The organism is Mycobacterium sp. MS1601, assembly GCF_001984215.1.
Lineage (GTDB): Bacteria > Actinomycetota > Actinomycetes > Mycobacteriales > Mycobacteriaceae > Mycobacterium.
The window spans coordinates 5,867,435-5,925,105 of sequence record NZ_CP019420.1; the positions used below are offsets into that span (position 1 = coordinate 5,867,435).

Below are 57,671 nucleotides of genomic sequence, written 5' to 3' on the forward strand. Positions count from 1 at the left end.
TGGCGTCGCTGGGGTTCATGAGAATTCCGACGAACCGAAAACCCTTTAGCGCCAAAACGTCCACCGCTGCCGTCAATTCGCTGACCAGTGCTTCTGGGTCGTGCCCCCAAAGGTCGTCACCGAAACCCAGGTTCACACCGATGAGTCCCTCTTCAGCGGACACCGCGGGCCGAGGCAGCAATAGCGCGGGATCACCAACCACTTCAGCGTCGAATCCGATATCTGCAAGCAACTCGGCACTACGCGGACCACGTACCGAAACACGGTTGAACTTGCCCAGCAGCGATGCCCATCGCTTCAACTCGTCATTGCCGGAACCGCTTCTGCGCCCCTGGAAAGCGGGATCTTCTACGCCGATTCCGACCGCGTAGCTACCTTGTTTTGAGGTGATCCTCACTGCACGGCCCGCCAAGCGACGCCAGTGACGCCTTCCCACCAACGTACCGCCGCCCAGGACATGCACGCTTCGCCGAAGAGATTTGCTGAGTCCGGTGGTGGTGGACCTGATCATCTCGCTCGGAAAACGTGGCATATCGACGAACTCGGCTTCGGCCAGCTGTAACCTCACGGCGTCGTATATGGCGTCATCGCCGATGTTGCCCTTGTGATGCCAACCGAGATACGACACCAAGGGTGTCTCCCGATTCATCGCGCCCCCTGTCAGGATGGACTACCCAGCACCAGACCTCCCCCGCCCAAGAGCAGGATAGTGCCATACCGCGGGCGGTAGGCAGAGAGGCTGTATCCGGTACGCCCCGGGCAGCCTAGCCGCCTAGGCAACCCGGCCCCAGCAACGCCTTGAGATCACCCATCAGGGCCGAGGACATCGTCACGCGCAACGACTGGTCCAGCTCCAAGGTGGTGATGCGCTCACCGCTGATCAGCCGCAGATGCACCTGCGAGGTGCCGGGATGCCGCGACAACACCTGTTTGAGAGCGCTCACCTTGTCGATGGTGCACTGCCGGGTGGGCAGGCTGACTGCCAGCGGGCGGTCCGACTGGGCGCTCGAGAAGTCCGGCACCACAAGTTCATTGGCGATCAGCGAGATACGGTCATCACGAATCGCGACCTTGGCGCCCACCAGCACCACCGCGTCGTCGGCGATATTGGCACCGAACGCCGAGTACGTCTGCGGGAAGAACAGCACTTCGACACCACCGGCGAGGTCCTCGATTTGCGCCGAGGCCCACGGCAGGCCGTTCTTGTTGACGCGCCGGTTGACCGACGCCAGGATGCCGCCGATGCGCACCTGGGTGTCGTTGGGGATCGCCCCTTCCAGGATGGCCGGGATCTGGGTGTCGACCTGCGCCGCCAGCAGATGCGCGATGCCGTTGAGCGGATGCCCCGACACGTAGAGGCCGAGCATCTCGCGCTCGAGCGCGAGTTTGTGCTTGTCCTCCCACTCCTCGTCGGGCACTCGGATGGTGAAGACCGCGTCGGTACCGCCGTCGTCGTCTCCCCCGCCGAACAGGTCGAACTGGCCCATGGCCTCGGCCTTCTTGGTGCCCAGTACCGAGTCGACCGCGTCGGTGTGCACCAGGAACAGGCCCTTGCGGGGATGCTTCAGGGAATCGAAGGCACCGGCCTTGATCAACGACTCCGTCACCTTCTTGTTGCAGGCGGCGATGTCGATCTTGTTCAGGTAGTCCGAGAAGTCGGTGAAGTTGCCCCGCTCCTTGCGTGTGTTCACCAGCGAGGCAACCACATTGGCGCCGACGTTGCGTACCGCGCCGAGCCCGAAACGGATGTCGTCACCGACGGAGGCGAAGTTCTGCACCGACTCGTTGACGTCCGGCGGCAGCACCGTGATGCCCAGGCGTCGGCAGTCGGCCAGGTAGATGGCGGCCTTGTCCTTGTCGTCGCCGACCGAGGTGAGCAGCCCGGCCATGTACTCACCGGGGAAGTTCGCCTTGAGGTAGGCCGTCCAGTAGGACACCAGACCGTAGCCGGCGGCGTGCGACTTGTTGAACGCGTACCCGGCGAACGGAAGGATGGTGTCCCACAACGCTTTGACCGCGGCCTCGGAGAAACCGTTGTTGGTCATGCCCTCTTTGAAGCCCTTGTACTCGGCTTCGAGGACCTCGAGCTTCTTCTTGCCCATGGCCTTGCGCAGCGCATCGGCCTTGCCCATGGAGTACGAGGCGACCTTCTGGGCGATGAACATGATCTGCTCTTGGTAGACGATCAGGCCGTAGGTCTCGGCCAGGATGTCCTTGAGCGGTTCTTCCAGCTCCGGGTGGATGGGCTTGATGGCCTGGCGGCCGTTCTTGCGGTCGGCGTAGTCGTTGTGGGCGTTCATGCCCATGGGGCCCGGGCGGTACAGCGCCAGCACGGCCACGATGTCGTTGAACTCGGTGGGCTGCATGCGCCGCAGCAGGTCCCGCATGGCGCTGCCGTCGAGCTGGAACACGCCCAAGGTGTCACCGCGCCCCAGCAGTTCGTAGGCCTTCTGGTCGTCGAGCGCCAGGGTTTCCAGATCGAGATCGATACCGCGGTTGGCCTTGATGTTCTCGATGGCGTCACCGATGATCGTCAGGTTGCGCAGCCCGAGGAAGTCCATCTTCAGCAGGCCGATGGCCTCACACGACGGGTAGTCCCAACCGGTGATGACCGCACCGTCCTGCGGCCGGCGCCATAGCGGGATGGCGTCGATCAGCGGTTCAGAGCTCATGATCACCGCGCAGGCGTGCACACCGGCGTTGCGGACCAGGCCCTCCAGCCCGCGCGCGGTCTCGTAGATGGTGCGCACGTCGGGGTCGGTGTCGATCAGCGCGCGGACCTCGGCGGCCTCTTTGTAGCGCTCGTGGCTGGGATCGGTGATGCCCGAGACCGGGATGTCCTTGGCCATGATGGGCGGCGGCAGCGCTTTGGTGATGCGGTCGGCGATGGCGAAGCCGGGCTGCCCGTAGTGCACACGGGCCGAATCCTTCAGCGCCGCTTTGGTTTTGATGGTACCGAAGGTGATGACCTGGGCCACCCTGTCACTGCCCCACTTGTTGGCGGCATAGCGCAGCATCTCACCGCGGCGACGGTCGTCGAAGTCGATGTCGATATCGGGCGCCGACGGACGTTCCGGGTTGAGGAACCGCTCGAACAGCAGACCGTGCGGAATGGGGTCGATGTTGGTGATGCCCATGGCGTAGGCCACCAGCGAACCGGCGGCCGAACCACGGCCCGGACCCACCCGGATGCCGACCGAACGCGCGTAGTTGATCAAGTCGGCGACGATCAGGAAGTACGCCGGAAAACCCTTGTCGCAGATGACCTTGATCTCGTAATTGGCCCGGTCGATGTACTCCTGCGGCACTTCCTGGCCCGGGAACCGGCGTTCCGCCAGGCCGGTCATCACCTCGTGGGTGAGCCAGGACCCCTGATCGTGGCCTTCGGGCACCGGGAAGATCGGCATCCGGTCCTTGGGTGTCCACACGTCGGTGTACGGCTGCACCCGCTCGGCGATCAGCAGCGTGGAGTCACACGCGCCGGGCACCTGGGTATCCCACAGCGCCCGCATCTCGGCCGCGGACTTCAGGTAGTAGCCGTCGCCGTCGAACTTGAACCGGTTGGGATCCGAGAGGGTCTTGCCGGTCTGGATGCACAGCAGCGCCTCGTGGTTCTGGGAGGCGTCGCGGGTGACGTAGTGGCAGTCGTTGGTGGCCAGCGGCCGGATGCCGAGTTTTTTACCGACCTCCAGCAGCCCCTCGCGGACCCGGCGCTCGATGTCCAAGCCATGGTCCATCAACTCCAGGAAGAAGTTCTCCTTGCCGAAGATCTCCTGCCATTTGGCGGCCGCGGCAATGGCTTCGTCGACGTGGCCGAGGCGCAGCCGGGTCTGCACCTCCCCCGACGGACAGCCGGTGGTGGCGATGATGCCCTCGGCGTGCTCGGCGATGATCTCGGCGTCCATGCGCGACCACTTGCCCAGCTGGCCCTCGAAGGACGCCAGCGACGACAGCTTGAACAGGTTGCGCAGACCGGTGGCGTTCTCCGCGACCATCGTCATGTGGGTGTAGGAACCGCTGCCGGAGACGTCGTCGGACTTCTGGCTCGGGTCACCCCAGAGCACCCGCTTGGTCTCGAAGCGCGACGCCGGGGCGATGTAGGCCTCGATACCGATGATCGGTTTGATGCCGACCGAGGTGGCGGCGTTGTAGAACTCACTGGCGCCGAACATGTTTCCGTGGTCGGTCATGCCGATGGCGGGCATCTCGAGGCGCTGCGCCTCGGCGAGCATGGGTTTGACCTTCGCGGCACCGTCGAGCATCGAGTATTCGGTGTGGTTGTGCAGATGCACGAAGGAGTCATTGGTACCCATAGGCCGCCCAGTCTAGAGCCGGGCACCGACACCGCCGGGCGTGTCGGGGGGACGTGTCGCGCGCGGCGTCAGCTTTCGTCTTGGAGCAGCCGCGCCATCTCGTCGGACTGCTGTTCGGTGAGATTGCCGGACAGTTGCAACAGGTCCCCGACGATGGCCTCGGAGATCTGCGGCGCGGACACCACGGTGGACGCGCGGACGAAGGCGATCTGCTTACCGACCTGCGTGGTGGTGTAGTCGGCGAACGCCGACGCCGACTCGCTGTTCATCGCCACCTGGACGATGTAGCCGTTCGTGATCGGCGACAGCAGCGAGTTCACCCGGACCAGCTGCAGGGCCACCCCCTGCGGGCCGAGCGTGTACAGGGCGGTGCGGGTGAAGTCACAGAAGCGCACCTCGACAGCGGGGTCCGAGGGGCCCGGCGGCGGACAATTCTCCGGCAGTACACCCTCCACGGCGATGACCGGGCGCACCGACAGCGGTTTGATGGTGTACACCGGCGGCGCCGTGGATGTCGGTGTCTGGCCGCCCTGTTCGGAAGCCGCGTCCGAGCTGAACACCTGCATCAGCAGCGACGCGGCCAGCGGTACCACGACTGCGACACTGCCCAGCAATGCGATGACCGCGATCCAGACCTTCTTCCGCCGGTTGGCCGCCGCGCGGGCCCGCTCGTCCATCACCCCAGTTGTGTATCACGTCCGAGCGGCGGATTCCTGCCCCTCCTGGCCCGCAGGATCGCGTCGGTACTGAACACCGCCAGCGCCAGCCAGATCAGGGCGAAGCCCGCCCAGCGGGCCGGCGGCATGGGCTCGTGGCCGACCAGGATCCCCCACGACATCTGCATGATCGGCGTCACGTACATGAGAAGACCGAGGGTGACCAACGACAGGCGCTGCGCCGCGGCGGCGAAGAACAGCAGCGGAATCGCCGTGAGCGCGCCGGAGGCGATGGTCAGCGCGACGTGCCCGGCACCGGAGCCCAGGAAGTGACCGAGGCCCGCCGACTCGATCACCAGCAGGTAGACGAACGCCGCGGGAGCCACGACGGCCGCCTCCACGCCGACGCTGACGCGCGGATCGGTGGGCACCACCTTCTTCACGGCGCCGTAGAGACCGAAGGTGAACGCCAGCACCAACGCGATCCACGGTGGCGCGCCGAACTGCACAGCCAGGGTGACGACCGCGACGACGGCGATGGCCAACGCACACAACTGCGCCTTGTTGAGCTTCTCCCGGAAGAGGACGACCCCCAGAGCGACGCTCACCAGCGGGTTGATGAAGTAACCCAGCGCGGCGTCCACCACATGCCCGTTGTTGACGGCGTAGATGTAGGTCAGCCAGTTCCCCGAGATCAGCACCGACGCCAGCACCAACAGCAGCCACGTCCGGCCGCTGATCCGGCGCAGGTCACCGAGCCGGCGAACCACCGCAAGCACGATCACCATGAACAGCAACGTCCAGACGATGCGCTGGGCGAGAATCTCGAACGCTCCGGCGGGCTGCAGCAGCGGGAAGAAGGCCGGGAACAACCCCCAGGCACCGTAAGCGCCCAGTCCGTACAGCAGCCCCGTCGACGGGGAACCGCGCACTAGTGCGCAGCCAAGACGTCGAGTGCGTGTTGCAGGTCGGCGGGATACGGGCTGGTGATCTCGACCCGACGCCCGTCAGCCGGGTGGATGAAGCCCAGCGACCTGGCGTGCAACCATTGCCTTTGCAGCCCAAGACGTTTGGCGATGGTGGGGTCGGCGCCGTAGGTCAGGTCACCACAGCAGGGGTGATGCAGCGCCGAGAAGTGCACACGGATCTGGTGGGTGCGCCCGGTCTCGAGATGCACGTCGAGCAGGCTGGCGGCCTGGAACGCCTCGATCGTGTCGTAGTGGGTGATGCTGTGCCTGCCGTCTTCGACAACGGCGAACTTCCAGTCGTGGCCACGGTGGCGCCCGATGGGCGCATCGATGGTGCCGCTGGACGGATCAGGGTGCCCCTGCACCAGAGCGTGATACCGCTTGTCGACGGTGCGCTCCTTGAACGCCCGCTTCAACACGGTGTAGGCCCGCTCCGAAAGCGCCACCACCATGACACCCGAGGTGCCGACGTCGAGGCGATGCACGATGCCCTGCCGTTCGTGGATGCCCGACGTGCTGATACGGAACCCCGCCGCGGCCAGTCCGCCCAACACGGTGGGCCCGTGCCAGCCGACGGTCGCGTGCGCGGCCACCCCCGGGGGTTTGTCGACGGCGACGATGTCGTCATCGGAGTAGAGGATGGTCATGCCCTCGATCTCCTCGGGCACGTTCTCCACCGGCGGTGGCGCCGCGGGCAGGCTGACTTCCAGCCAGGCACCCGCGCTCAATTTGTCCGACTTGGCTGCGGTGGCGCCGTCGAGCACCACGCCGCCACCCTCGGCGATCTCAGCCGCGGCGGTGCGGGACAGGCCGAGCAGCCGCGCCAGGCCCGCGTCAACGCGCATGCCTGCCAACCCCTCCGGGACGGGCATCGAGCGTTCGGTCATGTCTGCGGCTCGGGTTGGGGCTCGGGCTTGCGGCGGCCGACGGTATCGAAGTCGAAGCCGAACAGCGACAGCACCACCAGCAGGATGGCACCACCCACCACGGCCGGATCGGCGACGTTGAACACCGGCCACCAACCCACGGACAGGAAATCGACGACGTGGCCGCGCAGCGGGCCGGGCGAGCGGAAGAACCGGTCCACCAGGTTGCCCAGCGCGCCGCCCAGGATCATTCCCAACCCCAGTGCCCACCAGGGCGATACCAGCCGCCGGCCCATCCAGATGATGCCGATCACCACACCGGTGGCCACCAGCGTCAGCACCCAGGTGTATCCGGTGGCCATGGAGAACGCGGCCCCCGAGTTGCGCACCAGAGTCCAGGTCACCGTGTCCCCGATGATCGACACGGGCTGACCGGGAGTCAGGTAGTGCACTGCGGCCACCTTGGTGACGATGTCGAGCACCCACACCACGGCAGCCACCGACAACAGCAGTTTGAGGCGCTTCCGGGGCTTCGGCTCCTGCACTGCGGGCTGCTCGACGGGCTCGCTGGGCCCGGCATCGGTGGCGGTGTCCTCGGAAGAACGTGCCCCCGCATCCGAAGGGCCGGATGTTTCGTCAGTCACCCGACCATCATCCCCTAACCGCAGCAGCCGCCATCATCAGGCATGATCGGCGCATGCCGCGCCTGATCGTGATCGCCACCGGTGGCACGATTGCCACCAGCACCGATACCGACGGAGTCAAGCGGCCCACCCGCAGCGGCAGCGACCTGTTGACCTCGGTGTCGCCCACGATTGCCGTCGACACCGTCGAGCTGATGTCGGTGGACAGCTCGATGCTGGGCCCCAGCGACTGGGATGTGATGTCGGACGCGGTGACCGCCGCGGTGGCCGGAGGCGCGGACGGGGTGGTGATCACCCACGGCACCGACACCATGGAGGAGACGGCGCTGTGGCTGGAGCTGACGTATGACGGCCCGGTCCCGGTGGTGTTGACCGGTGCCCAACGCAGTTCCGATGCCCCCGACGCCGACGGGCCGGGCAACCTTCGGGACGCCCTGGCGGTGGCCAGCAGCCCGACCGTTGCCGGAGTGACTGTCTGTTTCGCCGGAAAAGTGTTGCACCCTTTGGGTTTACAGAAGGTTGCCACCGCGGATCTCAGTGGGTTCACCGGCCCGCTGGTGGGCACCGTGTCGGCCGACGGAGTGCAGGTCGGTGAGAAAGAGCGCGCGTTTGTGGGCAGGTTGCGCGCATCGAGGTCGCCCCGGGTGGATGTGGTGCCGGTGTACGCCGGCGCCGACGCAGTGGCAATGGACGCTTTCGTGGCAGCGGGAGCGCGGGGGCTGGTACTGGAGGCGCTGGGCTCGGGCAACGCCGGCGCCGCCGTGATCGATGGGGTGGCCAGGCACTGCGCCGCCGGGGTGACGGTGCTGGTGTCCACCCGGGTGCCGGGCGGACGGGTCAGTCCCGGGTACGGACCCGGCGCAGCGCTGGTGGACGCCGGAGCCCTGGTGGTGCCCAGACTGCGCCCACCGCAGGCCCGGGTGCTGCTGATGGCCGCACTGGCTGCGGGACTACCGCCCGCCGAGATCGTCGCCCGGCTCGGCTGAGCTCTCCAGATCGTCGACGAAATCTGGCCAGTCCAGGCTGTCGACAGGATTGGCGCGGGTGATGTCGGCGGTGTCGACGGGAAACGTCCGCGCGATTCCGGGGCCGCCGGCGCGGGTCTCGAACCGGATCGTCATCACCCCGTGGCCCGCGCCCTGAATCCAGCCGTGTCCCCATTCGGTGTGGCGAACGTCGTCGCCGATGCGCCATCCGCCGATGTCGGGGCTGGCCACCGGAACCCGGGCCGCCTCCCCGACCGTGATCTCCTGCGGCTGCCCTTGATCCAGATCCGGGAACAGCGACTCCTGGCGGACGTCGGACAAGCCGGAGAAGCCCACCCCGAGCAGCCGGACCGGACCTATCTCAACTGGATCGAGAAGCAGCTTGCGAGCGGTGGCGGCCAGCGTGGACGCCTCGGCGGTGGCGTACGGCAGGGTGGCCGAGCGGGTGAGCGTGGACATATCCGACTTCTTCAGCTTGACCGTGACCGTCCGGGCGCCGCGGCCGTCCCGCAGCAACCGCTTGTGGGCATGCTCGGCGATGGGCCCGGCCGCCTCCCGCAGCTGCTCGAGGGTGGTGAGGTCGGCGGCGAAGGTGGACTCGGCGCTGATCTGTTTGGCCTCGGCCCGCTCCGCGACCGGCCGGTCATCGATACCGCGGGCCAGCCGGTGCAGCGCCGGACCGACGGTGGCGCCCAGGATGCTGGCCACCTCCGACTCGGCAAGCGCCGCGAACTGCCCGACGGTCTCGATGCCGAGGCGGTGCAGTTTGTCCTCGGCCACCGGGCCGATTCCCCACAGCCGTCGCACCGGTAACCCGTCGAGCAGCAGGGGTTCCTCGTCGCGGCGCACCACCCGGATGCCGTCGGGTTTGGCCAGTCCGGAGGCGATCTTGGCGATCTGTTTTCCCGAGCCGGCGCCCACCGACGCCACCAGGCCGGTTTCCTCGCGCACCCGGGTGCGCAGCTGCTCACAGAAGGCGTCGACGTCGGCGGCAGTAGCACCGGCCAGCTCGACCGGCTCGCCGAACGCCTCATCGAAGGACAACTGTTCCAGAACCGGGACCACTGCACGGATGGTCTGGAACACCCGCCTGCTGGCCAGTCCGTAGACCACACCGCGGGGCGGCAGCACCACGGCGTGGGATCCGACCAGGCGCCGCGCCTGGTGCATCGGCATCGCCGACCGGGCGCCGAACACCCGGGCCTCGTAACTGGCGCCCGCCACCACACCCCGCCCGCCCAGCCCGCCGACCAGCACGGGACGACCCTGCAGGGTGGGTCGGGTGAGTTGCTCGACGGAGGCGAAGAACGCGTCCATGTCCAGGTGCAGCACCCACCTGTCACTCACGAGTGATGATCGTAGGCGCGCACACCGACGTCAACGCTGACAGATCTCCCGGACAGTCGGATAGATGGTCAAGTAGCGCTTGTAGAGCTCGTCGTACTGCTGGGACACCTCGGGCTGCGGGGCGATGGATTTGACGGTGCGCGTCATCGCGGCGGCGGCGGCCCGCAGGTCGGTGTGGATGCCCGCCGCACAGCTGGCCATCATGGCCGCGCCCAGGGCGGTGGTCTCCGATTCGGCGCAGATGTCGACCTGCATGCCGGTGACGTCGGCGATGATCTGCGACCACAACGGGCTGCGGGAGCCACCACCGGTGGCCAGGAACCGCCGCACCGGTATGCCGGTGTCCGCCACCATGCCTTCGACCTGCAGGCGCACCTCGAAGGCAGACCCCTCCAGGATCGAGCGGTAGAAGTGGGCGCCGGTGTGGATGCCCGACCAGCCGAGGACGGTTCCTCGGGCATTGCCCTCCCAGTACGGGGTCTGCGAGCCGTTCCAGTACGGAACGGTGAACAGGCCGTCGCTGCCCGGCGGCACCGACAGCGCACCCGCCTCGAGGTCCTTCTCCCGCGCCGCACAGGACGGGTCAGCCCCCTGGGCCAACAACGCCGGCGCGAAGGTGTCGACGAACCATGTGATGAGGTAAGCGCCCGAGAGCGTGAACGCCTCGAGCAGGAATCCCTGTCCGGCGCCGTCGAGCACCGTGCGGTACTTGCGTGACCAGCGGTACTCCGGGGAGACGTAGCCGGCGACCAGCGCGGTACCGACATTGAGGTACATGGTGTCGGCATCGGAGACACCGGTGCCCAGGGCTGCGCACTGGCCGTCGCCGGCGGCGGCGATCACCGGAGTCCCCGGTGTCAGGCCCAACTGTTCGGCGACGGCGCCCTCGACGGCGCCGATGACCGTGCCGGGGGTGGCGATCTCCGGGAGTTGGGCGATGTCGACACCGGCGATCTCACACAGCGTCGGCGACCACTCCCGTGATGCCAGGTCCATCAGGCCCAGCGAGTCGCCGCTGGAGGCGCTGGTCACCCACCGCCCGGTCAGCCGCCAATGCAGGTAGGCGGCCACGTCGGCGATGCACGTCGCCGAGCGGAGCATGTCGGATTCGTGTTCCTTGAGCCAGGCCAGCTTGAAGATGGCCGGAGTGATGTCCGGGACACGACCGGAGATCCGGTGGGTTTCATCGGAGCCCAACTCCTCGACCTGCGGGATGGACCGGTTGTCGGCCCACACGATCGCCGGTCGCAGCGGCTCGCCGTGGGCGTCGACGCAGACGAACGTCTCACGCTGGTGGGTGACGGTCACCGCGGCCACCCGGCTGGGTTCGACGCTCGCCATGGCCTGGCTGATGACCGAGCTGGTGGTGCGCCACCAGTCATGGGCGTTCTGCTCGTGGCGGCCCTCCGGAGTCTTGGCCATGGTGAACGTGGCCCGGCCCGAGCTCAGTGAGCGGCCGTCGGGTCCGAACACCACCGCTTTGGCGCCGCTGGTCGAACAGTCGACAGCCAGCACCAGATCGCGATCGGCCATCGGCGCGCTCCTCCTCGTGACAGTTTGACAGAGTGACCCATGCAACAGTGTTAGTTATAACATGCATTGTGTTAGATAAGTGCCCAGACATCTCCACGGAGCCGCACGCCGCGGCCCGTTGTCTCTCGACGAAAGGCCCCACCGTGACACCCGCTGTAACCAACCTAGACTCGGCCCGCGCCGAGGTGGTCAAGTACGCCAACCGACTGACCTCCGACGGACTGGTGGTGGGCACCTCCGGCAACATCTCACTGCGGGTGGACGACCTGATCGCGGTGACACCCTCGGGCGTCGACTACGCCACCATGCGCCCCGAAGACGTCCCCGTGGTGCGACTCGACGGCACCGTCGTAGACGGCGAGCTCAAGCCCACCAGCGAGCTGCCGATGCATCTGCGCTGCTACTCCGACTTCGACGCCACCGCCGTTGTGCACACACATTCGGCTGCGGCGACGGCCCTTTCGCTGCTGCGTGACGCGGTTCCGCTGGTGCACTACCAGCTGGCCATGTTCGGCGGCCAGGTGAAGGTGGCGCCCTACCGCACCTACGGCACCCCCGAACTGGCCGACGCCATGGCGGCCGCCCTGCACGAGCGCAGCGCCACCATCTTGGCCAACCACGGCACCATCGCGTTCTCCCACTCACTGGGACACGCCTTCGACAAAGTGAGCCAGCTGGAGTGGCTGTGCGACGTGTGGCTGCGCGCCTCCGCGGTGGGCACCCCGCGCGAGATCAGCCCCGAGGAGCTGGATCTGGTGGTCGCGAAGTTCGGCACCTACGGACAACCCAAGCCCGCGTGACCGTGACCACAGGGCGATCTTGACTTGATATAAATCACGGCTAGCATGTGATTTCTCACATCACAATGTGAAGATGCTCAGTCGCGAAGGGAAGAGATGACACTTTTGAAGACGCGATCGGTGAAGCTCGCGGCACTGGCCGGCACCGCAGTCGTGACCATGGCACTGACCGCCTGCGGGGCGGGTGACACCAGCGCCGACAGCGACCGCAAGACCATCGGCGTGACGGTCTACGACATGAGTTCGTTCATCACCGCGGGCCAGTCAGGGATGGAGACCTACGCCGCGGCCAACGACATCGAACTGGTGTGGAAGTCCGCAGGCGGCGACGTCGCCACGCAGGCCGACCAGGTGGATCAGTACATCAACCAGGGTGTCGACGCCATCATCATCGTTCCGGTGCAGGCGGACTCGCTGGGACCGCAGATCACCTCGGCCAACAACGCGGGCGTCCCGGTGCTGGCCGTCAACGCCGCGCTGTCCGACAGCAGCGGCCTGGCGGCCACCGTGCTGCCCGATGACGTCGCGGCCGGCAAGCAGCAGATGGAACAGATGGTCGAACACCTCGGCGGCCAGGGCAACATCGTGATCCTGCAGACCAAACTCGGCTCGTCGTACGAAATCGACCGCACCGCAGGCAACAAGGAAGTCCTGGCAGCCAACCCCGGCATCAACGTGCTGGCGATGGACACCGGCGACAACACGCGCGACATCGCGGTGAACAAGATGCGCAACTGGATCACCGCATTCGGCCCCGAGATCGACGGCATCGTCGCCCAGAACGACGACATGGGCCTCGGCGCGCTGCAGGCCATCAAGGAATCCGGCCTCAACATCCCGATCGTCGGCATCGACGGTATCGAGGACGGCCTCAACGCCGTCAAGTCCGGCGACTTCATCGGCACGTCGTTGCAGCACGGCACCATCGAACTGGCCGACGGCCTGGCGGTGGCCAAGCGGGTGGCCGACGGTGAGGACATGTCGCGGGAGTTCATCTACACCATGCCCCCGGTGGACTCGAGCAACATCGACGAGGTGCTCAAGAACGTCGTCACCGACCGGCAGGCGCTGCTGGACCGGCTACCCGAGGTGATCGACAAGAACATCGAAACCGGCGACATGGCCAACGAGAACTAGCCGGGTCGACGAGGCGGCGACGAAGGAGCCGGGTGGGGGGCCCGGCCACAAAGATCTAGAGTCGGACGGCAGTCGAGCCGGTCGGGAGGAAAGTCATGAACAGCCCGGGTCAGAACGGCAAGGCGGCAGCGCGCCAGGAGGAGCGCCACCGCCTTGTCACCGAGGCCGTGATGGCAGCAGGGTCCGTTGCCATCGAGGACCTGGCGCGGATGTTCGACGTCAGCGTGATGACCATTCACCGTGATCTCGACCGGCTCGAAACCCAGAACGTCCTGCGGAAGTCCCGCGGCGTCGCCACGGCCCTGCCGTCGAGCACCGTGGAATCCAATGATGCTTACCGGCGCAGCCAGCAACGCGACGAGAAACGCGCACTCGCGTCGGCGGCGCTGGAGTTCATCCAGCCTGGCCACACCGTGATGCTGGATGATTCGACCACTGTGCTACCGCTGCTGGACATGCTGACCACCAAGGCTCCACTGACCGTGGCCAGCAACAGCCTCAGCGTCATCAACGGCCTGGTGGCCGCCGAGGAGGTGGAACTCGTCCAGCTCGGCGGCGAGTTCCGCGCCTGGTGCAACGCATTCATGGGGCAGATGACGCTGGACTCCATCGCGGCTCTGCATGCCGACGTGCTGATCATGTCGACCTCGGCAGTGACGGGCAACGCCTGCTATCACCAGCGTCAGGACACCATTTCGGTGAAGCGGGCGCTGATCGCGGCGGCCGAGTCCCGGGTGCTGGTGGTCGACCACACCAAGTTCGAGCGGCGTGCACTGTTCAAACTGTGTGCGCTGTCCGACTTCGACCACATCGTGGTCGATTCCGCGACGCCGGAGTCCACGATCGACGGGCTGCGCCAGCAACACGGCAGCGTCACCGTGGCACCGGGCGCGAATTGACGCTGGGATGGCATGATCCAATAAGTTAAATCAAACACCGATAATGTTATTTTTGACATGAGCAGTGCAGGCCGCTGCGCTGATGACACAGGGAGAACACCAATGCGCGCAGCCGTCTTCTACGGCCCCGGCGACCTGCGGATCGAGGACGTCCCCACCCGCAACCCCGAAGCCGGTGAAGTCGTCGTCGAGGTGCACGCCGCCGCCACCTGCGGCACCGACCTCAAGGCCTACCGCCGCGGACACCACAAACTGTTCAAGAGCTTCCCGGCGCCGTTCGGCCACGAGTTCGCCGGCGTGGTCACCCGCGTGGGCGCCGGCGTCACCGACTTCGAACCCGGCATGCGAGTGGTAGCCGCCAACACCGCACCCTGCGGGGGCTGCTGGGCGTGCAAGGCAGGCCGGCTGAGCCTCTGCGAGAACCTCGAGTTCCTCAACGGCGCCTTCGCCCAGGAAGTCGTGATTCCCGCGGCCATCGTGCGGCGCAATACCTATCAGATAGCGGACACCACCTCGTTCGCCTCAGTCGCCCCGCTGGAACCACTGGCCACCGTGGTGCACGGAATGTACGTCAGCGGAATCGAACTCGGTGACGTCGTCGCCGTCAACGGCGCCGGTCCGATCGGCCAGATGTTCATCCGACTCGCGACCCTGCGCGGCGCGCACGTCATCGCCGTCGACCAGTCGCCGTTCCGACTCGAGGCCGCCAAGAAGATGGGCGCCAAGGAGATCATCGACATCTCCACCCACCCCGGCATCGACGAGGTAGCCGCCGCCGTGCGTGCGCTCACCCCGTACGGCAAGGGTGCCGACGTGGCCATCGAGGCCGTCGGACTGCCCCAGGTCTGGGAGCAGACCGCCAAGTGCCTGCGCCCCGGCGGCAAGGCCGTGATGTTCGGTGGCCCGCCGGTGGGCGCCGAGTTCAAGCTCAACGCCAATGACATGCACTACTTCGAGTACACCGTCACCGGCGTGTTCCACCACGAACCGCTGTACGTCGAACGGGCGCTGCGGCTCATCGAGACCGGCCAGCTCAACGGCGAGGACCTGATCACCGAGGTGCGTCCACTGGACCAGCTGATCGACAGCCTCGAGGACATGGCCAAGGGCGTGGGCAGCAAGTATCTGATCGACCCCCGCCTGAATTAGTACCCTGACCCGGTGAGTGCAGGCGAGGTCCCCATCATCGGCGTCATCCGGCTCGGTCAGTTCCTGCAGGCCGCAGGGCTGATCGATTCGGGCGCCGACGCCAAGGCAGTGATCGCCGACGGGCTGGTGAGCGTCAATGGCGAAGTCGAGCGTCGCCGGGGTCGCCAACTGCGCCCCGGCGACGTCGTGGCCTACGCCGGCAGCAGTGCCCGCGTGATCGACGGCTGACTTCGCGCCGGTCAGACCTTCGCCTTCTCCATCCGGACCGGGTAGCCACGGCCCACCCGGCCAGTCAGCACGTCGCCGTCACGGCTAACCGAGCCGTTGCCGGAATCCAGCTCAGCGGAATCCTGCTCGCTCAGCCGTGTACGTGCGTCCTCCACGATGGCGAACTCCAGAGCCAGAAGCTCGTTGCTCATCAGCGTTTCAAAGGCCGAGTCCCAAGCCTGCGGCAGCTCAGGCACGGTGAGGGTCAAAAGGACGCGGTCCCCCACTTCGAGATCACCCCTACGACGGAATTCTTGGAGCTCACGGATGAGATCCCGAGCCCAGCCCTCGGCCTCCAACTCGGGGGTGACGTTGCCGTCCAGCACCACCAAGCCCGCACCGTCGGGCAGCGCCGCGGTGAACTCCGGGTCGGCGGCCACCAGTTTGGAGGTGTACTCCTCGGGCAACAACGTGGTGGGCCCGGCCGTCAGCGTGCCGTCCGAATTCACCACTCCCTCACCGGCTTTGACAGCCTTGATGGCGGCCTGCACGTCCTTGCCGATGCGCGGTCCCGCGACGCGGGCGTTGACGGCCAACTCGAACCGCCCGAAAGCGGCGATGTCATCGGTGAGCTCCACGGCCTTGACGTTCAGCTCATCGGCGATCAGATCGGTGAACGGTGCCAGCTGAGCCGGATCTTCCACCGCGACAGTCAGTTTGGGCAACGGCAGCCGTACCCGCAGTTTCTTGGCCTTGCGCAGCGACGAGCCGACCGAGGCCACCTGACGCACCTGGTCCATCGCCGCGACCAGGCGAGAGTCGTGCGGCAGTAGATCGGCGGCGGGCCAGTCGGTCAGATGCACCGAGCGTCCGCCGGTCAGGCCCTGCCAGATCTTCTCGGTGGCCAGCGGCAGCAGCGGCGCCGCCAGCCGCGAGGTGACCTCCAGAACGGTGTGCAGGGTGTCGATCGCGTCGGCGTCCTCTTCCCAGAACCGGCTACGCGAGCGCCGCACATACCAGTTGGTGAGTGCCTCGGTGAACTGCCGCAGCTGCTCACACGCCCCCGAGATGTCGCAGGTGTCCAGTGCCGGGGTGAGCCCGTCACGCAGTTCGGCGAGCTTGGCCAGGATGTAGCGGTCCAGCACGTGCGTCGAATCCGTGCGCCAGGTACCGACTTTCGGGGCGTACAGCGTCAGGAAGCTGTAGGCGTTCCACAGCGGCAGCAGCACCTGCCGCACGCCCTCGCGAATACCCTGCTCGGTGACGATGAGGTTACCGCCGCGCAGGATCGGCGAGGCCATCAGGAACCAGCGCATGGCGTCGGAGCCGTCGCGGTCGAACACCTCGGAGACATCCGGGTAGTTACGCAGTGACTTGCTCATCTTCTGACCGTCGTTGCCCAGCACGATGCCGTGGCTGACACAGGTCTTGAACGCCGGCTTGTCGAACAGCGCGGTGGCCAGCACGTGCAGCGTGTAGAACCAGCCACGGGTCTGCCCGATGTATTCGACGATGAAATCGCCCGGGAAATGGGCGTCTTTCCCGGAGTACCAATCCTCGTTCTCGAACGGGTAGTGCACCTGCGCGTACGGCATGGAGCCGGAGTCGAACCACACATCGAGCACGTCCTCGATGCGGCGCATGGTCGACTTGCCGGTCGGGTCGTCGGGATTCGGACGCGTCAGCTCGTCGATGAACGGCCGGTGCAGATTGTCCGGGCGCACTCCGAAATCGCGTTCGAGCTCGTCGAGACTGCCGTACACGTCGATGCGGGGGTAGGCCGGGTCGTCGGACTTCCACACGGGAATCGGCGTGCCCCAGTAGCGGTTTCGGGAAATCGACCAGTCACGCGCACCCTGCAGCCACTTGCCGAACTGGCCGTCCTTGACGTGCTCGGGGTACCAGGTGATCTGCTGGTTGAGTTCGACCATGCGGTCGCGGAACTCGGTGACCTTGACAAACCACGACGACACCGCGCGATAGATCAGCGGGTTACGGCAACGCCAGCAGTGTGGGTAGGAGTGCTCGTAGGTCTCATGCCTCAGCAGCACCGCACCGTTGGCGGCCGCCGATCCGGTGCCGTTCTTCAGGTCGCGGATGATGTGCGGGTTGGCCTCGAAGACGTGCTGGCCCTGGTAGTCCGGGACGGTGACGTCGAAGCGGCCCTTGGAGTCGACGGGCGTGACCGGGATGATTCCGACGGTGTCGGTGGTGGCCTTGTCGTCTTCGCCGTAGGCCGGAGCCATGTGCACGATGCCGGTGCCGTCCTCGGTGGTGACGAAATCACCGCGCAGCACCTGGAAAGCGTTGTGCGCCTTGTCGGTACCGGTGAAGTACGGGAAGGGCGGCAGATAGCGGGTGCCGAGCAGTTGCTCGCCGGTGACGGTGGCGAGGACCGTTGGCTCCTCCCCCAGTTCGCGGGCGTAGGCGGCCAGGCGAGCCTCGGCGAGCACGTATCGCTTACCGTCGGGGCCCTCGACCTGAACGTAGGCGACGTCGGGGTTCACGGCCACGGCCTGATTGGACGGCAGGGTCCACGGCGTGGTGGTCCACACCAGCAGGTGCGATTCGGCCAGCGGACCGTCGCAAGCCCGGAACCCGACGGTGATCGCCGGGTCCTGGCGGCTCTGGTACACGTCGTCGTCCATGCGCAGCTCATGGCTGGACAACGGCGTCTCGTCATTCCAGCAGTACGGCAGCACTCGGACGCCCTCATAGGCCAGGCCCTTGTCCCACAACTGCTTGAACGCCCAGATCACCGATTCCATGAAGCTGGGATCGAGGGTCTTGTAGTCGTTGTCGAAGTCCACCCAGCGGGCCTGGCGGGTGACGTAATTGCGCCATTCGTCGGTGTACTTGAGTACCGACGCGCGGCAGGCGTCGTTGAACTTCTCGATGCCCATCTCTTCGATCTGGGCCTTGTCGGTGATGCCCAGTTGGCGCTGCACCTCGAGTTCGGCGGGCAGACCGTGCGTGTCCCAACCGAACCGGCGTTCCACCTTGTAGCCACGCATGGTGCGGTAGCGGGGAACGATGTCCTTGACGTAGCCGGTCAGCAGGTGGCCGTAGTGCGGCAGCCCGTTGGCGAAGGGCGGACCGTCGTAGAAGACGTACTCGGGTGCGCCGTCGCGGTGAGCGATGCTGGCTCGGAAGGTGTCGTCGGCCTCCCAGTAGGCGAGCACCTCGGCTTCGAGAGCCGGAAAACTCGGGGTGCCACCGGCAGGCTTGGGGTAGGCCTGATGTTCTGTCACTGCGTCTCCTGCGTCCTGCGTGCCGTCCATGGCACGGGGACGACGACGCGCGTGAGCGCGAGCGCCGCGGTACCACCCCGCTTGCACACGCGCAGGGCGTGGCCGCTCATTACAGGCTGTGACGGGCCTGCCCGTTCGGTTCTACTGAGCCGCGCCGGTGCGACCGTTCTTCCGAAAGCTCCCCGGTGATGGCCGGATCGACGCCGTTGGTGTTTCGAACCGAAAGTCTACCGGGCCAGTGCAAATCGCCCTGATCAGCTGTGCAACGGCGCCGCGGCCTCGGAGGAGAGTTCCACGAGCGCAAGGACGTACTGCTCGGCGAGCTCCTCGACGGTGAAGCTGTTGAACCGGCGCAGGTCATACCACCAGTCCAGCTGGACCAGTTCGTCGCGACGCGAGACGCACAGCTGCAGAGCGCGGGTCTCGGTGATCTCGACCGGCGCCACGCCTGTCGGGGACAACGAGACCTCGGCACCAGCCAACCCCGGCGCGGCCTGCACCCCACTCAACCCCAGGATGCTCTCGGTCTCCAGCAGCATCTCATTGGCGTCGGTGTCGCGAGCGGACGCACAACGCAGTGAGACAGTGGCACCCGCAAACTTTCCGTCGGCGATGTCGACGGCAACGAACCCTGCGCCCAGCGTGCGCTCGACGGCACGGCCGAGTGCAGCGAGCAGCAATGCATCCGCGGCGATGCCGAGACCTTCGACAGCGCCGTCGAACTCGGCGCTGAAGACGTCGCTCAGCGGGGCCGACAGCGCAACGATGTCCTTGTGGCCGGGAACCCCGGCAGGGCTGTGGTCGGCTACGCGGACTACCTGCCCGGGCTGCCGTGTGATAAAGGGAGCGGCCATGCGGCTAACCGTACACGGATGTCCCAGAATTGGGAGACTCATCCCGAAAGTGTGACGGCCATGTCAATAAAACGTGTGTTGTCTAAGTAGTGGTTGCTGGTGCCCAATTCCGGGATTCGGTCTATGGTGTATTGGTGCCACGTACAGACGAGAACGGCAGACAGCTCAAAGCGCTGCTCGACTACCTCCTGGACGGGGATGTCGAAGCCAAGAACATCTACGACGCGCTGGGTGTCTCCAGCAGCACGTACTATCGCCGCCTCAAAGAGAGCGACTACCCCAACGCCGAAGAGCTGCGCCTCGTCGCAGATCGTTTCGACCTCAACTATCCCGACCTCCAGGTGCGATTCGGGCTGATGACGCGCCAGGAAGTCTGGAACTACATCGAGTCGTCGCCACTGATGGTGCAGACGATTCCCGACACCACCACGTCAACCGTCGTGGCTCCCACTTCCACCGGCATTCGTCATCGGCTGCCGAGGTTGTCGGAATTGTCGCCGCGCCATGACGCGCCACCGCTCTAGCGCTACAATTTGCTGACCCGAATTCAGCTAGAAGGCGTCAGGTAAATGGCACTGGCCAGTCTCATCTTCATCACCATCGCGTGCATCGCGTGGAGTCTGTGGATCCGACGGGTTACGTGGTCTTGCCGCTGGGAAGTCGCCGCAACACTCAATGTCGCGCTCCAGGGTCTGGCAATCCTGCTCATGACGCCACTGGCATCCGAAACTGTCGGGCAGTGGCTCTACAACCTGACCGGCAAGTGGAACCTCGAAGACTACATCGGTCACGACGCCTACATCGTGGCCGCATCAGCGATCGTCTACAACGCGCTCGGTCGCCTGCACGACGACAAGTCGATGCACGTCGTGTTCAAAGAACACGTCGAACGCCCGGCTACCTTGTGCATCCCCGTTCTCCTGGTGCTGTTCTCCCTCGGAAACGGCGCGTCCATCTATCGGGCCGACTTCTTCACGGTGCCCACCGACTTCTGGCTCAGCACCTACTGGCTGCTCCTGTGCGGCATGCTCATCTACCTCCTCGGCTATGGCGGGCGAGCGCTGCTGATCCTGCGCAAGGATCCGCGCTCGCGCATGATGGCCGACGTCTACCTGGTGGCCACCGCAAGCGGCATCATCGCCTGTGCGGTTCGGATCGCCACCGCCTACTGGCCCGCATTCGCCGAGTGGGAAGCAGGCAAAGCCGTGTGGCTCTTCGCCTGCACCTGCGGTGCGGTTTTCGCCGTCGCCGCCGCCCACTCCTGGCGCACCAAAACCAAGTGGTTCAGCCGGGTCTCGCGCTGACAACAGTTTGCTGGCCGCGCGCTGCGCAACGCTGAGACCGAGCCCCAGCGAAGACTTGCACCCCACTGACCCGAGGCAGGTCTCGCGGTGGCGGTGGGTCTCGACGGCACCGTCGGATGAACTGTCGGCACCGGTGTTTCCGCGCAGTGTGAGTCCCTCGGCCGACGCGCAGGATCGCCGTTTCGAGCGCCCTATCGCGCATCGACAGCACGACTGGCCCTATGCTCGGGGGATGTCTCAAGGATTGTTTGCCGGGCGAAAATGCGGGGCGCCGCTTCCATGACCGCGTCATCGATTCCCGCGATACTCCGGGAACGTGCGAGCCTGCAGCCGACCGACATCGCATTCGTCTTCATGGACTACGACCAGGAGTGGGAAGGCGTCGAAAAGACGCTGACCTGGGCGGAGCTCTACCGGCGCACTCTGAACATGGCCGAGGAACTCAGTATCCGCGCGGCTCCCGGCGACCGCGCCGTCATCGTCGCGCCGCAGGGCCTGGACTACCTTGTCGCATTCCTGGGCGCACTCCAGGCCGGCGTGATCGCCGTTCCGCTGTCGATGCCATTCGCCGGCCAACACGACGAGCGGGTGAGCGCGGTCCTGGCGGATTCGACGCCGACTGCGATCCTCACGACATCGGCGCTGACCGAGGTACTGGCCGGTTATGCCAAACCCGACGGGTCGGGCACGGCGCCGACGGTCATCGCCGTCGACGAACTGGATCTGGAGTCCCGGCGCAAGTCGACACTGCGCAACGTCCAGCGACCCGAGGTGGCGTACCTGCAGTACACATCCGGGTCGACTCGGACCCCGGCCGGTGTCATGGTCACCCACAACAACCTCGCGGTGAATTTCGAGCAGCAGGTCAACGCCTACTTCTCCGACCGCGGCGGAGTCGCCCCGATGGGCACGACGGTGGTGTCCTGGTTGCCCTTCTACCACGACATGGGGCTGCTGCTCGGTGTCGTCGCCCCCATCATGGGCGGGTGGAAGACGGTGTTCACCACGCCGCTGGCCTTCCTAGCCCGGCCGGCCCGCTGGATGCAGCTGCTGGCCACCCACCCGATCGCACTGACCGCAGGACCCAACTTCGCCTTCGAACTGGCAGCGGGACGCACCTCGGACGCCGACCTGGACGGGATGGACCTGAGCCAGGTGCTGGCCTTCATCAGCGGCAGCGAGCGGGTGCACGACGCCACGCTGAAACGTTTCGCCCAACGCTTCGCACGGTTCAAGCTGCGGCCCGAGACGCTGCGGCCGTCCTACGGACTGGCCGAGGCCGTGTTGTACGTGGCCACCGACGGACCCAACAAGCCGCCGACCGTGGTGTCCTTCGAACCCGAGGAACTCTCCGCCGGTCGCGCCACTGTGAGCACCGAGGAGAACAGCACTCCCCTCGTCGGCTACGGCAAGCCGTCGTCACCCACGGTGCGGATCGTCGATCCGGAGACCGCGCTGGTACGGCCCGACGACACCGTCGGTGAGATCTGGGTTCGCGGTGACAACGTGTGCGTGGGCTACTGGCAGAAGCCCGAACTCACCAAGACCGTGTTCGGCGCCACCATCGCCGAACCGACCGACGGCACCGACGCCGGCCCCTGGTTGCGCACCGGGGATCTCGGATTCATTTCCGACGGCGACTTGTTCATCGTCGGACGCATCAAGGACCTGCTGATCGTCCGCGGTGTCAACCACTACCCCGACGACATCGAAGCCACGGTCCAGGAGATCAGCAACGGCCGGGCAGCAGCCATCTCGGTCGACAAGGACCGTGCCGAGCAGCTGGTGGTGATCGTCGAGGTGAAGACCCACCAGAACGGCGACGAAGACCTCCGCGAGAAGCTCAGCACGCTCAAGGGCAAGCTGACCGCCGCGATTTCCCAGGCACATCAACTCAGCCCCGCAGACATCGTGCTGGTGGGCCGTGGAGCTCTGCCCATCACCACCAGCGGCAAGATCCGTCGCGCCAGCTGTGTGCAGCTGTACGAGAGCGGCAGGTTCGACCGCCTCGACGTCGCCCACGGAGTGCCCGCCGGCGCCTGAGTCGGCTCAGCGCTCGGTCAGGAAACGTGCCACGCCGTGTTTGCGGATCAGGTACAGCACCGAGTCCCGCTCCTGCTTGCTGCGGCTTTTGCCGCGGACGTCGATGTAGTGGTGCACCACGGCGATCTGCGGATCGAACTGACGCTTGACGCCTAGCCGCTCCAGCCGGATCCCGAGGTCCTGGGCCTCGTGGTAGCGGACCTTGGTGTCGTAGCCGCCCACCGCGCCGAACACTCCTGCGTTGATCAGCATGTTGCCTTCGTGCAACCAGTAGGCCGGGCGCGCGACGGGGGTCTCGAACACGTCGGGCCAGTACTGCTGGCCCGGGACACCGATACGACGGATCGCCCGCACCAACCGGGGCTTGTCCCGGATCCGATCCAGCATCGGCGGCGCGGACGCCATCACCGTCTTGAGTGAGAAGACGGGCCCGAAGTTGAACGGCTCCTGGCTACCGTCGGCGCGACTGACCAGACCACCCACCGCGCCGACGCCCTGGGCTGCGTACCGGGTGTACAGGTCCCGAGCCAGGGAACCGATGTGCTCGGTGGCCAGATCCATGTCGGCGTCGATGAAGTGGATGAGGTCGCTGTCCTCGACCTGCCCCAGTACCTGGTTGCGGTTGGCGCCTGCGCCCTGATTGACCGGGCTGCGCACCATCTCCACGGCTCCCCCGAAACCTGCCACCACGTCCACACTGGTGTCGGTGGACGCGTCGTCCAGGACGAGAACCCGGTCATAGCCCTGGTTGAGCACCTGCGGTAGCAAACGCTGCAGCGATTGACCCATGTTGTAGTTGGGGATCGCCGCCACCACGGATGTCGGTTCGGGCAAGCTGATCAAGAGTCCCTCACATCTGATCTCGGGTGAACTGGGTGCCTGGCAGCTACTACCGTAGCCGGGCTTCGACGGTGCCCGCTCGGCTGCTGTAGTGAGCCGCGCCCCGCCCCCGTCGCGGTTGAATCCCCCAGCCCCGCCTGTATCGTTGATCTGTGATCGAGCTAAATGGCGTCGGCAAGACGTACGGGACAGTTCGAGCGTTGCACGACATCAGCTTCTCCGTTCCCACGGGGACAGTTTGTGCACTTCTGGGCCACAACGGCGCGGGTAAGACCACTACCGTCGGCATCCTTTCCACTTTGCTGCGCCCCACCGCAGGCCAGGCGCTCGTCGCTGGATTCGACGTTGCCAGGCAAGCCGACCAGGTACGCGCCAGCATTGGGGTGACCGGCCAGGATGCGGCGCTCGACGTGTTCATCAGCGGCCGCGAGAACCTGGTCTTGTTCTCTCGCTTGCGCGGCCTGGGACGCAAGGCAGCTCGCCAGCGCGCCGATGAGCTGATCGAGCGTTTCGATCTGCGGAAGGCTGCCGACCGTCAGGTATTCACCTACTCCGGCGGTATGCGGCGGCGCATCGACATCGCCGCGTCGCTGGTGGTGACTCCAAAGGTGTTGTTCCTCGACGAGCCCACCACCGGACTGGATCCCCGCAGCCGTCGCGACGTGTGGTCGCTGGTGGCAGGTCTGGCCGAGCAGGGTGTGACGGTGCTGCTCACCACCCAGTACCTCGAGGAAGCCGATGTCCTGTCGGATTCGATCGTGGTGCTCAACGGCGGCCAGATCGTGGCCAAGGGCACTTCCGACGAACTGAAGAGCTTGATGGGTTTCGCGTACTGCCAGGTGACCCCGGTCAGCCCCGACGACCTCTCCCGAATCGCGGCCGTACTCACCGATTTCGCCGACGTGGAGATCGACCCGGACATGAACACCGTGTCCGTCCCGGCGGCCCAGGGCGTGTCGACCCTCAGCGAAGTCTTCCGGCGTATCGAAGCGCTCGACGTCGAGCTGATCGACATCGCGCTGCGCAAGCCCTCGCTCGATGAGGTGTTCATGCACCTCACCGAGCCGGCCATCACCGCATGAACTCACTGATCACCCTGACCGAACGCGTGCTGCGTGGGACGCTGCGCGATTTCGACCTGCTGATCGCTGTGCTGGCGCCGGTAAGCACCTACGTCGGATTCACCTTCATCCTGCAGAACGTCATCGACACCGGCTCCATGAGCTACTCGCAGTATGTCCTGCCGGTGATCGTCGTGCAGTCGATCCTGTTCGGCACCATGACCGCCGCCGAGCGCGCGTCCAAGGACGAGAACCTGGGCTTTGCGCGTCGACTTCGCACGCTGCCGATACACACCCTGGTCCCGCTCGGCGCCCGGATGGTGTATTGCATGATCCGGTCCGTGGTGGTGATCATCGCGTCGGTGGCGACGGCCTATCTGTTCGGCTTCCGCTTCACCGGAGGCTTCTGGTTCGTCGCCGCCTTCGTCGGCATCACCCTGGCCCTGGCCTTGGCTCTGTCCTTGGGCGCCGACGCGCTTGGCGCTTCCGCCAAACGGATGGACGCGGCCAGCCAACTGCTGCTCATCCCGATGCTCACGCTGGCACTGCTGTCCACCGGGATGGCACCGGCGGAGTCGTTCCCGGGCTGGGTGCAGCCCTTCGTCCGCGCTCAGCCAGTGTCGGTGATCACCGAGTCCATGCGCGGATTCGCTGACGGGAGCGTCTCCGGCGGCAATCTCGCCGCGAGCATCGCCTGGTGCGCCGGCCTGCTGGTGCTGTTCGGCGGTCTGGCGTTCAGGCTGCAGAGGCGCACGGAATGACCACATGGCTCTCAGAGAGCGCAGTCTTCGCCGGCCGGCTGATCACACTCTGGCGCCGCCAGCCCGCGGTACCGGTCCAGGCGATCCTGTTCCCCACGGCGCTGCTGGTCTTCTACCACCTGCTGGTAGGCAAATCGATGGCGGCGATCAACGGCACCGACAACCTCGAGAGCCTGGTGCCGATGTGCGCCATGGCTGGTGGGATGTTCGGCGCCATCGGAGCTGGGCTGAGTCTTCCGACCGAACGACGCCGTGGTCTGCTGGCCCGGTTCTGGACGCTGCCCGTACATCGGGCCAGCGCCCTGACGGGACGGATTCTGGCGGAGGCAGCGCGGACACTGGTCGGCGCCGTGGTGATCACCATTGTGGGTATGGCATTGGGTTTGCGGTTCCAGGGAAACGTGCTGGCAGTGCTGCCGTTCCTGCTGCTGCCGGTGCTGGTGGTCGTCACGTTTTCACTGGTGGTCATCACCCTGGCGCTGCGGTCCGGCGGGAATGCCGTGTTCATGTGGCTCGGCACCAGCTCGGTTGGCCTTGCATTCTGCAGCCCTGGCATCGCGCCGCTGGATGCGTTCCCGTCGTGGCTGCGGCCGGTCATCGAGTACCAGCCGTTGTCGCCGGCCATTCAGTCGATGCGGGCGCTGGCTGAAGGGGAACCCGCACTGGGTATGTTCGGCCTCGCCGTGGCTTGGGTGTGCCTTATTGCCGGCATCTTCGCACCGCTGGCCATGCGTCAGTACCGGCTGGTCGCCGAGTCCGTGCAGTAACGCTACTGCTCGGTGTCCCCTGTCGACGGCCGCTGGTCGTCGCTCGCGGGATCGTCGCTCTCGGGATCGTCGCTCTCGGGATCGTCGTCGTTTGCAACGTCGGACGTGTCGGGCTCAGGTTCACCGGCATCGCTGTCGTCGAGCTCTTCAGCGACTGCCTCAGATCCCTCGATATCAGACTCCGGCTCCTCTGCCACAGACACCTCGACGTCGGCCTCGTCAACAACCCCGGCCTCCGACTCCTCGGCACCATCCAGCTCGAGCTCGTCCGGCGCATCATCGTTCTCGCCGTCAGCTTCCTCGACCGCGGACAGTTCTTCGGTGTCGTCATGGTCGTCTTCCACCGCCGAGTAGGCCCGGTGCAGAGATGCGGTGTCGAGGTCCAGGTCCAGGCACAGCTGGTCGGTGTCCGGGGAGAAGTCGAGGTCCAGCGGATCCGTCGTGGCGTCGTGGAACAGCTGGTCCGGGATACGGTCGGTGTCTCCGTCGGTTGCCGGCGAGGGCTTGTAGAGGACACCGACCGATTTCGACGGCCACCAGTTGCGGTCGCCCACCAGCACCGCCATTGCGGGCACCGTCACCGTGCGGACGATGAAGGTGTCGAGCAGTAGACCCACGCCGATGACGAAGCCCATCTGCACCACGGTGCTGAGGCTGCTGACCGTCAGGCTCAGCATCGACACCGCAAAGATGATGCCGGCGGAAGTGATGACGCCGCCGGTCGCTCCGACGGTGCGCACCACCGCCGCCTTCATGGTGTGGCCGTGCCGGACCTCATCGCGTATTCGGTGGATCAACAACAGGTTGTAGTCCGCACCCACGGCCACCAACACCAGGAAGGCCGTGCCGGGCACGCTCCAGTGCAAGTGCTCCCCCAGCAAGAACTGGAAGAAGAGCACCCCGATACCCACTGCGGACACGAAGGACAACACCACCGACGCCACGAGGTACAGGGGCGCGATCACCGCACGCAGGATGATCGCCAGGATCAGGAAGACGACCACCAGCGTGACGATGATGATGAACTTGATGTCGCCGTTGTAGTACGTCCGCAGGTTGTCGTTGACGACGGTGAAACCCACCATCGAGATGGTGGCGTCCTGCAAGGAGGTGTTCGGGCGGGCGTCCTCGGCGGTCTTGACGATCAGCTGCAGCTGATCCATCGCCTCGACGCTGAACGGGTCCAGCGCGGTCTGTACCAGGTACCGCGCGGTGTGACCGTCGTCGGAGATGAACAGCTCCGCGGCTTTCTTGAACTCCTCCTGCGTGAGCATCTCGGGAGGGATGTAGAAACCGGACATCGGCGGATCAGCCGCGTCGCGCTTCATGGCCATCAGGAAGTTCGACGCCTGGTCCAGCCCGGAGCCGATGTTGCGGGTCTGGTCCACCAGCAACTGCACACCTTCGGCCAACTGGCGGCTGGAGTCGGCCAGCGTATTGGCGCCCTGGATGGCGGTGTTCAGCCGGCTGGACACGCCGCCGGGCTCACCCAGGCCCAGGTCGCGGGCCGCGCTGGTCAACTCGTTGAGGGTGCGGCTGAGGCTGCCGACGGTCTGGTCCAGTGTCTGGTCCGGATCGGTGGCCACCAAGATGTCGCCAAGCTCGGCGATCTTGTCCAAGGCTGGGTCGCCGCGCAGGTTGGCCAACTTCTGCAGGTCGGCGCGCGAGGCGACACACTGCGGGTCGGCCGAACAGGTGGGGCTGTTGTTGAGCGGGCCCAGCACCGGGGCGGCCCAGCCCCCGACATCGCCGAGCCGGACCCGGTCGAAGCCCAGCGCCTTGCCCAGCGAGCGCATGTTGGACACCAAGCTGGCGGTTTTGTCGATCTCGTTGAGGGTCTTGGTGCCGCCGTATTTGTCGGCCATGTCGTCCAACGCCGAGGCCAGGCCCCGGACACTGCCCACGGCATTGACCAGGGTGCGGCGGATCTCGTCGAGCGCGTCGGCCAACTGATCGGCACCGCCGGTGAGCGCCGACAGGTTCTCGTCGTTGTCGTCGATCAGGTTGGCGGCGTCTCCCAGGCGGGTGCCCACCTCACCGGCCTGCCAGGTGGCCTTGCCCTGTTCGATCATCTCGCCGGTAGGTCGGGTGATGCCGCGCACCGCGTCGATGCCGGGGAGATCGGCGATGCGCTGCGCCATCGTCTCCATGTCCGCGAGTGCTTCGGGGGTGCGCAGATCCCCCGGCGACTGGATCAGCAGGAACTGCTGTGCGGTGCTGCTGGTGGTGAAGTGCTTGTTCATCGCCTCGTAGGCGAGGTTGCTGTCGATGTCGTCCGGCAAATTCTTGCGGTCGTCGTAGTTGTACTCGATGAGCGCCATACAGGCAGCCAGCGCCAGCAGCACGCTCAAGCTGCCCGCCAGCGCGATGCGCGGGCGTCGGACGATCTCCACTCCGGACCGGCGCCAGATGCGCCCGGTGATGTCCTTGCGCGGTTTGAGCCAGTTCCGCCGCCCGGCCAGCACCATCAGAGCCGGCAGCATGGTGACGGCGCCGAAGAAGCCGACCAGGATCGTGACCGCCAGAGGTGGCCCGACGGTGGAGAACACCCCCAGATCGGTGAACGCCATCCCCATGAACGCCGCGGCCACGGTGAACGCGGAGCCGGCGATCACCTGGCCGATGGAGGTCAGCGCCTTCTCCATGGCCTCGTCGGACGTGACGCCGGAGCGCATCACCTCCTGATACCGACTCAACAAAAATATGGCGTAGTCGGTGCCTGCGCCGAGCATCATCGCCGTCATCAGCAGCAATGTCTGCGGGCCGACTCCGAGCCCCACCAGACCCAGTGCCGCCACCACCTGTTGTGCCACCACCAGCGCAGCGCCGATGGTCAGCAGCGGCAGCATCATCGCCACGAAGCTGCGGTACACCAGGACGAGGATGGTGAACACCAAGATGCCGGTGGTGGTCTCGATCACCAGCTGATCGCGGACGCCGATCTTGTTGACGTCGTCCAGGGTGGCGGCGGCGCCAACGATGTTCGGGGTGAGAGTGCTGCCGTCGGTGACTTCTTTGACGATGTCGAGCGCCGCGTTGTAGGAGCGCTGTCCCGCCCCCGACGCCATCACACCGGTGAGGCTCACCGGCAGGTTGTAGGCCTTGTTGTCCTGGCTGGTCATCACCCCCCGCAGCTCGGGATGCTCACGAAATCCTGGGTGTTCAGCACGTGCTCGGTGTCGGCACGCAGCTTCTGCACCAACTCGCGGTAGGTCGCCTCGTCCGCAGGCGTCAGACCGTTCTCGTTGATGAGGACGACGACGACACTGTTGGCTGCCGCCGGTTCGTCGAAGGCGTAGTTCATCACGTCCGTGGACGCGTACACCGGCGCTTCCTCCGGCAGGAACTCCGGCGGATTCTTGGCTGCCACAACGGCAAGCGAGGGCAGCGAGAGCAGCAACACCACACCCATCACCACCCAGGTGGCGATCACCCACAGCGGGTGGCGCACCACCACGCGGGACAGCAATGGAAACCCGCCCCCGTCAACGCACCGCGGGTGAAGGCGCGTTTGAACATCCCAAACAGGTTACACGGTGCGAGTGCCCACAAAGAGTGTAGAAAGCCACCACGCAGCGGGTTTGCAGCCTGGATCCAGACCCGTGCTTGAATCGGCGCTGTGATTTTCGGCGTAGCGGTGCACGGGACCCGGGGAGACATCGAACCGTGCGCGGCGGCCGCTCTGGAACTGCGCCGCCGCGGCCACGAGGTGCGCATGGCCGTTCCCCGAACCTGGTCGCGTTCGTCGAGGAGCTCGGGCTGGCGCCGGCGTTGGTCTATGGGGTGGATTCCCAACAACAGCTCGAAGCCGAGGTGTTCCGCAGGTTCTGGACTGTGCGCAACCCGGTGACGGTGTGGCACGAGAGCCGTGAATACGCCACCGAGGGGTGGGCTGACATGGGCGAGGCCGCAGCCGTCGTGGCTGACGGTGCCGACCTGCTGCTGACCGGCACCACCTACCAGGAGGTGGCGGGAAACGTCGCCGAGGCCCGCGGCATCCCACTGGCTGCGCTGCACTACTTCCCGCACCGCGCCAACCGCAGCATGCTGCCCGTGCGGCTGCCCGCTGCGGTGGTCGAGTCCGGCTTCGCCGCCGGTGAATGGCTGCACTGGCAGGTAATGCGCAAAGCCGAAGACGAGCAGCGCAGTTCGCTGGGGCTGCCCAAAGCCCGCGCCAGGGCCATCCGCCGACTCGGCGAGGCCGGTTCACTGGAGATCCAGGCCTACGACAAGTTGCTGTTTCCCGGGCTGGCCGACGAATGGGCCGGGATGCGGCCTTTTGTGGGCGCCTTGACGTTGCAACGTGCGACGGCCACCGACGACGATGTGAGCGCCTGGATCGCGGCCGGGACGGCCCCCATCTACTTCGGGTTCGGCAGCATGCCGGTGGAGTCCCCCGGCGACGCGGTGGCGATGATCGCGCGGGTGTGCGCCGAGCTCGGCGAGCGGGCACTGATCTCCTCCGGTACGTGGGAGCTCGGTGAGCTCGCGGTGCCAGAGCACGTGAAGCTGGTGGGGGCGGTGAATCACGGCGCGGTGTTCCCGTTGTGCCGCGCTGTGGTGCATCACGGTGGGGCGGGCACCACCGCCGCCGGGATGCGGGCCGGGGTACCGACGTTGGTGCTGTGGGTGGGCGCCGACCAGCCGTTCTTCGCCAATCAGATCAAGAGACTCAAAATCGGCACAGCTCAACGCTTTTCGAAAACCACACCGGAGAATCTCCGCACTGCGCTGCGCCGGACCCTGGCCCCTGATGTGGCTGCCCGCACCAAAGAACTCGCCACCCGGCTGACGCCGGTGTCCGACAGTGTGCGGATGACGGCTGACCTGCTGGAGGAACGGGCCGCCAAGGCGAGCTAGATGATGGTGCCGGTGAGTCCGAACTCGGCCAGGACCTGCTCCACCGTGGCTCGCAAGGCGGCGTGAGTGTTGGTGCCACCCACCTTGTAACCCACCACGCCGATACTCATCGTGCCGTTGAGGCGGCCCGCGGCCACCACCAGATGACCGCCGACACGTTCGAGCTCGTGGCGAGTGACGCCCTGGTCGACCGGCCGCAGGAACAGGTATTCGGCATCGGTGCCGTCCGGGCGATTCACCGCGGGATCGAGTGGTCCGACGTTCGAACACGACACGGGTAGATCACCGAACATCACGCCGGCAGTGCGTCGGACCGCTTTTTTGGGTACGAACGGATTCAGTGGCAGCAACGCGAAGGTCTCGTCGGGCGTTTCCTTGAGGTCCCGCAGCCCCTTCTTCATGGCCGCCCGCACCGCGGACAGGTCCTGGGCCACCGGGGCCGGATCCACCACCACGGTGGCCAATGACACGGCATTGCCGCGGGTGTCACCCTCGGTGCGGTCGCTCATCGCGACCAGCAGACTGACCGCGCCGTCCGGGCGATGCCGTCCCATCTTGATAGCGAGTCGGGACACGAAGCCGGCCATCAGCGAGTAACTGTTACCGCCAAGGGAATCTGCGCGGGCATCCCAGTCATCGGCATTGACGAACGCCGATGCAGTTGGCACCACGACATTCTCATCGGCACCCGTGGCCAACGGCGGAGGCGCGTCCCCGCCACGGAGCTCGTCGCGGCGCTTGTACGCCAACTTAGCCGCAGCCACGACGGTGCGTCCCACCTCCGGCAGGTCCCGGATGGTCTGGGCGACATCCGATGCGACAGCGCGCCGTCGGGTCCGCGCTAGTCGGGCGGGATAGGGGAAGTTGTTGATCTGCCCGGTGGCCGCTTGTGCGCTGGTGAGCAACAGGCCGATGCCGTCGGCCAGGGTGTGGGACAGAACCGCGCTGACAGCGGTCGAACCGTCGGTCATGGGCAGCACACCCACCCGCCAACCGGGGCCGTGTTCAGGATCGATCGGCAGTTCCGCCTGCTCGTCCATCCAGGCGTTGAGTTCTTCGCGCGGCCGGGGCGCAGAGATCTCGAGTTCCCGGGTGGTCCCCACATCAGCGACCCAGCGGTGCCTGCCGAATGGAAGAGCAGAACGCTCTATCCTCCTGCCGACCAGGCCGTGACCGTAGTTGCGGTGGAATCGTCGCAGGGCGTCGTAGTCGACAGGGTGCTCGTAGAGCCAGACCAGCTGTCCCAACTGCTGGCGCCCGGTGGCGCGTATCGACAGAAAGGAGGCCTGATCGATGTAGGCCAGCCGGTCATCGTGCGTTCTCATTCCAGGCTTCCGGTGATGCCGAACTCCGCGAGCGTCTCGGTGACGATGGCGCGTAGCCGGGCTTTAGTGTTCTCGGCGCCGGGCCGGTAGCCCACGATGGCCAGCGACTGCTCGTCACCCACCCGGGCCGCCACCACGGTCAGCAGGCCGTGACGCTGTTCGAGCACCCGCAGCGGCACAAACTGATCCACCCCGCGCAGCACCACGTGCTCGGCGTCCGTGCCGTCGACCCGGCTGATCTCCGAGGGCAGCTGACCCATGTTGGAGCAGAACACCGGCAGGTCAGAAGTGAAACCGAAGGCCAGATCGGCGGTCTTGCGCACCGCGCGTTTGGGCAGGAACGGGGTCAACGGCAGCAGCGCCAGCGTTTCGTCCGGCACCTCCTTGGCCGTCTTGAGACCCTCTTTCAGTGCCGCCCGGGTCCCGGACAGATCCGAGCCGACACCAGCGGGATCCACCCGGACGTTGGCCAGCAGCACCGCGTTGGCCCGGGTGTCCTCCAGCGTGCGGTCGTTGATGGGCACCGTCAGCGGAACCTTGCCGTCGACACCGCTGAGCCGGCCCATGCGCTCGCCGAGTCGCGCGGCGATCCCCGCCACCAGCGAGTAGCTGTTACCGCCGAGTGCCGCAGCACGAGCGTCCCACTCGGCACCGTCGACGTAGACGGCCACGGCCGGGACACGGACGTGCTGGTCGCCGGCGGGGCCCAACGAATCGGTGTGCCTCGGGCCGCCCGATTTCTTCAGTTCGCCGCGCCGTTTGAAGGCGAGTTTGGCGGCGTTGACGAGTGTTCGTCCGACGTCGGGCAGATCACGCAACGTGTCGCGGGCATCGGCGCGCAGCCTCTGACCCCTGGTGCGCGACCGCGCAGCGGGATAGCCGAGGTCGCGGAGATTCCCGGTGACGGTCTCGAAAACGGTCAGGCAGGCTCCACCGCCATCACCGATGCAGTGCGAACCGACCAGGCTGACGGCGGTGGACCCGTCGTCGAAACGCTGGACGCCCATGTGCCAGGTCGGACCCCATTCGGGATCGACCGGCCTGGTGGCATGTTCGTCGGCCCATTCCATCAGCTCGTCGCGCGGCCGACGGCCCTCTTCGATGACCATCCCGCTCGGCGCCCCCGGAGAGGCGACCCAGCGGTGTCTGCCGAACGGCAACGGCGAGGGCTCGATGCGCCGTCCGGCCAGGCCGTGGCCGAAGTTCTGATGGAACCGCTGCAGGCCCTCGAGGTCCACGTCGTGTTCGTAGATCCACAGACATTGGCAAACCGCAGCCTGCCCGGTGGCACGAAGTCCGAGGTAGAGCGCCTGGTCGATGTGGTCGAGCCGGTTGTCCACCAATACCCGATCAGCCACTGACGACGCGAGTCAATTCCGCTCGGCCACGGGGGGCTTGAACCTCACGGCCTTCGACCACCCGGGTGTAGACGGCCTTCATGGCCGCCACGTAGCGGATCACCGATTCGCGCGCAACCGGGTTGTTCGGGAAGGTGACCGTCAGCGCGGTTTCCGTCGCCGTGCGGTTCACATACATCCCGACCTGATACGCAGCGCGCGCATCACTGAAGACCTTGCCGTTCATGGCCTCCCACTGCGCGATCACCGCGGGCGACAGCGGCGGCAGACCGGCATCGAGGTAGGACAGCATCGGCACACCGGGATCAGGGCTGCGCAGGCCCAGGTCGGTGCCTTCGGCCAGTTCAAACACCCGGTCGTGCGGTACGTCCTTCATGGGCATGCCCGTATCGAAGGCAAGCTGGCCGGCGCGAGCTGTCTCGGCGAACGTACCCACCGACACGCTCATCGGTACCAGTCCGGTGAACCACCCGGTGGTCATGAACTCCGCCTGGCCGTTGCGCGTCGTGGTCGGCGTGATGATGTTGTAGGTGTCGGTGCCCGTCAGCTCTGCCTCGGCGATGGCGGCGCAGGCGATCACGCCGCCGCTGAAGCGGGCTCCGGCGTCCATGCAGGCGGCTTCGAACGTGTGCGACTGCTCTGCGTCGAGCAGCTGCACGGTCATCACGTCGCCGGTGTTGGTCAGGGAGAAGTCACCCAGCGGCAGTGGGAACACCGGCAGCGTGCCGCCGTTGCGCTGGAAGAACTCCACCCAGCCGCGCACCTCGGGGCTTTCGAGCGTCAGCGAGGCGGTGTAGGCAGCCTGGCGGTGGCAGAAGTCTGCATAGCTGCCGGCAGGCGGGAGCTGCAGCGGAGCGGCGCCGTCGACCAGCGCCAGGTACATCATGTGGATCTCCACCAGCACCAGACCCATGAACATGGCATCGGTGTGCACGTGGTCGACGCTGATGTAGAAGGTGAAGTGATCGGCGCGCTGGATGATGCCGAAGTGGAAGCAGTCCCAGGTCAGCGGGTCCGGGGTGGCCAGGACATGCTCGCGCCAGTCGGCGGGGGTCATCTCACCGTGATCGGTGGGGACCAGCTTGATGTCCTTGGGGTTGGTCACCGTGTGGCGGACCACCTCGTCGCTGTCGTCGGAGAGCTCGAACCAGCTGTGGTAGGTGTCGTGGCGGCGCACATAGGAGTTGATGACGTGCGTCATGGCGCGCAGGTCGCACTGGCCGGGGATGTCCCACGCCGGGATGTTGAGCCGGGCCATGTCGGTGCCCGCGGCTACGTGGCTGCGGTACCCGCGAATGTGCTGAGCCTGCTGGTAGCTGACCGGTACGTCGCTGACGGGCGCCTGCTGCACCTTCTTGAGTGTGGCTGGCGACGGATGCCAGGACACCACGGTGCCCGGCTCGCCCATCCAGTCATGGATTGCCTTGATTGCAACCATTCACTCTCCCCGAACTCGTCGTGCCGACTGTGCGTGTGTGGGTCGGACCCGCCAGTACATCGAATTGACGACCTTGATCATTACTTCGCCGCCGACACTGTATCGGCCGAAGCCTGATCGGCGGCCAGCTCGTCGTAGAGCCGCTCGGCCAGACCCCGGACCGTGGTGATGTCCGTGGAGCCGATACGCACCCCGGTCTCGGTCTCGATCTTGGTGCGGACCTCGAGGATCCCCAGCGAATCGAGGCCGTACTCGGCCAGCGGCCGGTCCGGATCCACCGAGCGGCGGAGCACCAGGCCGATCTGATCGGAGATCAGGCGCCGCAGACGGGCGGGCCATTCCTCGAGCGGCAGTTCGTGCAGCTCACTCAAGAACGCACTGGTGCCCGACGGGTTCTTGCCGATGGAGGCGAAGGACTCCGCGAACTTGCTGGTCTGCGCGAACGCGGCCAGCCACGGTGTGCCCGCCACCGGGGCGTACCCGGTGTAGGTGCGGTTGTGCCGCAGCAGCTGATCGAAGGCGTAGGCGCCGTCTTCGGGGGCGATCGCCATGGCGCCGCCCTCGGCGCCACCTTCGGCCAGCGCCTGACCCTTGCCGATCTCGGCCCAGGCACCCCAGGCGATGACGCTGGCGGGCAGACCCTGGGAGTGCCGCCAGCGGGTGAACCCGTCGAGCCAGCTGTTGGCCGCCGCATAAGCACCCTGGCCGGGCGAGCCGACCATGGCCGCCGCCGAGGAGAAGGAACAGAACCAGTCCAGCTCGGATCCCTTGACGGCCTCGTGCAGGTTCCAGGCGCCCTTGACCTTCGGGGCCCAATCGCGGTCGATCAGCGCGTCGGTGATGTTGGCCAGTGTGGCGTCCTCCACCACCGCGGCACCGTGCAGCACACCACGCAACGGCATGCCGGTGGCGGTGGCGGCCTCCACCAGACGACGGGCGGTCTCCGCGTCGGCGATGTCACCGCGGGTGACCTCAACCTCGGTACCGCCACGGCGGATCCGGTCGATGACCTCCTGGGCGTCGGCGCTGGGCTCCGAACGGCCGTTGAGCACGATCCGCCCGGCACCACTGTCGGCCATCTTCTCGGCCAGGAACAACCCCAGGCCGCCGAGTCCGCCGGTGATGACGTAGGCGCCGTCGCCACGAAACACGGTGGCATTCTCCGGCGGCACCACAGCACTGCTGGAACCGGCGTGCGGCACGTCGAGCACCAGCTTGCCGGTGTGCTCGGCGGCACCCATCACGCGGATGGCGGTGGCGCCGTCGGCCAGCGGGAAGTGGGTGGTCTCCGGCATCGGCAGAGTGCCGTCGGCGATCTTGTCGAACACCGTCTGCATCAGCCGCCGGGTGTGGCCCGGGTTGGTCAGCGTCAGCAGCGCCAGGTCCACCGCGTAGAACGACAGGTTGCGACGGAACGGGAACAGGCCCATCTTGGTGTCGCCGTAGATGTCGCGCTTGCCGATCTCGACAAAACGGCCACCGAAGGTCAGCAGCTCCAAGCCGGCGCGCTGGGCGGCACCGGGCAGCGAGTTCAGCACGATGTCCACACCGTAGCCGTCGGTGTCGGTGCGGATCTGCTCGGCGAAGTCCAGGCTGCGCGAATCGTAGACATGCTCGATTCCCCACTGGCCCAACAGCTTCCGCTTCTCCGGCGTGCCGGCGGTGGCGAAGATCTGCGCACCTGCGGCCTTGGCGATGGCCACGGCGGCCTGACCGACACCGCCGGTGGCCGAGTGGATCAGCACCTTGTCCGTGGACGAGATACGGGCCAGGTCATGCAGGCCGTACCAGGCGGTGGCGTGCGCGCTGGGCACCGCTGCGGCCCGTCCGGCGGGAACCGAGTCCGGCAGGGTGACCGCCAGGCTGGCGTCGCAGGTGACAAACGTGCTCCAGGCACCGTTGAGCGAGATGCCCGCCACGCGGTCGCCGATCTTGTGGTCGGTGACGCCGGGGCCGACGGCGGTGACGACGCCGGCGAAGTCGGCACCCAGTTGCGGCAACCGGCCCTCGAAGGACGGGTAGCGGCCGTAGGCCACCAGCACGTCGGCGAAGTTCAGGTTCGACGCCGCGACCGAGACCTCGATCTGTCCCGGTCCGGGGGCAACCCGGTCGAAGGCCGCCAGCTCCAGTGACTGCAGGTCACCCGGGACGCGGATCTGCAGACGCACACCGTCGGTCTCGTTGTTGACGACGGTGGTCAGGCGCTCCTCGGCCTGCAGCGGCGTGAGGTTGAGCCGGGCCGCGTAGAACTCGTCGTCGCGCCAGGCCGTTTCGTCCTCTTCGGAGCCGGACAGCAGCTGGGTGACGACGGACGCGGCCTCCGTGGCGTCGTCGACGTCGATCTGGGTGGCACGCAGCCCCGGCTGCTCCATGCTGAGCACCCGCATGAGTCCACGCAGGCCCGCCTGATCGAGGTTGGTGACGTCTTCGCCCAGCACCGTCTGTGCGTTGCGGGTCAGGACGAACAACCGGGCCGGCTCGCCGGCGATCTCGGGCAGTTCGCGGGCGATGTGCACTGCGGTGCGCACGTACTCGGCGCCCCGGACCGCCGAGGTGGCGGTCTCCCCCGCGGCCCCGGCCACCAGCACCACACCGTTGTGCGGTTCGGCAGACAGCTTGTCCCGCAGGACGGCAGCAGCATCGTCGGACCAGATGAGTGTGGTGGCCTTGGCGCCGTTGCCGGTGAGCTCAGCGGCCAGTTCCACGGCCGTGTTCTCGGCATCGGCGGCCAGACCGATCACCAGCCAGCTGCCTGCCTCGGCGCCTTCTGCGTCGGGCAGTTCCTGGCGACGCCAGTCGATGGTGAGCAGTCGCTCGTTGAGGATGCGGTCAGCCCGGCCGGTCGCGGAGACACCGGTGCCCAGGCGCAGCCCACCCACGGTCAGCAGCACCGCGCCGTGCTCGTCGAGCACCTCGACGTCGGCTTCCACCGCGGTGGCGGTGGCGCTGGTGATCGTCACGTAGCAGTAGTGCGCGTTCCGGGTCGACGCGTGCGCCCGCAGCGAGCGCACCCCGAGCGGCAGCATCAAGGTGCCGGTGGTGTCGGAATGCAGATCCGGATGCGCACCGACAGCCTGGAAGCAGGCGTCCAGCAGGGCCGGGTGGATGCCGTAGGCACCCTGTTGCGACCGGATGGAGCCCGGCAGCGATACCTCGGCGAGAACCGTTGCGCTGGAGTCATTTTCAGCGGTGTTGGCGGCCACCAGACCAGCGAACGCCGGGCCGTACTGGATGCCGCGCTCGGCGTACCAGTCCCGCATGTCGGCACCTTCGAAGCGCTGCGGGTGGGCGGTCAGCAGCGTGTCGATGTCGTAGGACTCGGGCTCGTCGACCACCGCGGTGCGCAGGGTCGCCGACGCACGGCGGACCTGCTCGCCTTCGGCGTAGGTCTCGATCACCAGATCCACCACGCCGGGCGCCTTGACCTCGGCCACCACCGACACCGGGGTCTCGTCTTCGAGCAACAGCATCTGCTCGAAGGTGATGTCGTCGACCTCGGTGTCCTCGCCGAGCACCGTGCGGGCTGCGGCCAGAGCCATCTCGCAGTACGCCGCGCCCGGCAGAGCGCCGACGTTGTGCACCTGGTGATCCCCCAGCCATGGCTGGGTGGCGGTGCCGATGTCGGCCTGCCACACGTGCCGCTCGGGTTCTTCAGGCAACCGCACGTGCGCGCCCAGCAGCGGGTGCACGGCGACGGTGTTGCCGCCGGCGGCCTGCTCGGAGGCATCGCGGGTCAGGATCAGCGGCACCTTGGTCCAGGTGGGCAGCGGAGCGTCGACCAGCCGACCGTCCGGGTACTGGGTGGAGAAGTCCACCGCCGCGCCCGCGGCGTGGAGGTCGGCCAGGAAACCGCGCAGGCCGCTGGGCAGCTCTTGTTCGCGGCGTAGGCCGGCCACGGCCGCCAGTTGCATGTCCAGGCCGCGGCCGGTCTGCTCCACGGCGTAGGTCAGCAGCGGATGCGGCGACAGCTCGCCGAACACCCGGAACCCGTCCTCGAGCGCAGCCTGCACCGCGGCGGAGAACCGCACGGTGTGGCGCAGGTTGTCGGCCCAGTAGTAGGCGTCGTAGTCGGCCGGGTCACGGGGGTCGTACAGGGTGGCCGAGTAGTAGGGAACCGTCGGCTCCATCGGCTCGAGGTCCTCGAGCGACTCGGTGAGTTCATCGAGGATCGAGTCGACCTCGGGTGAGTGCGAGGCCACCTCGACGGCCACCTCGCGGGCCATCACGCCGCGGGATTCCCAGTGTTCGACCAGTTCGCGGACGGAGTCCTTGGCGCCGCCGACGACAGTGGACTGCGGCGAGGACACCACGGCCAGCACGACGTCGCGGACACCGCGGGCAGCCAGCTCGGAGAGCACCTGCTTGGCGGGCAGTTCCACCGACGCCATGGCGCCGGAACCGGAAATGCTGGCCATCAGCTTGGAGCGACGGCAGATCACCTTCACGCCGTCCTCGAGCGACAGCGCGCCGGAGACCACGGCCGCGGCGGCTTCGCCCATGGAGTGGCCGATCACCGCGCCCGGCAGGACTCCGTAGGACTTCATGGTCTCGGCCATCGCCACCTGCATGGCGAAGATCGTGGGCTGGGTGCGGTCCATGCCCGAGACCTTCTCCTCGGCCGTCATGGCCTCGGTGATGGAGAAGCCCGATTCGCGCTGGATCAGCGGTTCGAGTTCGGCGATGATGGCGGCGAACACCGGCTCGGTGGCCAGCGCGGCAGTGCCCATGCCTGCCCACTGCGATCCGTGCCCGGAGAACACCCACACCGGGCCGCGCGCGTCCTTGGCGACGACCGGCTGGTACGGGGTGTCACCGTCGGCGACCTCACGCAGCGCCTTGATCAGTTCCTCGTGATCGGCGGCCAGCACCGCGGTGCGCACTGCGCGGTGCGAGCGTCGGCGGGCCAGTGTGTAGGCCAGGTCCTCGAGTTCGAGGTCGGTGGCGCGCGCATTGCCGCGGGCTCGCTCGGAGACCCACTCGGCCAGGCGGCCCGCGGTGCGACGGAGTTCCTCGGCAGAGGTGGCCGAGAGCGGGAACAGCAGCGCGCCGGTGCGGCCGGTGTGACTCTCGCCGGACACCTCACGCGGGCCCTGCTCGTCGGGCGCCTGCTCCAGCACGGCGTGCACGTTGGTGCCGGACAGACCGTAGGCCGACACCGCGGCGCGGCGGGGGCCGTCGCTCTCCGGGAAGGGCACGGTGGCCTGCGGAATGAACATCTGGGTGCTGATCGCCGCCATCTCGTCGGGCAGCTTGTTGAAGTGCAGGTTCTGCGGAACCAGGCCGTGCTGCAGGGACAGCAGGGCCTTCATCAGGCCGATGGCTCCGGAGGCGGACTGGCCGTGCCCGAAGTTGGTCTTGACCGAACCGAGTGCCACCGGGCCGGCGGTGCCGTAGACGTCGGCGAGGCCGGCGTATTCGATGGGGTCGCCCACCGGAGTGCCGGTGCCGTGCGCCTCGATCATCCGGACGCTGGTGGGGTCGATGCCGCCGGAGCGCAGCGCTGCCCGGTAAACAGCCGTCTGCGCGCGGCGCGACGGGGTGGCGATGTTGACGGTGTGGCCGTCCTGGTTGCTGGCCGTACCGCGGATGATGCCGAGGATGCGGTCGCCGTCGCGCTGGGCGTCGTCGAGCCGCTTGAGCAGGAACATCACACTGGCCTCGCCGGAGACGAAGCCGTCGGCGTCGACGTCGAACGCGTGGCACTGGCCGGTGGGCGAGAGCATGCCCTGCGCGGAGCCGGAGGCCATCTTGCGCGGTTCGAGCATGACCGAGACGCCGCCGGCCAGGCCCAGGTCGCTCTCGCCGTCATGCAGGCTGCGGCAGGCCATGTGGACGGCCAGCAGGCTCGACGAGCAGGCGGAGTCCACGGTGTAGGCCGGGCCGTGCACACCGAGGTGATAGGCGATGCGGCCGGAGGCGAGGCTGAAGTTGTTGCCGGTGAATCCGTACGGCCCCTCAACCGCATGAGCGTCGGCAGCAAGGAGTTGGTAGTCGCCGTGAGTCATTCCGACGAAGACGCCGGCCCGTTGCTCACTCAGCGTCGCCGGGTCGATACCCGCGTGCTCGACGGCCTCCCAGGCGGTCTCCATGAGGAGGCGGTGCTGGGGGTCGATGGCGGTGGCTTCACGCTCGCTGATGCCGAAGAAGTCGGCGTCGAATCCGGCGATGTCGTCGAGGAAGGCGCCCCATTTGGACACGGACCGACCAGGCACGCCCGGCTCGGGGTCGTAATACTCCTCGGCATCCCACCGGTCCAGCGGGACCTTGGTGACATGGTTCTCGCCACGCAACAGCGCTTCCCAGAACCGCTGCGGCGAGTCGATCCCACCCGGCAGCCGGCACGCCATGCCGATGACTGCCACGGGAGTGACTGATGCCTGAACCACGAATTCAAACCTCTTCCGCGCTTGCTACGAGACGTTCGACCGGTAGACGGCCGACGTGGTTCACCCCCGCACTCCACATCGGCTGAGTTGCTGGCCGGTCGTTCCTCCCCTTAGGTCTTCCTGAGTTTTTCCTGAGTTTGGTATGTGAACCGGTACTGTAACCGCTCCCGCTGACGTCTGTGCAAAATATCGAGCAAAGCCGTGTCGCAGTTTGCAAATTCAAGTTCTGCGGCCGAAACACTACACGAGGCAGCTTCGATTTGCTGAACCAAACAGCAACCTTAGCCTACCTGGGCTGTTCTTAGTAATTTACGAGTTCGTTATATAGTTTGTCTTGACATGTTTAGCGGATTATTTCGCTAAAGAAATTTCCAGCAAACTCTCAACGTCCAGCCGCCACGGCTGCCGCTTCGCTGATGATTCGGACACGGCGAAGTTGCTGGCCGCCGCCAGCCGCCGTGCATACGCACGTTGTCGCTGGGAAAACGGGATAGAGTAAGAAACTATCATCCACGTAAATTAGCTGCTGGCTAGCGGCCTTGTGATGCACAAGGGACACATGTGATCCACAGTGTCGAGTTTCGGGCAATGCGAGCGTCTGTAACGGCCAAGCCACGGGTTCGTCACGGTGGCAAACTACGCCCAATCGCCCAGCAAACTCAGGCAATTCTCAGCGAGACCTCCCACTGCTGGCTGAAAATGGCTGCTACACAGGACTTTTCGCCGACAACAGCGATTGTCCAAGCTCACCCGAGTCGCTCCGGCGCACAGTTGTCGAAAATGGGCCGAACCAACGGCGCCCAAACAGCGCCACCGAGCGGTGTCCGCGACGGCCGAGCTAACCCGCAACCGGCTCGTGCTCAGCCGGGTACGGAGCGCCGAAACCTGAGACGGGGCGATATCCACGAGACCTCGCCGACGCCGCCCCGCGGCGCACCAACGCTGCCGTCGCCACGAATCCGGCCTGGTCAGCGACCAGAAATGGCGTCAGGAGCCGGTTGTGGACAAAACTGAAGCCCAAGCCGGTCTCCGGCACCGCCCACCCCAGGGAACCCCCCAGGCCCACATGCCCGAAACCGGGCATCACCCCAGGTAGAGGCAATGCGTGGTAGCCCAGATGGAAGGACATGGGCATGCCGATGCTGCGGTCGAGGGCCAGGCTGGGCCGGCCGACCAGCGCCGCCGACCGCTCACGGGACAGGAAACGCTGCGGCACATCGCTGACCTCACCGCCATTGGCTATCGCGCCATACATCCTGGCCAGGCCTCGTGCGGTCGCCACGGCATTGGCCGACGGCAACTCGGCGTCCAGCAGGGGGATGTCACCCTGCACCGTCGACTTCATCCCCGGGAAGTACATGGCCCCGAAGATCGCCGAGCGCTGAATCGCCGCGACCCGTGGCGCTATGGCATTGAACACCGGGTTCTGCATGTTCATCTGCGGACCAATGATCTGCGCGTTCCTGGTGGGCGCCCCTGCCGGTGGCCGCCCCAGGTGCACTCCGTCGGTGTTCAGGGGCTCGGCTATCTCCTGTCGGATGAGCGAGCGCATGCCCATGCCGGTCACCGCTCTGGCGAGCCCGGACAGCAACCAGCCGTAGGTGAGCGCGTGGTAGGCCGGCTTGCCGCGCAGCGCTGACGCCGGCGCGGCCGCCATCAGCTGTTCCATCTTCAGGTGATCCAACAGATCGGCCCTGGTGACCCCGGTGAGATGAGACAACCCCGCCCGGTGGGCCATCACCTCACGGACGGTGATGTCGGCCTTGCCGCCCGCACCGAACTCCGGCCAATACTCGGCCACCGGGGCGTCGTAGTCGATCAACGCCCGGTCAGCGAGCCGGTGGATGACGGTGGACGCCATCCCCTTGGTCGCGGAGAACACCATGGCGCCGGTATCCGCAGTCCAGGGCGTCTGCCCGCGCCGGTCCGCCCAACCCGTCCAGACGTCGACAACCGGCTCACCGTGCAGATACACCGCCAGCGCTCCGCCACCGAAGCGACGGCCGGGAAACAGGTTGGCGAAGCTGCGCACCGCGCAGGCGAAGTTGGGATCCGCTGCGCCGTGGACACCTTTGGGGAGCGCCGCACTGCGCACCCCAGCAGTTGCATAGATCACAGTGGCTGAATTTACATGCGTCAGATCACAGTCCGGCGGGCACGTTAGCGACTTGTTACACAGGCGGCGTCGCAGCGGCATCGAGAATCTGCTCGGCCGCCAGCGCCGGCGTCAGCTCGCCGTCACGGACCTGGCGCTCCACCTCACGCTTGATCTCACGCACTCCCGGATGCGACAGCACCCGGTCGAGCACCGTGTCGCGCACCATCGACCACGTCCATTCCACCTGCTGGGTGCGGCGGCGGGCCTCGAACTCCCCGGCGTCGGTGAGTACCTGCCGGTGCTTCTCAATGGTCTGCCACAGCTCCTGCAGGCCCGTGCCCTCGAGTGCGCTCATGGTCAGCACCGGTGGCAGCCACACCGCGTTCGGCGGATAGATCAGCCGGATCGCCCCGGACAGCTCACGCGCAGCCTTCTTGGCCTCGATGGCGTGATTGCCGTCCGCCTTGTTCACCACCACCACGTCGGCGAGTTCCAGCACGCCTTTCTTGATGCCCTGCAGCTGATCCCCGGTGCGCGCCAGCGTCAGGAACACGAAGGTGTCGACCATGTTGGCCACCGTCACCTCCGACTGCCCCACCCCCACCGTCTCGACCAGGATGACGTCAAAGCCCGCGGCCTCCAGCAGCACGATCGTCTCCCGGGTGGCCCTGGCCACCCCACCCAAGGTGCCCGACGTCGGGGAGGGCCGGATGTAGGCATCAGGTTGAGCCGCCAACCGCGACATCCGGGTCTTGTCGCCGAGGATCGATCCGCCCGTGCGGGTCGACGACGGGTCGACCGCCAGCACCGCGACACGGTGCCCCAGCTCGATGAGATGCATACCGAGGGCCTCGATAGAGGTGGACTTACCCACGCCGGGCACGCCGGTGATGCCGACGTGCACAGCGCGGCCCGCATCGGGCATCAGCTCGAGCAGCAGCTCCTGGGCCTTGGCCCGGTGATCACGCCGGGTGGACTCGACCAGCGTGATGGCACGCGCAAGCGCCGAGCGCTCCCCCCGCCGGATCGCCTCGGCCAGTTCACCAACAGTCGGGGCCATCTAGCTCAGGGTGTAGCCGAGACGCTCGGCCAGCTTGTGCAGCAGGCCGGTGGCGGCGTCGGCGATCACGGTGCCGGGCGGGAAGATCGCGGTGGCGCCCGCTTCGTAGAGCTCGTCGAAGTCACCCGGCGGGATCACCCCACCCACCACGATCATGATGTCCGGACGGCCGACCTCGGCCAACGCGTCGCGCAGCGCCGGCACCAGGGTCAGATGCCCGGCAGCCAGCGACGACACGCCGACAACGTGCACGTCGTTGTCGGCGGCCTGGCGGGCCACCTCGTCGGGGGTGGAGAACAGCGAGCCCACGTCCACATCGAAGCCGATGTCGGCGAACGCGGTGGCAATCACCTTCTGTCCGCGGTCATGGCCGTCCTGGCCCATCTTGGCGATCAGGATGCGGGGCCGGCGGCCGTCGGCCTCGGCGAACTTCTCCACGAGTTCTATTGCCGCGCCGATGTTCCCACCGCCTCCTGCCTCGTCCCGGTACACCCCGGAGATGGTACGGATCTCGGCGACATGGCGGCCGTAGACCTTCTCCAGCGCATCGGAGATCTCGCCGACGGTGGCGTGCGCACGGGCGGCGTTGATGGCCAACGCCATCAAGTTGTTGCCCAATCCGTCCTCGCCCGCGGCCTCGTTCTGCCCTGCGGCACGGGTCAATTCGGCCAGTGCGGCCTGAGTTGCCGCCTCGTCGCGCTCGGCCCGCAACCGGTCCAACTTGGCCAGCTGCTCGGACCGCACCCGGCTGTTCTCGACCTTGAGGACCTCGATCTCGGTGTCCTCGTCCACCCGGTACTTGTTGACGCCGATGACGGTCTGGGCGCCGGAATCGATGCGGGCCTGCGTGCGCGCGGCGGCCTCCTCGATGCGCAGCTTCGGAATGCCCTCACTGATGGCCTGGGCCATCCCGCCGTGAGCCGCCACCTCGCCGAGATGCACCCGCGCGGCGGTGGCGAGCTGGTGGGTCAGCCACTCCACGTAGTACGACCCGCCCCACGGGTCGATGGGCCTGGTGGTGCCGGACTCCTGCTGCAACAACAGCTGGGTGTTGCGTGCGATGCGGGCGGAGAAGTCGGTGGGCAGCGCCAGCGCCTCGTCGAGTGCGTTGGTGTGCAGCGACTGGGTGTGCCCCTGGGTGGCGGCCATGGCCTCCACGCAGGTACGGGCGACGTTGTTGAAGACGTCCTGAGCGGTCAGCGACCAGCCGGAGGTCTGCGAATGAGTGCGCAACGACAGCGATTTCGAGCTCGTGGGATTGAACTCGGCCACCAGCTCGCTCCACAGCAGCCGGCCGGCCCGCAGCTTGGCGACCTCCATGAAGAAGTTCATCCCGATACCCCAGAAGAAGGACAGCCGGGGCGCGAACTTGTCGATGTCCAGGCCGGCATCCAAGCCGGCCTTGAGGTACTCCACTCCGTCGGCCAGCGTGTAGGCCAGCTCCAGATCAGCCGTGGCCCCGGCCTCCTGGATGTGGTAGCCGGAGATCGAGATGCTGTTGAACTTCGGCATCTTGGCACTGGTGTAGCCGAAGATGTCGGAGATGATCCGCATCGACGGCTTCGGCGGATAGATGTAGGTGTTGCGGACCATGAACTCTTTGAGGATGTCGTTCTGGATGGTCCCGGCCAGCTTCTCCGGCGGCACGCCCTGCTCCTCGGCGGCCACCACGTACAGCGCCAGGATCGGCAGCACCGCACCGTTCATGGTCATCGACACCGACACCGAGCCCAGGTCGATCCCGTCGAAGAGTTGGCGCATGTCGAGGATGGAGTCGATGGCCACCCCGGCCATGCCGACATCACCCTGAACTCGCGGGTGGTCGGAGTCGTACCCGCGGTGGGTGGCCAGATCGAACGCGACCGACAGGCCCTTCTGCCCCGCCGCCAGATTGCGCCGGTAGAACGCATTGGACTCCGCGGCCGTCGAGAATCCCGCGTATTGGCGAATGGTCCACGGCTGGTTGACATACATCGTGGGGTACGGGCCGCGGACGAACGGCGGCTCGCCGGGGAAGCTGTCCAGCGGATAGCCGGCCGCCACGGCTTCGTCACGATCGGCGGCGATGAAGACCGGCTTGACGTCGATGCCCTCGGGTGTGCTCCAGGTCAGCTGCTCGGCGGTGTAGCCGTGGGCCGCGGCGGCCGTGGACACCAGCTGCGCCACGCCATCGGCGGTGGCCGGCGTCGACATGCCCTCACCGTGCAACGGGACGTCGGCAAAACTCTCAATGCTTGGCTTGGTGGCAGTCATGCTTCACGCTCCCAATCTGGTCAACAGCGCCGAAAGCGCGGCCACCGCATCGATTCTCGCCGTCAGGTACTCGTCGGGCCGGGGTGTCACGTCGCCGACGGCTTTCTCCGGGCCGGCCAGGCACACATGCTCGACCATCGCAGCACGCGCGGCCTGCACCACCGCCGAGACCTCCTGGGAGTAGCGCGCGTCGGTACCACAGATCACCGCCACCGTCGGCGAGCCGGCCTCGGTCACCGCCGCTGCGATCCCCGCGGCGTCCAGCGGCCCGGGGTTGACGGCCTCGATCCCACCGGAAGCCATCAGGTTGGCCGCAAACGTGGTGCGGATGTTGTGTTCGGCCAGCGGCCCCAGCGCAATGAGCAGTACCCGCGGCCGGGTCCCGAACTTGTCGAGGTAGGCATCCGAGCGGTTGCGCAAGACCTCGAACCCAGCGGCATAACGCGCCACATCCGGCAGGTCCCCGGTCTGCTCCAGCGGCGCCTCCCCCAGATTGGGAAACTCATTGACCCCGGTGACCGACGTCCGACGGTGGGCGATGTCGTCCTGGCGGGCCGCGGCCACCTCGGCGATGCCGGCCAGGATGTGCTCGCGGGCGGCGCGCAAACCGCCGCGCGCCTCGATGGACTGGAACAGCTCCCACGCACGCGCCGCCAACTCCGCGGTCAGGTCTTCGACGAACCAGGATCCCGCGGCCGGGTCCAGCACCCGGCCCAGATGCGACTCCTCCAGCAGCAGCAGCTGGGTGTTGCGGGCGATGCGACGGGCGAAAGCGGGCGACGCTGCGGGCGCACCCCCGGGAATCGCCACATCGAACGGGTGCACCAGCACCGTGTCCGCGCCACCCACCCCGGCACCGAACGCCGCCAGCGTGCAGCGCAGCATGTTCACCCAGGGATCGCGTTGCGCCATCATCGCCAGTGAGGTCTCCGCATGCACCGTGGCCGCACCGGCCTCCGGTGCACCGGCCACTTCGGCCACCCGCGCCCACAACTGCCGCGCCGCCCGGAACTTCGCGATCGTCATGAACTGGTCGTCATCGGCAGCGAATCGAAAGCTGATCTGCTTCAACGCCTCTGCCATCGGCAACCCGGCGCCGGTCAGCGCACGCGCGTACTCCACCCCTGCGGCGATCGCTGCGGCCAACTCCCAACCGGCGCTGGCCCCCAACCCGTGGGTGGTCGGGCCGTCGACGGTGATCGCCCGCACCGAGCCGTGGAAGCCGGTCACCTGGCCCGCCACCGCCAACACCTCGTCCAGCGTGGGAGCCGCCCGCCCGGTCAGCTCCGCCGACAGCGGATCAGCACCCAGGTCGATCGACAGCGATCCGCGCTTCTCCTCCGGCAGGGCCGCCACCAACGAGGTGACCGCCGACGCGGCGGCCGAGAAGTCCGCACCGGCATCGACGAGCACCGGCGCCAACTCCAGATACACACCTTCGAGCAGGCGGTCCACCTCGGCAACCGGCACCCCCGCGGCGCCCACCTTCAGAACCAGGCCGGAGACTCCGTCACCCAACGCGGCCAGCACCGCGGCGTTGCCCTCCGAGACGCCCTGCCCAGGCTGCCCGAACGCCTCGAGCACTTTCCACCCCGACAACACATCCCGGGTGGCATCTGCGCCCCTGGTGTACGGCCACTGGCCCGGCAGCGCAGGCTCGGGATTCACATCCAGTGCGGTGTAGAGAGGCCGCACCGCGAAACCCTCATAGGTCTCGGTGTCCAACAACCGTTCCGGCTCGGCCGGCAGATCGGCCGGATCCCTGCGCAAACTCTTGGCCAGCACCCCCGCCACCCCGGTACGCCACCGATCCCGGCCCTGCGCCAGCGCGGCGCGGTCTGCGGATACAACTGAGGTCTCTGAGGACACCGGCAACTCCTGAGGTTCACGGCAGACTGACCATGTATGTGGCCAGCCACTCGAACCCTCAGGCTAAATGATGCCCGTCACGTACCAAGAGCCGCCCGTACGTGACGAGCCCGACAGATTCGCCGCCTAACACGACAGAGTGCGTAACCTTGTTTGCCGTGGCCAAGCCCAGTCTCCGCACGTTGCGCAGTGTGCGCGCAGCGGTTGTCGCGACGGCCCGGCAGATCCCCCGGCGACGTCTGATGGCCACGGCGCTCGTCGGTGTGATTCTTGTCGCAATTGTGCTGCTGGTGCCGTTCCCCACGGCGGTGCAACTGCGCGATTGGGCGACGTCGCTGGGCTCGTGGTTCCCGCTGGCCTTCTTCGGCGCCCACGTGGTGCTGACGGTGTTTCCGTTTCCCCGCACAGCGTTCACGCTGGCAGCGGGCCTGCTGTTCGGACCGCTGCTGGGGGTCGGGCTGGCGGTGGTCGCCAGTACCATCAGCGCGCTGTTGGCCGTGGTGCTGGTGCGGGCGGTGGGCTGGCAACTCAGCCGGTTGGTGCGCAATCCCTCGATCGACGTGCTCGACGCCCGGCTGCGTCGACGCGGCTGGCCGGCCATCTTGTCGTTGCGGATGATCCCGGCGGTCCCGTTCTCGGTGCTCAACTACGCCGCGGGGGCGTCGGCCGTGCGACTGGTGCCCTACACGCTGGCCACGGTGGTGGGATTGCTTCCCGGCACGGTCGCGGTGGTGGTTCTCGGTGACGCGTTGACCGGCAGCGTCAATCCGCTGCTGGTGGTGGTGTCGCTGCTGACCGCGAGCCTGGGGGTGGCCGGGCTGTACTACGAAACCCGCCACCACCGTCGCAGACGGGCGCAGCCGGCCGTGGACACCGACGGAGATCAGGGCGCCCGGTGCGCTCCACTGGGTGGCGGCGGCGCCTGACGGTCCACCGGAGCTGTGGTGTCGACCGGATACTGCGCCTGCACCGGAGGCAGCTTCGGCGCCGCGATCTCGGGTGTGGTGGTGCTGCGGGCGTCGGCCTCGGCTTTGGCCACCGCGCGGGCGATTTCCGGGTCGGTCTGGGTGGTGAACCAGTCCTTGACCTCTTCGGAGTCGTCCTCCGGCTGGGACAGCTGGTCCTCCACTGGCGACGGTGTGTAGCGGAACACACCGTCTTCTCCCGGTGCCCCGAGGAGCTTGGTGAACCCCTGCAGCGCGGAGCCGAAGTCGCTGGGCACAACCCAGACCTTGTTGGCCTCGCCCTTGGCCATCAGCGGCAGCGTCTGTAGGTACTGGTAGGCCAACAGTTCGGGAGTGGGCCTACCGGCCTTGATGGCGGCGAAGGTCTTCTCGATGGCTTTGGCCTGGCCCTGGGCTTGCAGATACTGAGCTGCCCGCTCGCCCTGCGCACGCAGCATCCGGGATTGCCGATCGGCCTCGGCGGCCAGGATGGCTGCCTGTTTGGCGCCCTCGGCGGACAGGATCTGTGACTGCTTCTGTCCTTCGGCCTGTTTGATGGAGGATTCCCGGATGCCTTCGGCGGTGAGGATCATCGCGCGCTTCTCGCGATCGGCCTTCATCTGCTTTTCCATGGACTCCTGCACCGACGGCGGCGGGTCGATGGAGCGCAGTTCCACGCGGGCGACGCGCAGCCCCCACTTGCCGGTGGCCTCGTCGAGCACCCCACGAAGCTGTCCGTTGATGGAGTCGCGCGAGGTCAGTGTCTGTTCCAGAGTCATACCGCCGACCACGTTGCGCAGCGTGGTGGTGGTGAGCTGCTCGACGCCGACGATGTAGTTGCTGATGGCGTACACCGCCGCCTGCGGGTTGGTGACCTGGAAGTACACCACCGTGTCGATGTTCAGCGTGAGGTTGTCCTCGGTGATCACCGGCTGCGGCGGGAACGACACCACCCGCTCGCGCAGGTCGACCTTGGCCCGCACCCGGTCGATGAACGGCACCAGCAGGGTCAGCTGACCGCTGACCGTGCGGCTGTAACGGCCCAGCCGTTCGATCACCGCGGCCTCGGCCTGGGGCACCAGGGCCACCGACTTGGCCACGATGATCACGGCGAGGATGACAAGAACTGCCAGCAGAACCAGCCCGGCGATCGCACCGTCCATACGGAATCTCCTTTGAGGTCAGGCGTTCTTCCAGACGACGGCGGTGGCGCCGTCGATGTGCATCACGGTCACCTGGGCGCCCGGCTCGTAGACGTCGTGGTCGTTCAGCGGCCGAGCCGTCCAGATCTCGCCGTCGAGTTTGACCTGTCCCTCGTGCTGACTCACCCGGTTGAGCACCAGCGCGGGTTTTCCCTCGAGAGCTTCGGTGCCCGTCTCGATGGCGGGCCTGGACGTGAAACGTCGGCGCAGCGCGGGTCGCACCAGGAGCAGCAACACGATGGAGACAACGAGGAACACCACGCCGTCGGCCCAGATCGGCCAGTCGAACACCGCGGCCGAGCCCGCCGCGGCCAGTGCGCCCCCGCCGAGCATCAGCAGGAACAGATCGCCGGTCAATGCTTCGGCACCGGCGAGCCCCAAAGCGACGATGAGCCAAATCAGGGCCGCGGGCATGACGCAAGGATAGCCCGTGGCCCCGACGGATCAGGGGTGCGTCGGGGCGTCGCGGCGGGTGCGTTCCCCGGGGAACAACTACACTGCTGCCATCATGTGGTGCCCGAGTGTTTCCCTCGCCGTGTGGGCCAACGCCTGGATTGCAGGCAAGGCTGCGCCCGACGACGTCCTCGACGCGTTATCCCTATGGGCGCCAACGCATTCGGTGACCGCGTATGACGCTGTGGCAGCGTCGGCCACCGGCCTGCCGTGGCCGGATGTCAACGACGCGGGGGCGGTCTCCATGCTGCAGACGCTGCGGACCGCAGCGGGCGTGCGGTCGATTCCGCAGCCGTCGTTGAGCATCGTCCTGCCGGTCCCGGGCGACGTACGGGGACTGCCCGCGGGCACGACGTTCGCCCGTGATGCCCTCGACGCGGGCGAAGCCGTGATCGTGACGTCCGAGCGCGGCACCCCGGTGGGGCTGGTCCCCGATTTCGAGTACGAGGCCTCCGACGACGCCTTCGACTTCGGCTCCGAGGACGACGACTACGACGATTCCCCCGAGCTGCGTCGGTTGGCCTGGACGGTGTACTCGCTGCCCACCGTGCCCGTCGCTCAGTACTTCGACCTGGGCGAGGCGGAGTTCGAGCTGCGCTCGGCGGTGCGCTCGGCCGCCGAAGCCCTCTCGGCATTGCGTGCAGGCGGCGCTGGTGTCGAGGTCGAGGACCCGCGCGGCATGGTCGAGCAGGTCCTGGAATCGGGCCGCCACCACATCGCCCCCGAGCACGCCCCCACCCGGGCACTGCGGGTGCTGGACAACGCCGCGCACGTCGACGCCATCATCACCGTGAGCGCCGGGCTGATGCCCATCTCCACACAGTCCTCGTCAGAGGTACAGATCGCCAGCGACGCGCTGCGGCCGCTGGGTCAGGTGGTGCGCTCGGCTCGGCTGGCCGCGGTCACCGCGATCCTGCACTCGGCCTGGGAGAGCTGACCGGTTCACACGCCGGCGTGCAGAACGCGCCGTCGACACTGCTGCCGTGGCCCGGCACCGGATCGGGTCCGGCGACGCGGACCGGATCTCGCCCCAGGCGCCGTTCGTCCACCAGATCCACGATGAGCTCGGCGAACCGCTTCTGCGCGTTGGGGGTGCTGGCGCGGGCCAGAGCCACCCCTGCCGCGTCGGCCTGCTCGCGCAGTTCGTTGTCCAGGTCCCACACCACCTCGATGTGGTCGGCCACAAAACCGATGGGGCACACCAGGACTGCGTTGACACCCCGGGCCACCAGGTTGTCGAGGTGATCACCGACGTCCGGTTCCAGCCAGGGCACCTGCGGCGGCCCCGACCGCGACTGCCACACCAGGTCGAAATCGTGGTAACCCGCCGCGGCCGCCACCAGCCGGGAGGCGTAACCGACCTGACGCTCATAGAGGTCCTGCCCACAGCGCGAGGCCGCGCGCAGCGGGATGGAGTGGGCGGTGAACACCAGCCGCGGCGCCGCATCCGGGGGCAGGGTGGCGGCGGCCTCGGCGATCGCGTCGGCGAACATCGCCACGAACAGCGGGTGGTCGAAATACTGTCGCAGCTTCACCAGTTCGGGGGCCCCGGGCCCGGCTGCGGCGCGGCCTCGGGTGATGTCCTCCTGGTATTGCGCGCAGCCGCTGTAGCCGCCCCACGCCGAGGTGGCGAACACGGCGGCGCGGCGGATCCCGTCGTCACGCATGGCGGCGACGGTGTCCTCGACGAACGGATCCCAGTTGCGGTTGCCGAAGTACACCGGCAGATCCGTGACAGTGCGCAGTTGGTCGATCAGTGCGCGGTTGATGCCGTTGATCGGTGAGACACCGCCGAAGTGGTAGTAGTGCTCGGCGACGGCCTCGAGTCGCTCCCGCGGGATGCCACGGCCCCGGGTGACGTTCTCCAGAAACGGCATGACCTGCTCAGGTCCTTCGGGGCCGCCGAAGGACAGGAGCAGTATCGCGTCGAAATCCACAGCAGTCCGTCAGAGCAGCTGGGTGTGTGCGCCGCCGTCTGCGTAGACGATGGAGCCGGTGGTGGCGGGCAGCCAGTCCGACATCAGGGCGCACACCGTCTTGGCCACCGGGGTCGGGTCCTTCATGTTCCAGCCGATCGGGGCGCGCTGGTCCCAGCCCTCTTCCAGCAGCTTCATCTGGTCGCCGGCCTCGGCACCCAGGGCACCGCCCACGATGGCACTCATGGCCAGCGTCCGGATGGGACCTGCGGCAACAAGATTGGACCGCACGCCCACCTTGCCGGCCTCACGGGCGACAAAGCGGTTGACCGACTCCAGCGCGCTCTTGGCCACCGTCATCCAGTTGTAGGCGGGCATCGCCCGGGTGGGATCGAAGTCCATGCCGACGATGCCGCCGCCCGGGTTCATGATCGGCAGCACGGCCTTGGCCAGCGATGCGTAGGAGTATGCGGAGATGTGGATGCCCTTGGCCACATCCTCGTAGGGCGCGTCGAAGAACGGGTTGATGCCCATCCCGGTCTGCGGCATGAAGCCGATGGAGTGCACCACTCCGTCGAGCTTGTTGCCCTCACCGATCTCGGCGCTCACCCGGTCGGCCAGCGTCGACAGGTGCTCGGAGTTCTGCACGTCGAGCTCGATCAGCGGAGCCGGGTTGGGCAGGCGGTCGGCGATACGGCGGATCAGCTTCATCCGGTCGAACCCGGTGAGCACCAGCTCGGCGCCCGCTTCCTGGGCCACCTTGGCGATATAGAACGCGATGGAGCTGTCGGTGATGATCCCGGTGACGAGGATCCGCTTGCCTTCGAGAAAACCAGTCATGTCTGTTTGTTGCCCTTTCTAGTGGCCCATGCCCATACCGCCGTCGACGGGGATGACCGCGCCGGCGATGTAGCTTGCGTCTTCTGACGCCAGGAAGCTGACGGCCCCGGCCACCTCGTCGGCGGTGCCGACGCGCTTGGCGGGGATGAACTCCAGCGCACCCGCCTGGATCCGTTCGTCCAGGGCACGGGTCATCTCGGTGTCGATGTAGCCGGGGGCGACGACGTTGGCGGTGACGCCGGCTTTGGAGAGTTCGCGGGAGATGGAGCGGGCCATACCGATCAGACCGGCCTTGGCCGCGGCGTAGTTGGCCTGGTTGCCGATGCCCCACATGCCCGACACCGAGCCGATGAAGATGATGCGGCCGAAGCGCTTGCGCTGCATGCTGCGGCAGGCGCGCTGCGCCACCCGGAACGCGCCGGTGAGGTTGGCGTTGATGACGTTCTCGAAACGCTCCTCGGTCATCCGCATCAGGAACGCGTCCTGCGAGATGCCTGCGTTCGACACCAGCACCTCGACCGGTCCCTGGTGCTCCTCGACCTCGGTGAAGGCGCGGTCGACGGCCGCATTGTCGGTGACGTCACACTCGACGCCGAACAGGCCCTCGGGGGCGCCGGAGCCCCGGTGGGTGACGGCCACCTTGTGCCCATCGGCGGCCAGCCGTTGCGCAATCGCCAGACCGATGCCCCGGTTTCCGCCTGTGACCAGGACGGAGCGGGCGATGAACGGGGGTCGTCCCACGGGGACCTCGGTAGCGGCGGTGTCGGTCATGGTCGTCAACTTATCGCCTGCCCCGCGCTCGGTTGAAATCGCATCACCCGGGTAGGCGGCGGTTGATCACCAGGGCGGCCAGCGCGGCCAGGGCCAGCGCGAGGGCACCCAGGCGCAGCCAACCCACGCTGGCGTCGCCCTTGATGGTCTCGTAGCCGATCTGCTCCTGCAGGGAGGTGAACACTTCCTTGAGCTGTTCCAGGCTGGAGGCGGTGTAGGCGCTTCCGCCGGACAGGTCGGCAATTTTGGCCAGCATCTCGTCGTCGACGGGCACCGGCTGGCGCTGATCGTTGATCTCGACGTAGCCGTAGGGGGTACCGAACGACACCGTCGAGATCGGCACGCCCTGGTCCTTGGCCGTGCGTGCAGCGGTGTAGGCGCCCTTGGGATTGTCCGGGTTGGACGGCACCGTCTCCTTGCCGTCGGACATCAGCACGATGCGCGCGGGTGGCGGTTCGTCACCACCGCCGATGACGGCGCCGACGGTGGCGATGGACTGCAGCGCGGTGAAGATGCCCTCGCCGGTGGCGGTGCGGTCGGCCAGCTGCAACTTGTCGATGGCGTTCTTGGTGGCCTCGCGGTTGGTGGTGGGCGAGGTGAGCACGGTGGCGGTGCCGGCGTAGGCGATCAGACCCAGGTTGATGCCGGGGGTCAGCTGGTCGGCGAACTGTTTGGCGGCTTCCTGCGCGGCCGACAGCCGGCTGGGCGCCACGTCGGTGGCCCGCATGGACTGCGAGACGTCGATCACCAGCATGACCACGGCCCGGTTACGCGGAATCCGCACGTCATGGGTGGGCCCGGCCATTGCGATGGTCAACAGCGACATCGACGTGATGAGCGCGATCGCGGGCAGGTGCCGCCACCGGGTGGGCCGCTTGGGCGCCACCGTCTCCAGCAGCTCCATGTTGGCGAACCGCAGGACGCGGGTCTCCCTGGCCCGCTGCACCATGACGTATAGCACGACCAGGGCCGCGATCACGATGAAGAACAGGAAGAACCACGGGTGTTCGAAGCCCGACAACGACATCGGCCCGAGCAGTGGCAACGTCATATCCGGTCAGTCACTTCTTTCTGGTCTAGATGCCTGCGAGCGCGCCGCGGCGACGGGACGCCACGAATCGCACGATGTCGGCGATCCAGTCCCGGTCGGTACGCAGGGTCATCAGCGGGGCGCCGCAGCGCCGCATGGTGCGAGCCACCTCCGCGCGATGGGCGGCGGCGGCCTTGGCGAAGTCGTCGCGCAGCTGGGCGTCGATCCGGAATTCCTTGGTGATGCCGGATTCGGTGTCCTGCAGGATCACGTCGCCGACATCGGGCAGTTCCACGTCGCGTGGGTCGAGCACCTCGACACCCAGCACCTCGTGCCGGGCGGCGATGGCCCGCAGTTGGCGCATCCAGTTGATCGGGCCCAGGAAGTCACTGATCACCACCGCCATGCCGCGGCGGCGCTCCGGCCGGCGCAGCGCGTCGATGGCGGCGGACAGGTCTCCTCGCACCCCCTGCGGGGCTCGCGGGGCGGTGGCGATGGCCCGCAGCAGGCTCTGCTCGTGCTGGCGACCCGACAACGCAGGCACCCGGACGATGCTGTCACCGTTGGCGATGATGGCGCCCAAGCGGTTGCCGCCGCCACTGTTGAGGTAGGTGATGGCGGCCGCCGCGGCAACCACCAGATCACGCTTCTCACAACCGGTGGTGCCGAAGTCCAGGCTGGCCGACATGTCGATCACCAACCAGGTCTCCAACTCGCGGTCGGCGATCATCTGCCGGACGTGGGGCACCAGGGTGCGGGCGGTCACCGACCAGTCCATCCGGCGCACGTCGTCGCCGGGCTGGTACATCCGCGAGTCACCCGGTTCGGAACCGGGACCGGGGATGAGCCCGAGGTGGTCACCGTGCAGCACCCCGTCGAGCTTGCGGCGCACCGTCAGCTCCAGGGTGCGCAGCGCCGCCGCGAGTTTCGGGTCTCCGATCTCACCGCGCTGGAACGACGGCGGATGGATGCTCTGCGGTCCGGTCACCGACCGTTAGCCGCCACCTGCCCCTGGGGGCGTTGGGAATACCCGACGGCACCGAATGCCCTTGCTGCGGAACGGCATTCACCTGCGGGAGGGCAACGGTCTGCAGAATCCGGTTGATCACCGTCTCGGCGGACACCTCGTCGGCCAGCGCGTCGTAGGTGAGCACCAGGCGGTGGCGCAGCACGTCCGGGATCACCTCGATGACGTCCTGCGGGATCACGTAGTCGCGGCCGCGGACCAGCGCCAGCGCGCGGGCCGCGGCGATGATGCCCAGGGACGCACGCGGCGAGGCACCGAACGAGATCCAGTTCTTCACATCGCCCAGACCGAACTGCTCCGGGTGGCGGGTGGCGGTGATGACGCGCACCACGTAGTCCACCAGCGCGTGGTGGACGAAGTTGTTGGCGGCCAGGTCCTGCAGGCGCAGCAGGTCACCGGGGTTGAGAATGCCCTTGGGGGTGGGCGGCGTGATGCCCATCCGGTAGATGATCTCG

General features: G+C 67.0%; 42 protein-coding genes and 2 pseudogenes (2 of these 44 running past the window's edge). 15 read left to right on the top strand and 29 right to left on the bottom strand.

Annotation, left to right across the window (positions count from 1 at the left end):
- The 6 genes from BVC93_RS28040 to lspA all read right to left on the bottom strand — a co-directional run.
- Positions 1–628: the 5' portion of a polysaccharide pyruvyl transferase family protein gene (locus BVC93_RS28040; RefSeq protein ID WP_157517297.1), read on the bottom strand. The gene continues 383 nt to the left of window position 1, outside the view; 628 of the gene's 1,011 nt are visible here — the first part of the coding sequence; the start codon lies at positions 626–628; the stop codon falls past the left edge of the window.
- A gap of 136 nt (positions 629–764) precedes the next feature.
- Positions 765–4,313 carry a DNA polymerase III subunit alpha gene (gene dnaE / locus BVC93_RS28045; protein ID WP_083740261.1) on the bottom strand — a complete coding sequence of 1,183 codons (3,549 nt, stop codon included), beginning with the start codon at positions 4,311–4,313 and terminating at the stop codon, positions 765–767.
- A gap of 68 nt (positions 4,314–4,381) precedes the next feature.
- Entirely contained in the window at positions 4,382–4,990 is a 609-nt protein-coding gene (locus BVC93_RS28050) for a SecDF P1 head subdomain-containing protein (RefSeq protein ID WP_083740262.1), read from the bottom strand.
- The gene (gene rarD / locus BVC93_RS28055) at positions 4,990–5,901 is read right to left on the bottom strand and encodes an EamA family transporter RarD (RefSeq protein ID WP_083740263.1); all 912 of its coding nucleotides are present in this window, start codon (positions 5,899–5,901) and stop codon (positions 4,990–4,992) included. The genes BVC93_RS28050 and rarD overlap by 1 nt, the downstream gene beginning before the upstream one ends.
- The gene (locus BVC93_RS28060; RefSeq protein ID WP_083740264.1) at positions 5,901–6,824 is read right to left on the bottom strand and encodes an RluA family pseudouridine synthase; all 924 of its coding nucleotides are present in this window, start codon (positions 6,822–6,824) and stop codon (positions 5,901–5,903) included. The genes rarD and BVC93_RS28060 overlap by 1 nt, the downstream gene beginning before the upstream one ends.
- Complete coding sequence (gene lspA / locus BVC93_RS28065; RefSeq protein WP_083740265.1) at positions 6,821–7,447, bottom strand: signal peptidase II; 627 nt, start codon at positions 7,445–7,447, stop codon at positions 6,821–6,823. Before lspA ends, BVC93_RS28060 begins: the two co-directional genes overlap by 4 nt.
- A 53-nt stretch (positions 7,448–7,500) precedes the next feature.
- Between lspA and BVC93_RS28070 the strand changes: the two genes are divergently transcribed.
- The gene (locus BVC93_RS28070; protein WP_083740266.1) at positions 7,501–8,433 is read left to right on the top strand and encodes an asparaginase; all 933 of its coding nucleotides are present in this window, start codon (positions 7,501–7,503) and stop codon (positions 8,431–8,433) included.
- Here the strand turns inward: BVC93_RS28070 and BVC93_RS28075 are convergent.
- Positions 8,398–9,780, bottom strand: a complete 1,383-nt coding sequence (locus BVC93_RS28075; protein ID WP_157517113.1) for a DNA polymerase IV — start codon at positions 9,778–9,780, stop codon at positions 8,398–8,400. The genes BVC93_RS28070 and BVC93_RS28075 overlap by 36 nt on opposite strands.
- A 30-nt stretch (positions 9,781–9,810) precedes the next feature.
- Complete coding sequence (locus tag BVC93_RS28080) at positions 9,811–11,313, bottom strand: xylulokinase (protein ID WP_083740267.1); 1,503 nt, start codon at positions 11,311–11,313, stop codon at positions 9,811–9,813.
- A 143-nt stretch (positions 11,314–11,456) separates the two neighbouring features.
- Here BVC93_RS28080 and BVC93_RS28085 point away from each other — a divergent pair, with 143 nt between their 5' ends.
- The 5 genes from BVC93_RS28085 (at position 11,457) to BVC93_RS28105 (ending at position 15,526) form a co-directional block, all read left to right on the top strand.
- Complete coding sequence (locus BVC93_RS28085; RefSeq protein WP_083740268.1) at positions 11,457–12,113, top strand: class II aldolase/adducin family protein; 657 nt, start codon at positions 11,457–11,459, stop codon at positions 12,111–12,113.
- A gap of 96 nt (positions 12,114–12,209) precedes the next feature.
- A complete protein-coding gene (locus BVC93_RS28090; RefSeq protein WP_083740269.1) occupies positions 12,210–13,250 on the top strand; it encodes a substrate-binding domain-containing protein in 1,041 nt (346 codons plus the stop codon).
- Positions 13,251–13,345: 95 nt separating this feature from the next.
- The gene (locus tag BVC93_RS28095; protein ID WP_083740270.1) at positions 13,346–14,149 is read left to right on the top strand and encodes a DeoR/GlpR family DNA-binding transcription regulator; all 804 of its coding nucleotides are present in this window, start codon (positions 13,346–13,348) and stop codon (positions 14,147–14,149) included.
- 102 nt (positions 14,150–14,251) lie between these two features.
- Positions 14,252–15,298 carry a zinc-dependent alcohol dehydrogenase gene (locus tag BVC93_RS28100; RefSeq protein WP_083740271.1) on the top strand — a complete coding sequence of 349 codons (1,047 nt, stop codon included), beginning with the start codon at positions 14,252–14,254 and terminating at the stop codon, positions 15,296–15,298.
- Positions 15,299–15,310: 12 nt separating this feature from the next.
- Complete coding sequence (locus tag BVC93_RS28105) at positions 15,311–15,526, top strand: RNA-binding S4 domain-containing protein (protein WP_083740272.1); 216 nt, start codon at positions 15,311–15,313, stop codon at positions 15,524–15,526.
- A gap of 11 nt (positions 15,527–15,537) precedes the next feature.
- Here BVC93_RS28105 and ileS read toward each other — a convergent pair whose 3' ends face one another.
- Both ileS and BVC93_RS28115 read right to left on the bottom strand, forming a co-directional pair.
- A complete protein-coding gene (ileS, locus tag BVC93_RS28110; RefSeq protein WP_083740273.1) occupies positions 15,538–18,786 on the bottom strand; it encodes an isoleucine--tRNA ligase in 3,249 nt (1,082 codons plus the stop codon).
- A 224-nt stretch (positions 18,787–19,010) separates the two neighbouring features.
- The gene (locus tag BVC93_RS28115) at positions 19,011–19,610 is read right to left on the bottom strand and encodes a hypothetical protein (RefSeq protein ID WP_083740274.1); all 600 of its coding nucleotides are present in this window, start codon (positions 19,608–19,610) and stop codon (positions 19,011–19,013) included.
- A gap of 134 nt (positions 19,611–19,744) precedes the next feature.
- On the opposite strand from BVC93_RS28115, the gene BVC93_RS28120 reads away from it, so the two are divergent.
- The 3 genes from BVC93_RS28120 (at position 19,745) to BVC93_RS28130 (ending at position 22,957) form a co-directional block, all read left to right on the top strand.
- Positions 19,745–20,134 (top strand): transcriptional regulator, encoded by a 390-nt coding sequence (locus tag BVC93_RS28120; RefSeq protein WP_083741421.1) that lies wholly within the window; start codon positions 19,745–19,747, stop codon positions 20,132–20,134.
- 45 nt (positions 20,135–20,179) lie between these two features.
- Positions 20,180–20,914, top strand: a complete 735-nt coding sequence (locus BVC93_RS28125) for a hypothetical protein (protein ID WP_083740275.1) — start codon at positions 20,180–20,182, stop codon at positions 20,912–20,914.
- Between the two features lie 279 nt (positions 20,915–21,193).
- Complete coding sequence (locus BVC93_RS28130; protein ID WP_083740276.1) at positions 21,194–22,957, top strand: AMP-binding protein; 1,764 nt, start codon at positions 21,194–21,196, stop codon at positions 22,955–22,957.
- A gap of 6 nt (positions 22,958–22,963) precedes the next feature.
- Here BVC93_RS28130 and BVC93_RS28135 read toward each other — a convergent pair whose 3' ends face one another.
- A complete protein-coding gene (locus BVC93_RS28135; protein WP_236950153.1) occupies positions 22,964–23,791 on the bottom strand; it encodes a glycosyltransferase family 2 protein in 828 nt (275 codons plus the stop codon).
- Between the two features lie 158 nt (positions 23,792–23,949).
- Here BVC93_RS28135 and BVC93_RS28140 point away from each other — a divergent pair, with 158 nt between their 5' ends.
- From BVC93_RS28140 to BVC93_RS34235, 3 genes are read left to right on the top strand one after another with little or no spacing between them, the layout of a single operon-like run.
- Positions 23,950–24,879, top strand: coding sequence for an ATP-binding cassette domain-containing protein (locus tag BVC93_RS28140; protein WP_083740277.1), 930 nt, complete (start codon positions 23,950–23,952; stop codon positions 24,877–24,879).
- Positions 24,876–25,619 (top strand): ABC transporter permease, encoded by a 744-nt coding sequence (locus BVC93_RS34230; protein ID WP_236950155.1) that lies wholly within the window; start codon positions 24,876–24,878, stop codon positions 25,617–25,619. Before BVC93_RS28140 ends, BVC93_RS34230 begins: the two co-directional genes overlap by 4 nt.
- Positions 25,616–26,386, top strand: coding sequence for an ABC transporter permease (locus BVC93_RS34235; RefSeq protein ID WP_236950156.1), 771 nt, complete (start codon positions 25,616–25,618; stop codon positions 26,384–26,386). Before BVC93_RS34230 ends, BVC93_RS34235 begins: the two co-directional genes overlap by 4 nt.
- Before the next feature lie 2 nt (positions 26,387–26,388).
- On the opposite strand, the gene BVC93_RS28150 is transcribed toward BVC93_RS34235, so the two are convergent.
- Entirely contained in the window at positions 26,389–28,707 is a 2,319-nt protein-coding gene (locus BVC93_RS28150) for an MMPL family transporter (RefSeq protein WP_442929109.1), read from the bottom strand.
- A 108-nt stretch (positions 28,708–28,815) separates the two neighbouring features.
- A pseudogene (locus tag BVC93_RS34860) lies at positions 28,816–29,798 on the bottom strand (MMPL family transporter); the annotation flags it as partial.
- 207 nt (positions 29,799–30,005) lie between these two features.
- On the opposite strand from BVC93_RS34860, the pseudogene BVC93_RS28155 reads away from it, so the two are divergent.
- Positions 30,006–31,246 (top strand): annotated as a pseudogene (locus BVC93_RS28155) (glycosyltransferase).
- On the opposite strand, the gene BVC93_RS28160 reads toward BVC93_RS28155, so the two are convergent.
- The 8 genes from BVC93_RS28160 to mutA form a co-directional block, all read right to left on the bottom strand.
- Complete coding sequence (locus BVC93_RS28160) at positions 31,243–32,571, bottom strand: hypothetical protein (RefSeq protein ID WP_083740278.1); 1,329 nt, start codon at positions 32,569–32,571, stop codon at positions 31,243–31,245. The pseudogene BVC93_RS28155 and the gene BVC93_RS28160 sit on opposite strands and share 4 nt — an antisense overlap.
- Positions 32,568–33,929: a hypothetical protein gene (locus tag BVC93_RS28165; protein ID WP_157517114.1), complete on the bottom strand. Its 1,362-nt coding sequence runs from the start codon at positions 33,927–33,929 to the stop codon at positions 32,568–32,570. The genes BVC93_RS28160 and BVC93_RS28165 overlap by 4 nt, the downstream gene beginning before the upstream one ends.
- Complete coding sequence (locus BVC93_RS28170; RefSeq protein WP_083740279.1) at positions 33,922–35,367, bottom strand: condensation domain-containing protein; 1,446 nt, start codon at positions 35,365–35,367, stop codon at positions 33,922–33,924. The genes BVC93_RS28165 and BVC93_RS28170 overlap by 8 nt, the downstream gene beginning before the upstream one ends.
- 80 nt (positions 35,368–35,447) lie before the next feature.
- A complete protein-coding gene (gene pks2, locus BVC93_RS28175; RefSeq protein ID WP_236950513.1) occupies positions 35,448–41,714 on the bottom strand; it encodes a sulfolipid-1 biosynthesis phthioceranic/hydroxyphthioceranic acid synthase in 6,267 nt (2,088 codons plus the stop codon).
- 877 nt (positions 41,715–42,591) lie between these two features.
- Positions 42,592–43,893: a serine hydrolase domain-containing protein gene (locus BVC93_RS28180; RefSeq protein ID WP_442929110.1), complete on the bottom strand. Its 1,302-nt coding sequence runs from the start codon at positions 43,891–43,893 to the stop codon at positions 42,592–42,594.
- Between the two features lie 31 nt (positions 43,894–43,924).
- Positions 43,925–44,911 (bottom strand): methylmalonyl Co-A mutase-associated GTPase MeaB, encoded by a 987-nt coding sequence (gene meaB / locus BVC93_RS28185; protein ID WP_083740282.1) that lies wholly within the window; start codon positions 44,909–44,911, stop codon positions 43,925–43,927.
- Entirely contained in the window at positions 44,912–47,164 is a 2,253-nt protein-coding gene (scpA, locus tag BVC93_RS28190) for a methylmalonyl-CoA mutase (RefSeq protein WP_083740283.1), read from the bottom strand.
- 3 nt (positions 47,165–47,167) lie between these two features.
- Positions 47,168–49,033: a methylmalonyl-CoA mutase small subunit gene (gene mutA, locus BVC93_RS28195; RefSeq protein WP_236950160.1), complete on the bottom strand. Its 1,866-nt coding sequence runs from the start codon at positions 49,031–49,033 to the stop codon at positions 47,168–47,170.
- A 149-nt stretch (positions 49,034–49,182) separates the two neighbouring features.
- Between mutA and BVC93_RS28200 the strand changes: the two genes are divergently transcribed.
- Positions 49,183–49,959 (top strand): TVP38/TMEM64 family protein, encoded by a 777-nt coding sequence (locus tag BVC93_RS28200; protein WP_442928987.1) that lies wholly within the window; start codon positions 49,183–49,185, stop codon positions 49,957–49,959.
- Here BVC93_RS28200 and BVC93_RS28205 read toward each other — a convergent pair.
- Together BVC93_RS28205 and BVC93_RS28210 are read right to left on the bottom strand one after the other, a co-directional pair.
- Complete coding sequence (locus BVC93_RS28205) at positions 49,917–51,140, bottom strand: SPFH domain-containing protein (RefSeq protein WP_083740286.1); 1,224 nt, start codon at positions 51,138–51,140, stop codon at positions 49,917–49,919. The two genes, BVC93_RS28200 and BVC93_RS28205, sit on opposite strands and share 43 nt — an antisense overlap.
- A gap of 18 nt (positions 51,141–51,158) precedes the next feature.
- Positions 51,159–51,593, bottom strand: a complete 435-nt coding sequence (locus BVC93_RS28210; protein WP_083740287.1) for an NfeD family protein — start codon at positions 51,591–51,593, stop codon at positions 51,159–51,161.
- A gap of 94 nt (positions 51,594–51,687) precedes the next feature.
- On the opposite strand from BVC93_RS28210, the gene BVC93_RS28215 reads away from it, so the two are divergent.
- Positions 51,688–52,569 (top strand): hypothetical protein, encoded by an 882-nt coding sequence (locus BVC93_RS28215; RefSeq protein ID WP_083741424.1) that lies wholly within the window; start codon positions 51,688–51,690, stop codon positions 52,567–52,569.
- Here BVC93_RS28215 and BVC93_RS28220 read toward each other — a convergent pair.
- The 6 genes in view from BVC93_RS28220 to moxR1 are tightly spaced (at most 43 nt apart) and all read right to left on the bottom strand, a layout consistent with a single transcriptional unit that may run on beyond the window.
- Positions 52,535–53,569: a ferrochelatase gene (locus BVC93_RS28220; RefSeq protein ID WP_083740288.1), complete on the bottom strand. Its 1,035-nt coding sequence runs from the start codon at positions 53,567–53,569 to the stop codon at positions 52,535–52,537. The two genes, BVC93_RS28215 and BVC93_RS28220, sit on opposite strands and share 35 nt — an antisense overlap.
- Positions 53,570–53,578: 9 nt before the next feature.
- Entirely contained in the window at positions 53,579–54,388 is an 810-nt protein-coding gene (gene inhA / locus BVC93_RS28225) for an NADH-dependent enoyl-ACP reductase InhA (RefSeq protein ID WP_083740289.1), read from the bottom strand.
- Positions 54,389–54,406: 18 nt separating this feature from the next.
- Positions 54,407–55,159 (bottom strand): 3-oxoacyl-ACP reductase FabG1, encoded by a 753-nt coding sequence (gene fabG1 / locus BVC93_RS28230; RefSeq protein WP_083740290.1) that lies wholly within the window; start codon positions 55,157–55,159, stop codon positions 54,407–54,409.
- A 43-nt stretch (positions 55,160–55,202) separates the two neighbouring features.
- On the bottom strand, positions 55,203–56,210 hold the full coding sequence (locus BVC93_RS28235; RefSeq protein ID WP_083740291.1) for a VWA domain-containing protein: 1,008 nt from the start codon (positions 56,208–56,210) through the stop codon (positions 55,203–55,205).
- A 25-nt stretch (positions 56,211–56,235) separates the two neighbouring features.
- Positions 56,236–57,177, bottom strand: a complete 942-nt coding sequence (locus BVC93_RS28240) for a DUF58 domain-containing protein (RefSeq protein ID WP_083740292.1) — start codon at positions 57,175–57,177, stop codon at positions 56,236–56,238.
- Positions 57,131–57,671 carry the final stretch of a chaperone MoxR1 gene (gene moxR1, locus BVC93_RS28245; RefSeq protein WP_236950162.1) on the bottom strand. 635 nt of this gene lie beyond the right edge of the window, so only the last 541 of its 1,176 coding nucleotides appear in the window; the start codon falls outside the window, past its right edge — the gene reads right to left on this strand; its stop codon occupies positions 57,131–57,133. The genes BVC93_RS28240 and moxR1 overlap by 47 nt, the downstream gene beginning before the upstream one ends.

Bases quoted from the DNA above. Each gene is read 5' to 3' on its own strand.
- dnaE (WP_083740261.1), bottom strand. From the start codon at position 4,313: ATGGGTACCAATGACTCCTTCGTGCATCTGCACAACCACACCGAATAC.
- BVC93_RS28050 (WP_083740262.1), bottom strand. From the start codon at position 4,990: ATGGACGAGCGGGCCCGCGCGGCGGCCAACCGGCGGAAGAAGGTCTGG.
- BVC93_RS28060 (WP_083740264.1), bottom strand. From the start codon at position 6,824: ATGACCGAACGCTCGATGCCCGTCCCGGAGGGGTTGGCAGGCATGCGC.
- BVC93_RS28070 (WP_083740266.1), top strand. From the start codon at position 7,501: ATGCCGCGCCTGATCGTGATCGCCACCGGTGGCACGATTGCCACCAGC.
- BVC93_RS28080 (WP_083740267.1), bottom strand. From the start codon at position 11,313: ATGGCCGATCGCGATCTGGTGCTGGCTGTCGACTGTTCGACCAGCGGC.
- BVC93_RS28090 (WP_083740269.1), top strand. From the start codon at position 12,210: ATGACACTTTTGAAGACGCGATCGGTGAAGCTCGCGGCACTGGCCGGC.
- BVC93_RS28095 (WP_083740270.1), top strand. From the start codon at position 13,346: ATGAACAGCCCGGGTCAGAACGGCAAGGCGGCAGCGCGCCAGGAGGAG.
- BVC93_RS28100 (WP_083740271.1), top strand. From the start codon at position 14,252: ATGCGCGCAGCCGTCTTCTACGGCCCCGGCGACCTGCGGATCGAGGAC.
- ileS (WP_083740273.1), bottom strand. From the start codon at position 18,786: ATGGACGGCACGCAGGACGCAGGAGACGCAGTGACAGAACATCAGGCC.
- BVC93_RS28115 (WP_083740274.1), bottom strand. From the start codon at position 19,610: ATGGCCGCTCCCTTTATCACACGGCAGCCCGGGCAGGTAGTCCGCGTA.
- BVC93_RS28125 (WP_083740275.1), top strand. From the start codon at position 20,180: ATGGCACTGGCCAGTCTCATCTTCATCACCATCGCGTGCATCGCGTGG.
- BVC93_RS28130 (WP_083740276.1), top strand. From the start codon at position 21,194: ATGACCGCGTCATCGATTCCCGCGATACTCCGGGAACGTGCGAGCCTG.
- BVC93_RS34230 (WP_236950155.1), top strand. From the start codon at position 24,876: ATGAACTCACTGATCACCCTGACCGAACGCGTGCTGCGTGGGACGCTG.
- BVC93_RS34235 (WP_236950156.1), top strand. From the start codon at position 25,616: ATGACCACATGGCTCTCAGAGAGCGCAGTCTTCGCCGGCCGGCTGATC.
- BVC93_RS28150 (WP_442929109.1), bottom strand. From the start codon at position 28,707: ATGGCGCTCATCGAGTACAACTACGACGACCGCAAGAATTTGCCGGAC.
- BVC93_RS28160 (WP_083740278.1), bottom strand. From the start codon at position 32,571: ATGAGAACGCACGATGACCGGCTGGCCTACATCGATCAGGCCTCCTTT.
- BVC93_RS28170 (WP_083740279.1), bottom strand. From the start codon at position 35,367: ATGGTTGCAATCAAGGCAATCCATGACTGGATGGGCGAGCCGGGCACC.
- pks2 (WP_236950513.1), bottom strand. From the start codon at position 41,714: ATGGCGTGCCGGCTGCCGGGTGGGATCGACTCGCCGCAGCGGTTCTGG.
- meaB (WP_083740282.1), bottom strand. From the start codon at position 44,911: ATGGCCCCGACTGTTGGTGAACTGGCCGAGGCGATCCGGCGGGGGGAG.
- scpA (WP_083740283.1), bottom strand. From the start codon at position 47,164: ATGACTGCCACCAAGCCAAGCATTGAGAGTTTTGCCGACGTCCCGTTG.
- BVC93_RS28205 (WP_083740286.1), bottom strand. From the start codon at position 51,140: ATGGACGGTGCGATCGCCGGGCTGGTTCTGCTGGCAGTTCTTGTCATC.
- BVC93_RS28210 (WP_083740287.1), bottom strand. From the start codon at position 51,593: ATGCCCGCGGCCCTGATTTGGCTCATCGTCGCTTTGGGGCTCGCCGGT.
- BVC93_RS28215 (WP_083741424.1), top strand. From the start codon at position 51,688: ATGTGGTGCCCGAGTGTTTCCCTCGCCGTGTGGGCCAACGCCTGGATT.
- inhA (WP_083740289.1), bottom strand. From the start codon at position 54,388: ATGACTGGTTTTCTCGAAGGCAAGCGGATCCTCGTCACCGGGATCATC.
- fabG1 (WP_083740290.1), bottom strand. From the start codon at position 55,159: ATGACCGACACCGCCGCTACCGAGGTCCCCGTGGGACGACCCCCGTTC.
- BVC93_RS28235 (WP_083740291.1), bottom strand. From the start codon at position 56,210: ATGACGTTGCCACTGCTCGGGCCGATGTCGTTGTCGGGCTTCGAACAC.